The 49,223-nt window shown below is 60.0% G+C and carries 48 protein-coding genes; 5 read left to right on the forward strand and 43 right to left on the reverse strand.

Translation table 11 applies throughout. The features are described 5' to 3' along the window. The 42 genes from PMI29_RS06990 to PMI29_RS06785 form a co-directional block, all read right to left on the reverse strand. On the reverse strand, positions 1-1,048 hold a 1,048-nt coding region (locus tag PMI29_RS06990), incomplete at its 3' end, for an Hpt domain-containing protein (RefSeq protein WP_008001743.1). A gap of 47 nt (positions 1,049-1,095) precedes the next feature. Continuing rightward, positions 1,096-1,884 carry a protein phosphatase CheZ gene (locus PMI29_RS06985; RefSeq protein WP_008001744.1) on the reverse strand — a complete coding sequence of 263 codons (789 nt, stop codon included), beginning with the start codon at positions 1,882-1,884 and terminating at the stop codon, positions 1,096-1,098. Between the two features lie 21 nt (positions 1,885-1,905). After that, complete coding sequence (locus PMI29_RS06980; protein WP_003183998.1) at positions 1,906-2,277, reverse strand: chemotaxis response regulator CheY; 372 nt, start codon at positions 2,275-2,277, stop codon at positions 1,906-1,908. 168 nt (positions 2,278-2,445) lie between these two features. Further along, entirely contained in the window at positions 2,446-3,186 is a 741-nt protein-coding gene (fliA, locus tag PMI29_RS06975; RefSeq protein WP_008001745.1) for an RNA polymerase sigma factor FliA, read from the reverse strand. Then, a complete protein-coding gene (gene fleN, locus PMI29_RS06970) occupies positions 3,183-4,013 on the reverse strand; it encodes a flagellar synthesis regulator FleN (RefSeq protein WP_008001746.1) in 831 nt (276 codons plus the stop codon). The genes fliA and fleN overlap by 4 nt, the downstream gene beginning before the upstream one ends. A gap of 116 nt (positions 4,014-4,129) precedes the next feature. After that, positions 4,130-5,458, reverse strand: coding sequence for a flagellar biosynthesis protein FlhF (gene flhF / locus PMI29_RS06965; protein ID WP_008001747.1), 1,329 nt, complete (start codon positions 5,456-5,458; stop codon positions 4,130-4,132). Between the two features lie 11 nt (positions 5,459-5,469). Next, a complete protein-coding gene (gene flhA, locus PMI29_RS06960; RefSeq protein WP_007975358.1) occupies positions 5,470-7,599 on the reverse strand; it encodes a flagellar biosynthesis protein FlhA in 2,130 nt (709 codons plus the stop codon). A gap of 215 nt (positions 7,600-7,814) precedes the next feature. After that, the gene (gene flhB, locus PMI29_RS06955) at positions 7,815-8,954 is read right to left on the reverse strand and encodes a flagellar biosynthesis protein FlhB (protein ID WP_008001748.1); all 1,140 of its coding nucleotides are present in this window, start codon (positions 8,952-8,954) and stop codon (positions 7,815-7,817) included. Between the two features lie 3 nt (positions 8,955-8,957). Beyond that, positions 8,958-9,743: a flagellar biosynthetic protein FliR gene (gene fliR / locus PMI29_RS06950; protein ID WP_008001749.1), complete on the reverse strand. Its 786-nt coding sequence runs from the start codon at positions 9,741-9,743 to the stop codon at positions 8,958-8,960. Positions 9,744-9,746: 3 nt separating this feature from the next. Continuing rightward, the gene (fliQ, locus tag PMI29_RS06945; protein ID WP_007975354.1) at positions 9,747-10,016 is read right to left on the reverse strand and encodes a flagellar biosynthesis protein FliQ; all 270 of its coding nucleotides are present in this window, start codon (positions 10,014-10,016) and stop codon (positions 9,747-9,749) included. After that, positions 10,013-10,771 carry a flagellar type III secretion system pore protein FliP gene (gene fliP, locus PMI29_RS06940; RefSeq protein ID WP_008001750.1) on the reverse strand — a complete coding sequence of 253 codons (759 nt, stop codon included), beginning with the start codon at positions 10,769-10,771 and terminating at the stop codon, positions 10,013-10,015. The genes fliQ and fliP overlap by 4 nt, the downstream gene beginning before the upstream one ends. Beyond that, positions 10,771-11,226 carry a flagellar biosynthetic protein FliO gene (gene fliO, locus PMI29_RS06935; protein WP_008001751.1) on the reverse strand — a complete coding sequence of 152 codons (456 nt, stop codon included), beginning with the start codon at positions 11,224-11,226 and terminating at the stop codon, positions 10,771-10,773. The genes fliP and fliO overlap by 1 nt, the downstream gene beginning before the upstream one ends. Further along, positions 11,227-11,673, reverse strand: a complete 447-nt coding sequence (fliN, locus tag PMI29_RS06930) for a flagellar motor switch protein FliN (RefSeq protein ID WP_007983370.1) — start codon at positions 11,671-11,673, stop codon at positions 11,227-11,229. A 66-nt stretch (positions 11,674-11,739) separates the two neighbouring features. Beyond that, positions 11,740-12,708 (reverse strand): flagellar motor switch protein FliM, encoded by a 969-nt coding sequence (fliM, locus tag PMI29_RS06925; RefSeq protein ID WP_008001753.1) that lies wholly within the window; start codon positions 12,706-12,708, stop codon positions 11,740-11,742. Positions 12,709-12,717: 9 nt separating this feature from the next. Then, positions 12,718-13,221: a flagellar basal body-associated protein FliL gene (gene fliL / locus PMI29_RS06920; RefSeq protein WP_008001755.1), complete on the reverse strand. Its 504-nt coding sequence runs from the start codon at positions 13,219-13,221 to the stop codon at positions 12,718-12,720. Positions 13,222-13,455: 234 nt separating this feature from the next. Then, positions 13,456-14,814, reverse strand: coding sequence for a flagellar hook-length control protein FliK (locus PMI29_RS06915; RefSeq protein WP_008001757.1), 1,359 nt, complete (start codon positions 14,812-14,814; stop codon positions 13,456-13,458). 100 nt (positions 14,815-14,914) lie between these two features. Further along, positions 14,915-15,265, reverse strand: coding sequence for an Hpt domain-containing protein (locus PMI29_RS06910; RefSeq protein ID WP_008001759.1), 351 nt, complete (start codon positions 15,263-15,265; stop codon positions 14,915-14,917). A gap of 30 nt (positions 15,266-15,295) precedes the next feature. Continuing rightward, positions 15,296-17,002, reverse strand: coding sequence for a fused response regulator/phosphatase (locus tag PMI29_RS06905; RefSeq protein WP_008001760.1), 1,707 nt, complete (start codon positions 17,000-17,002; stop codon positions 15,296-15,298). A gap of 5 nt (positions 17,003-17,007) precedes the next feature. Next, positions 17,008-17,313, reverse strand: coding sequence for an STAS domain-containing protein (locus PMI29_RS06900; protein WP_008001762.1), 306 nt, complete (start codon positions 17,311-17,313; stop codon positions 17,008-17,010). 207 nt (positions 17,314-17,520) lie between these two features. Next, the gene (fliJ, locus tag PMI29_RS06895; protein ID WP_008001765.1) at positions 17,521-17,970 is read right to left on the reverse strand and encodes a flagellar export protein FliJ; all 450 of its coding nucleotides are present in this window, start codon (positions 17,968-17,970) and stop codon (positions 17,521-17,523) included. Positions 17,971-17,976: 6 nt separating this feature from the next. Then, the gene (gene fliI, locus PMI29_RS06890) at positions 17,977-19,335 is read right to left on the reverse strand and encodes a flagellar protein export ATPase FliI (protein WP_008001767.1); all 1,359 of its coding nucleotides are present in this window, start codon (positions 19,333-19,335) and stop codon (positions 17,977-17,979) included. Then, positions 19,325-20,122 (reverse strand): flagellar assembly protein FliH, encoded by a 798-nt coding sequence (gene fliH / locus PMI29_RS06885; RefSeq protein WP_008001769.1) that lies wholly within the window; start codon positions 20,120-20,122, stop codon positions 19,325-19,327. Before fliH ends, fliI begins: the two co-directional genes overlap by 11 nt. 4 nt (positions 20,123-20,126) lie before the next feature. Continuing rightward, positions 20,127-21,146 (reverse strand): flagellar motor switch protein FliG, encoded by a 1,020-nt coding sequence (fliG, locus tag PMI29_RS06880; protein ID WP_008001771.1) that lies wholly within the window; start codon positions 21,144-21,146, stop codon positions 20,127-20,129. Further along, on the reverse strand, positions 21,139-22,926 hold the full coding sequence (gene fliF, locus PMI29_RS06875) for a flagellar basal-body MS-ring/collar protein FliF (protein ID WP_008001773.1): 1,788 nt from the start codon (positions 22,924-22,926) through the stop codon (positions 21,139-21,141). Before fliF ends, fliG begins: the two co-directional genes overlap by 8 nt. A gap of 16 nt (positions 22,927-22,942) precedes the next feature. Beyond that, entirely contained in the window at positions 22,943-23,269 is a 327-nt protein-coding gene (fliE, locus tag PMI29_RS06870; protein ID WP_008001775.1) for a flagellar hook-basal body complex protein FliE, read from the reverse strand. Between the two features lie 253 nt (positions 23,270-23,522). Continuing rightward, positions 23,523-24,908, reverse strand: coding sequence for a sigma-54-dependent transcriptional regulator (locus PMI29_RS06865; RefSeq protein ID WP_008001777.1), 1,386 nt, complete (start codon positions 24,906-24,908; stop codon positions 23,523-23,525). A gap of 5 nt (positions 24,909-24,913) precedes the next feature. Next, entirely contained in the window at positions 24,914-26,119 is a 1,206-nt protein-coding gene (locus PMI29_RS06860; RefSeq protein ID WP_162130685.1) for a sensor histidine kinase, read from the reverse strand. A 128-nt stretch (positions 26,120-26,247) separates the two neighbouring features. Continuing rightward, positions 26,248-27,723 (reverse strand): sigma-54 dependent transcriptional regulator, encoded by a 1,476-nt coding sequence (locus PMI29_RS06855; RefSeq protein WP_008001782.1) that lies wholly within the window; start codon positions 27,721-27,723, stop codon positions 26,248-26,250. Positions 27,724-27,896: 173 nt separating this feature from the next. Continuing rightward, entirely contained in the window at positions 27,897-28,193 is a 297-nt protein-coding gene (fliT, locus tag PMI29_RS06850; RefSeq protein ID WP_008001783.1) for a flagellar protein FliT, read from the reverse strand. A 24-nt stretch (positions 28,194-28,217) separates the two neighbouring features. After that, positions 28,218-28,607, reverse strand: a complete 390-nt coding sequence (gene fliS, locus PMI29_RS06845) for a flagellar export chaperone FliS (RefSeq protein WP_008001785.1) — start codon at positions 28,605-28,607, stop codon at positions 28,218-28,220. A 155-nt stretch (positions 28,608-28,762) separates the two neighbouring features. Beyond that, positions 28,763-30,148: a flagellar filament capping protein FliD gene (gene fliD, locus PMI29_RS06840; protein ID WP_008001787.1), complete on the reverse strand. Its 1,386-nt coding sequence runs from the start codon at positions 30,146-30,148 to the stop codon at positions 28,763-28,765. A gap of 81 nt (positions 30,149-30,229) precedes the next feature. After that, complete coding sequence (locus PMI29_RS06835; RefSeq protein WP_008001789.1) at positions 30,230-30,580, reverse strand: flagellar protein FlaG; 351 nt, start codon at positions 30,578-30,580, stop codon at positions 30,230-30,232. A 73-nt stretch (positions 30,581-30,653) separates the two neighbouring features. Next, positions 30,654-32,105 carry a flagellin N-terminal helical domain-containing protein gene (locus PMI29_RS06830; RefSeq protein WP_008001791.1) on the reverse strand — a complete coding sequence of 484 codons (1,452 nt, stop codon included), beginning with the start codon at positions 32,103-32,105 and terminating at the stop codon, positions 30,654-30,656. A 251-nt stretch (positions 32,106-32,356) separates the two neighbouring features. Then, positions 32,357-33,286: a ketoacyl-ACP synthase III gene (locus PMI29_RS06825; RefSeq protein ID WP_008001793.1), complete on the reverse strand. Its 930-nt coding sequence runs from the start codon at positions 33,284-33,286 to the stop codon at positions 32,357-32,359. A gap of 302 nt (positions 33,287-33,588) precedes the next feature. Beyond that, a complete protein-coding gene (locus PMI29_RS06820; protein WP_008001795.1) occupies positions 33,589-35,178 on the reverse strand; it encodes a flagellar hook-associated protein 3 in 1,590 nt (529 codons plus the stop codon). 13 nt (positions 35,179-35,191) lie between these two features. Beyond that, on the reverse strand, positions 35,192-37,204 hold the full coding sequence (flgK, locus tag PMI29_RS06815; RefSeq protein ID WP_008001796.1) for a flagellar hook-associated protein FlgK: 2,013 nt from the start codon (positions 37,202-37,204) through the stop codon (positions 35,192-35,194). A gap of 23 nt (positions 37,205-37,227) precedes the next feature. Continuing rightward, complete coding sequence (flgJ, locus tag PMI29_RS06810) at positions 37,228-38,514, reverse strand: flagellar assembly peptidoglycan hydrolase FlgJ (RefSeq protein WP_008001798.1); 1,287 nt, start codon at positions 38,512-38,514, stop codon at positions 37,228-37,230. Between the two features lie 11 nt (positions 38,515-38,525). After that, positions 38,526-39,614 (reverse strand): flagellar basal body P-ring protein FlgI, encoded by a 1,089-nt coding sequence (locus PMI29_RS06805; protein WP_033052614.1) that lies wholly within the window; start codon positions 39,612-39,614, stop codon positions 38,526-38,528. 27 nt (positions 39,615-39,641) lie between these two features. After that, positions 39,642-40,337 carry a flagellar basal body L-ring protein FlgH gene (flgH, locus tag PMI29_RS06800; protein ID WP_008001801.1) on the reverse strand — a complete coding sequence of 232 codons (696 nt, stop codon included), beginning with the start codon at positions 40,335-40,337 and terminating at the stop codon, positions 39,642-39,644. 51 nt (positions 40,338-40,388) lie between these two features. Continuing rightward, positions 40,389-41,174: a flagellar basal-body rod protein FlgG gene (gene flgG, locus PMI29_RS06795; protein WP_007975316.1), complete on the reverse strand. Its 786-nt coding sequence runs from the start codon at positions 41,172-41,174 to the stop codon at positions 40,389-40,391. A 45-nt stretch (positions 41,175-41,219) separates the two neighbouring features. Beyond that, positions 41,220-41,960 carry a flagellar basal body rod protein FlgF gene (locus PMI29_RS06790; protein ID WP_008001803.1) on the reverse strand — a complete coding sequence of 247 codons (741 nt, stop codon included), beginning with the start codon at positions 41,958-41,960 and terminating at the stop codon, positions 41,220-41,222. 318 nt (positions 41,961-42,278) lie between these two features. After that, positions 42,279-43,838, reverse strand: a complete 1,560-nt coding sequence (locus PMI29_RS06785) for a sigma-54-dependent phenylalanine hydroxylase transcriptional regulator PhhR (protein WP_008001805.1) — start codon at positions 43,836-43,838, stop codon at positions 42,279-42,281. Positions 43,839-44,221: 383 nt separating this feature from the next. Here PMI29_RS06785 and phhA point away from each other — a divergent pair, with 383 nt between their 5' ends. The 5 genes from phhA (at position 44,222) to PMI29_RS06760 (ending at position 48,639) form a co-directional block, all read left to right on the forward strand. After that, entirely contained in the window at positions 44,222-45,007 is a 786-nt protein-coding gene (gene phhA / locus PMI29_RS06780; protein WP_008001807.1) for a phenylalanine 4-monooxygenase, read from the forward strand. 105 nt (positions 45,008-45,112) lie between these two features. Next, positions 45,113-45,469: a 4a-hydroxytetrahydrobiopterin dehydratase gene (locus PMI29_RS06775; protein WP_007975310.1), complete on the forward strand. Its 357-nt coding sequence runs from the start codon at positions 45,113-45,115 to the stop codon at positions 45,467-45,469. Then, positions 45,469-46,662, forward strand: coding sequence for an amino acid aminotransferase (locus PMI29_RS06770; RefSeq protein WP_008001809.1), 1,194 nt, complete (start codon positions 45,469-45,471; stop codon positions 46,660-46,662). Before PMI29_RS06775 ends, PMI29_RS06770 begins: the two co-directional genes overlap by 1 nt. A 480-nt stretch (positions 46,663-47,142) precedes the next feature. Continuing rightward, positions 47,143-47,340: a hypothetical protein gene (locus tag PMI29_RS06765; RefSeq protein ID WP_008001814.1), complete on the forward strand. Its 198-nt coding sequence runs from the start codon at positions 47,143-47,145 to the stop codon at positions 47,338-47,340. Positions 47,341-47,439: 99 nt separating this feature from the next. Next, positions 47,440-48,639 (forward strand): MFS transporter, encoded by a 1,200-nt coding sequence (locus PMI29_RS06760; protein WP_008001816.1) that lies wholly within the window; start codon positions 47,440-47,442, stop codon positions 48,637-48,639. Here the strand turns inward: PMI29_RS06760 and arfB are convergent. After that, positions 48,636-49,049 carry an alternative ribosome rescue aminoacyl-tRNA hydrolase ArfB gene (arfB, locus tag PMI29_RS06755; protein ID WP_008001818.1) on the reverse strand — a complete coding sequence of 138 codons (414 nt, stop codon included), beginning with the start codon at positions 49,047-49,049 and terminating at the stop codon, positions 48,636-48,638. The two genes, PMI29_RS06760 and arfB, sit on opposite strands and share 4 nt — an antisense overlap. Positions 49,050-49,223 lie beyond the last annotated feature (174 nt).

Consider the following 49,223-nt stretch of genomic DNA (forward strand, 5'->3'; position numbering starts at 1 on the left):
CAGCCAGTGCAGCAGCGGCTGCCGGGGCCGGAGCCTGGGCTTTTGGCTCCGGTGCCTTGGCCACAGGTTTGGGCGCCGCAGCCTTGGCTGCCGGTGCCGCGACAGAAGCATTCGAACCGTTGGCCACAGCCGCGGTGCCGACTTCGCTGAACTTGCCTTTGCCGTGCAGTTCGTCGAGCAGCGCTTCGAACTCGTGATCGGAAATCAGATCGCTGCCGGCCGCCACCGCACTTGGGGCTGCGGTTGCAGGTACCGAAGCAATGGCCGATTCCAGTGCCTCGACAGCAAAGTTGCCCTTGCCGTGCAGTTGGTCGAGCAGTGCTTCGAATTCATCGTCGGTAATATCGGAACTGTCGCCTGCCGCCTTCGGGGCCTCTGGCGCAGCGGGCGCCGGGACCACCGCACCAACGGCGAACTGGCCTTTACCATGCAGTTGATCGAGCAATGACTCGAACTCGGCATCGGTGATTTCGTCGCTGGCGGCCGTCTCGCTGGCAAGCGCCTGCGCAACTGCCGGAGCCTCGGCCTGGGCCTTGACGGCATTCAGCGAGTCCAGCAACTGCTCAAATTCATTGTCAGTAATGTCGCCCGAATCGGCTTCAGCCACGGGCGCTTCGACCACGGCAGCAACAGGCGCTGAGGCCACCTCGTCAGCCGATTGCGGCTCGGCCAGACGGGCCAATGCCGCAAGCAATTCAGGTGTCGCAGCCGTGATCGGGCTGCGTTCGCGGACTTCGCTGAACATGCTGTTCACCGCGTCCAGCGCTTCGAGAACCACGTCCATCAGTTCCGAATCGACGCGCCGCTCACCCTTGCGCAGGATGTCGAACACGTTCTCGGCGATGTGGCAGCACTCCACCAGCTCATTGAGCTGGAGGAAGCCGGCGCCCCCTTTTACAGTGTGAAAACCGCGAAAAATTGCATTGAGCAAATCCGCATCATCCGGCCGGCTTTCCAGCTCGACCAGTTGCTCGGACAGTTGCTCAAGAATCTCGCCGGCCTCAACCAGGAAATCCTGAAGGATCTCTTCATCGGCGCCGAAGCTCATCAGGGGGGTGCTCCTAACAGGTCTAAAAACCTAAAATACCTAAAGTTCTAAAACCCTAGGCTGGATAGCAAATCGTCCACATCGTCCTGACCGGACACAACGTCTTCTCTTTTATCGGCATGAATCTGCGGACCTTCACCCTGAGAGAGATGTTTTTGTGGATCTTTTTCAGCAAGCATCGCTTCACGGTCATGTTCGATGCCCGCAAAGCGGTCCACCTGACTGGCCATCAGCACGAGCTTGAGCAGGTTGCTTTCAACTTCGGTGACTAACTGGGTCACGCGCTTGATCACTTGCCCTGTGAGGTCCTGGTAATCCTGGGCGAGCAGGATGTCGTTCAGGTTGCCCGACACCGCGCGATTGTCCGTGCCGCTGCGCACCAGGAAACCGTCGACCCGCCGGGCAAGTTCACGAAACTCTTCAGCGCCGACTTCACGACGCATGAAGCGCCCCCAGTCCGTGCTCAAGGCCTGGGCTTCATCCGCCAGGCTGTTGACCAGCGGCGTGGCATTCTCCACCAGATCCATGGTGCGGTTGGCCGCGGCCTCGGTCAGCTTGACCACATACCCCAGACGCTCGGTGGCGTCGGTGATCTGCGACACTTCTTCGGCTTGCGGCATGTGCGGGTCAATCTGGAAATTGACGATCGCGCTATGCAGCTCGCGAGTGAGCTTGCCCACCTCCTGATACAGGCCGCGGTCACGGGTCTGGTTGAGCTCATGGATCAATTGCACCGCGTCGCCGAACTTGCCTTTTTCAAGGCTCGCGACCAATTCGACGGCGTGTTTTTTCAGGGTCGACTCAAAGTCGCCCAATGAAGTTTCGTTATTGCCCATAGCTCCCCCGTGGCGCACTCATCAACCGATGCGTTCGAAAATCTTCTCGATTTTTTCTTTCAACGCCTGGGCCGTGAAGGGCTTGACCACATAGCCGTTAACGCCGGCCTGGGCCGCTTCGATGATCTGCTCACGCTTGGCTTCAGCGGTCACCATCAGCACCGGCAGGTGCTTGAGCTTTTCATCGGCACGCACGTGGCGCAGCAGATCGATACCGGTCATGCCAGGCATGTTCCAGTCCGTAACCAGAAAGTCGATGCTTCCGCTGTTGAGCACCGGAATGGCGGTAGTGCCATCGTCGGCCTCGACGGTGTTGGTGAACCCAAGGTCACGCAGCAGGTTCTTGATGATCCGCCGCATCGTTGAGAAGTCATCAACGATGAGGATTTTCATGTTCTTGTCCAATTCGACCTCCAAGCAGTCTTAAACGCGCCCAGCACCTGGACGCGCCATTTCAATCAATCCGGCAAAGCACTCAATGACTGTCTGGAGCACAACAGATCGAGACCGGCGCAGTTCAACACCACACCAGCTTCGTTCGCAGTGTCCCCCACACTGCCTTCAGCGCGCTCGCCACTCCCCCAAACGCCCCCGCAAACGGGCCGCGCACTGGCTGTGTAACTGGCTGACCCGAGATTCGCTGACCCCTAGGACCTCACCGATTTCCTTGAGGTTCAACTCTTCGTCGTAGTACAGCGCCAACACCAGTCGCTCACGCTCCGGCAAATTGGCAATCGCATCCGCCAGCGCAGCCTGGAAGCGTTCATCTTCCAGATCGCGTGACGGCTCGAGATGAGCACTCGCGCCATCCTCGTGCAGCCCTTCGTGTTCGCCGTCCTGCAACAGATCGTCGAAACTGAACAGCCGGCTGCCCAGGGTGTCGTTCAAAATTCCGTAGTAATCGTCGAGACTCAATTGGAGTTCGGCCGCAACTTCGTGATCTTTAGCATCACGGCCGGTTTTCGCTTCAATCGAGCGAATGGCGTCGCTGACCATGCGCGTATTGCGGTGAACCGAACGTGGCGCCCAGTCCCCCTTGCGCACTTCATCGAGCATGGCGCCGCGGATTCGAATGCCCGCGTACGTCTCGAAACTGGCGCCTTTGCTGGCGTCATATTTGGTCGACACTTCAAGCAGGCCGATCATCCCGGCCTGGATCAGGTCTTCAACCTGGACACTGGCCGGCAAGCGCGCCAGCAAGTGGTAGGCAATGCGTTTAACCAGCGGCGCGTAACGCTCGATCAGCTCGTACTGCGCATCACGTGCCGATGCTTTGTAGAGGTTGTAACCGCTGGCTGTCATAGCACAGGTCCTGCTGTCTGCTGCACGAGGCGCTCGACGAAAAACTCCAGGTGCCCGCGCGGGTTGGCAGGCAGCGGCCAGGTATCGACCTTCTGTGCGATGGCCTTGAACGCCAGCGAGCACTTGGAACGCGGGAAGGCCTCGTAGACGGCGCGCTGCTTCTGCACGGCCTTGCGTACGCTTTCGTCGTAGGGCACCGCGCCGACATATTGCAGGGCGACGTCGAGAAAGCGATCCGTGACCTTGGTCAACTTGGCGAACAGGTTGCGCCCTTCCTGCGGGCTCTGGGCCATGTTGGCCAGGACGCGGAAGCGGTTCATGCCGTAGTCGCGATTGAGCAACTTGATCAAGGCGTAGGCATCGGTTATCGAGGTCGGCTCGTCGCACACCACCAGCAGCACTTCCTGGGCTGCACGAACGAAGCTGACGACCGAGTCACCAATGCCCGCAGCGGTGTCGATCACCAATACGTCGAGGTTATCGCCGATATCACTGAAGGCCTGGATCAGGCCGGCGTGCTGCGCAGGGCTCAGATGCACCATGCTCTGAGTGCCGGATGCGGCCGGAACGATACGAATGCCGCCTGGTCCCTGCAGCAGTACATCGCGCAGTTCGCAGCGGCCCTCGATCACGTCGGCCAGGGTACGTTTGGGTGTCAGGCCCAGTAGAACGTCGACGTTCGCCAACCCCAGGTCGGCGTCCAGCAACATGACGCGCCGGCCAAGCTCAGCCAAAGCCAGGGACAAGTTCACTGACACGTTAGTTTTCCCGACGCCACCTTTGCCGCCGGTCACCGCGATCACCTGTACGGGATGCATGCTGCCCATGTTATTTCTTTACCTTGTCTTGCATAGACGGAGGCCACATTACTGGCTGCGCGTTCGCAAACGGAACAATGCATGGCAGACCATCGATGTAGGTACAAAAACTGTTCATTATTACCTCAGCCAACCTGCTTGGTCGGGCTGTGGTAGATGTCAGCGAACATGTCAGCCATGGCTTCTTCGCTGGGTTCTTCCTGCATTTGCACACTCACGGCGCGACTGACCAACTGGTGACGACGCGGCAGATGGAGATCATCCGGAATCCGCGGACCATCGGTCAGGTACGCCACCGGCAGCTCATGACTGATGGCAAGGCTCAACACCTCCCCCAGACTAGCCGTTTCATCCAGTTTAGTCAGGATGCAGCCAGCGAGCCCGCAACGCTTGTAACTGTGGTACGCGGCGGTTAGAACCTGTTTTTGGCTGGTGGTTGCCAGGACCAGATAATTTTTCGAGCGGATGCCACGACCGGCCAGGCTTTCGAGCTGCATGCGCAGGGCCGGATCGCTGGCCTGCAGGCCGGCGGTATCGATCAGCACCACGCGCTTGCGCAGCAAGGGTTCCAGAGCCTGCACCAGAGACTGGCCCGGATCGACGTGGGTTACCGACACATTGAGTATGCGCCCCAGGGTCTTGAGCTGCTCCTGGGCACCGATGCGGAAGCTGTCCATGCTCACCAGCGCAATGTTCTGCGCGCCGTACTTGAGCACGTAACGGGCAGCCAGCTTGGCCAGTGTGGTGGTCTTGCCCATGCCGGCCGGGCCGACCATGGCGATCACACCGCCCTCTTCCAGTGGCTCTACTTCCGGCGTAACGATCATGCGCGCCAGGTGCGCCAGCAACATGCGCCAGGCCTGACGAGGCTCTTCGATTTCGGTAATCAGCGCCAGCAGGTCGCGCGACAGCGGGCCAGACAGGCCAATGCGTTGCAGGCGACGCCAGAGGTTGGCCTGGTCCGGACGGCTGCCCTGCAGCTGATTCCAGGCCAGGGAGCCCAGCTGGACTTCCATGAGTTCACGCAGGCTGTTGAGTTCGAAACGCATCGAGTCGAACGCACGCGGGTCCACACCAGTGGAGGCGGGCGCCGCAGCCGGTGCAGGACGACGGGGTTCGGTGTACGTCGGCTCAATCAACGGCTCGGCGGCCGTCAGCGGCAGGCCGGCGAACAACTGGCGGTTGGTGCTCTTGTCGCTCTCGCCCTCGCCGCGCAGGCTCAATTCGGCCTGGGCGGTGACGATCCGCGACTGAGTCTTGCGCAGCTCGTCTTCGAGCTCCATGTTCGGAACCCGCGGCGCCAGCGCCGACAACTTGTAATCCAGCGCAGCCGTCAGCTCGACACCACCGGCGATCCGGCGGTTGCCAATGATGGCGGCATCAGCGCCCAGCTCATCGCGAACCAGCTTCATGGCCTGACGCATATCGGCGGCGAAAAAACGCTTAACTTGCATAAACCACTACCTCAGCCGTTGGGCCCTACTGTCGCAACGATGGTCACTTGCTTGTTGTCAGGGATTTCCTGGTAAGCCAACACGTGCAAACCCGGGACTGCGAGCCGGCCGAATCGCGAGAGCATCGCGCGAACCGGACCGGCCACCAGCAGAATCACCGGCTGACCTTGCATCTCCTGGCGCTGCGCTGCGTCGATCAGCGAGCGTTGCAGCTTCTCAGCCATGCTTGGCTCCAGCAGAACGCCCTCTTCCGAGCCTTGCCCTGCCTTTTGCAGACTATTGAGCAATATCTGTTCCAACCTTGGCTCCAGCGTGATAACTGGCAGCTCCGACTCAGTGCCGACAATGCTTTGCACGATTGCACGGGATACACCAACACGCACGGCGGCCACCAGAGCGGCGGTATCTTGACTCTTGGCGGCATTGTTGGCGATGGCCTCGGCAATGCTGCGGATATCGCGCACAGGCACTTGTTCGGCCAACAGCGCTTGCAGCACCTTGAGCAGCTGCGACAGCGAAACCACGCCCGGCACCAGTTCCTCGGCCAGTTTCGGCGAGCTTTTGGCCAGTAACTGCATGAGTTGCTGCACTTCTTCGTGACCGATCAGTTCACTGGAATGCTTGTAGAGTATCTGGTTCAAGTGGGTAGCCACGACCGTACTGGCATCGACCACCGTATAACCGAGGGATTGCGCCTGGGCGCGCTGGCTGATTTCGATCCAGACCGCCTCCAGTCCGAAAGCCGGATCTTTGGCGGTAATGCCATTGAGCGTGCCGTAGACCTGTCCCGGGTTGATCGCCAGCTCGCGATCCGGGTAAATCTCCGCTTCAGCCAGGATCACCCCCATGAGGGTCAGGCGATAGGCACTTGGCGCCAGGTCGAGGTTGTCGCGGATATGCACGGTCGGCATCAGGAAGCCCAGATCCTGGGACAGCTTCTTGCGCACCCCCTTGATCCGAGCCAGCAACTGGCCGCCCTGGTTGCGGTCCACCAGCGGAATCAGGCGATAACCCACTTCCAGGCCGATCATGTCGATGGGCGTTACGTCATCCCAGCCAAGCTCCTTGGTTTCCTGGGCGCGGGCCGGCGACGGCAGCAGCTCCTGCTGGCGCTTGACCTCTTGCAGGGCCTGCACCTTGGCGACGTTTTGCTTTCTCCAGAACAGGTACGCGCCACCCGCCGCCAGTGCAGCCATGGTCAGGAAGGAAAAATGCGGCATGCCGGGCACCAGACCCATCACCGCCATCAGACCGGCCGAAACGGCCAAGGCTTTGGGCGAGGCGAACATCTGGCGATTGATTTGCTTGCCCATGTCTTCCGAACCGGAAGCACGGGTCACCATGATCGCGGCCGCTGTCGATAACAACAGTGATGGCAATTGCGCCACCAAACCGTCACCGATGGTCAGCAGTGCGTAAACCTTGCCGGCATCGGCAAACGTCATATTGTGCTGGAAGATACCGACCGCCATGCCGCCGATCAGGTTGATGAACAGGATCAACAGGCCGGCAATGGCGTCACCACGGACGAATTTGCTGGCACCGTCCATGGAGCCGTAGAACTCGGCTTCCTGGGCGACTTCCGAGCGGCGGGCCTTGGCCTGGGCCTGATCGATCAGGCCGGCGTTGAGGTCGGCGTCGATCGCCATTTGCTTGCCGGGCATCGCATCGAGGGTGAAACGCGCGCTTACCTCGGAAATCCGCCCCGCACCCTTGGTCACCACGACGAAGTTGATGATCATCAAGATCGCGAAGACCACGATACCGACCACGTAGTTACCGCCGATCACCACCTCACCGAAGGCCTGGATCACTTTACCGGCAGCGGCGTGACCATCCTGGCCATGGAGCATCACCACCCGCGTGGAGGCCACGTTCAACGCCAGGCGCAACAGCGTCGCCACCAGCAAAATGGTCGGGAAAACCGCAAAATCCAACGGCCGCAAAGCGTAGACACAGACCAGCAGCACGACGATGGACAGCGCAATGTTGAAGGTGAAGAACACGTCCAACAGGAACGGCGGCACCGGCAACATCATCATCGCCAGCATGACCAGCAACAACAGCGGCACGCCCAGATTGCCTCGACTGAGGTCGGCAATGTTGCTGCGGGCACTGTTGATTAACTGAGAGCGATCCACCGGTTTTCCCCGTTCCTTTAAAGCAAACTTTTGACGCCTGAAGCGGGCGCAGGGCGGCTACTGCAAGAAGCTTTCCAACTTTTGCAAAGGCAAGGAACAGAGGGGTTCCTGTAGGAGCGAGCCTGCTCGCGATGGCGGCGTGTCAGTCGCCACACATCATGGCCGTACAGGCGCTATCGCGAGCAGGCTCGCTCCTACAGGGATCGATATTGAAGTCAGGAGTCGCGGCGCAAATCCGGCGGAATCGGCAGATCATCCTTGAGCGGATCCGGTCGCTTGCCCTTGCCCGCCCGGTACTGTCGAATCTGATAAACGTAAGCCAGCACCTGCGCGACTGCCAGATAGAGCCCGCCGGGAATTTCCTGCTCAAGTTCGGTGGAGTAGTAAATCGACCGCGCCAGCGCCGGCGACTCCAGCAGCAGGATCTCGTTGGCCGCCGCGATCTCACGGATTTTCAGGGCCAGGAAGTCACTGCCCTTGGCCAGCAACACCGGCGCATTACCCTTCTCCGGATCGTACTTGAGGGCCACGGCGTAGTGGGTCGGGTTGGTGATGACCACGTCAGCCTCGGGAATCGCCGCCATCATCCGCCGCTGGGACATTTCGCGCTGCAACTGACGAATCCGCTGCTTGACCTCCGGCCGCCCTTCCTGATCCTTATGCTCGTCACGCACTTCCTGCTTGGTCATCTTCAGTTTCTTGATGCTTTCCCACAGCTGTATCGGCACGTCCACGGCGGCGATAATGATCAGCCCGCAGGCCATCCACAGGCTGCTCCAGCCAACCACTTGCAGGCTATGAGTGATCGCCCGGTCCAGAGGTTCATGGGCGATGCGTAACAGGTCGTCGATATCCGCCGACAACACCACAAGGGCCACGAACAGCACGATGAAGAACTTCGCCAGCGCCTTGAGCAGTTCGGCCACAGCCTTACCCGAGAACATACGCTTGAGGCCGGCGCCAGGGTTCATGCGGCTGAACTTCGGCGCCATGGTGCCGGCGGAGAACAGCCAGCCCCCGAGAGAGATCGGCCCGATCAACGCCGCCAGGAGCAAGGTGATCATCACCGGCTGAATCGCCAGCAAGGCAATCTGCCCCGAGTGCAGCAGATAGGTTCCCATCGCACGTTGATCCAGCACCACGTCGCGCGACAGGGAAAAGTTCAGGCGCATCAAGTCCATCATTTCCTGGGCAAGCGCCCCTCCAAAGACCAGCAGCGCACCGGCACCGGCGAGCATGATCGCCAGGGTGTTGAGTTCCTTGGAGCGCGCAATCTCACCCTTTTCACGGGCATCCTTTTTCTTTTTCTCCGTGGGGTCTTCTGTTTTGTCCTGACCGCTTTCGCTCTCAGCCATGACTCAGCGCGCCTTTGCCAGTTCGCGTAAAAACTGCAGGGCTTCGGTGGCCAGCGGTTGATACTGATTAATGATGTCCGCCAGCCCGACCCAGACGATAAACAGCCCGAGCACCAGGGTCAGCGGGAAGCCGATAGAGAAGATGTTCAGCTGCGGCGCGGCGCGGGTCATCACGCCAAACGCGATGTTGACCACCAGCAGCGCGGTGATCGCCGGCAGCACCAGCAACAGCGCCGCGCCGAGCACCCAGCCGAGTTTGCCGGCCAGCTCCCAGAAATGATTGACCATCAGGCCGCTACCGACGGGCAACGTGGTGAAGCTTTCGGTGAGCACCTCAAACACCACCAGATGGCCGTTCATGGCCAGGAACATCAGTGTCACCAGCATCGTGAAGAACTGCCCGATCACCGCTACCGATACACCGTTGGTTGGGTCGACCATCGAGGCGAAACCCATGCCCATCTGGATCGCGACAATCTGCCCCGCCACCACGAAAGCCTGGAAAAACAGCTGCAGGGAGAAACCCAGTATCGCGCCCACAAGTATCTGCTCGGCAATCAGCAGCAGCCCGCTCAAATCCAGCGCGCTCACTGGCGGCATGGGTGGCAGGTTCGGTGCGATGACCACGGTGATGGCAAGGGCGAAATACAGTCGGATGCGCTTGGGGACCAGGGCGGTGCCAAACACCGGCATGACCATCAGCAAGGCGCCGACGCGGAACAGCGGCAACATGAACGTCGCGACCCAGGTACTTATCTGGGTATCCGTCAACTGCAGCAGCGAGGACATGGCTTAGCCGATGACCTGCGGAATGCTGCCGTACAACTGCTGGATGTATTCCATGAAAGTCTGCACCAGCCACGGCCCGGCAACGATCAGCGTCACCAACATCACCAACAGACGCGGCAGGAAACTGAGGGTCTGTTCGTTAATCTGGGTGGCCGCCTGGAACATGGCCACCAACAGCCCCACCAGCAAACTTGGAATCACCAGCACGGCAACCATCAAAGTGGTCAGCCACAGCGCTTCACGAAAGATGTCGACCGCAACTTCTGGCGTCATGGCGAGACACCGCCGAAGCTGCTGGCCAGAGTGCCGATGATCAGCGCCCAGCCATCCACCAGCACGAACAACATGATCTTGAACGGCAGGGAAATGATCAGCGGCGACAGCATCATCATACCCATGGCCATCAACACACTGGCCACGACCAGGTCGATGATCAGGAACGGAATGAAGATCATGAAGCCGATCTGGAACGCCGTTTTCAGCTCGGAGGTCACGAAGGCCGGCACCAGGATGGTCAGCGGTGCCTGATCCGGCGTCGCGATGTCAGTACGCTTGGACAGGCGCATGAACAGCTCCAGATCGCTGGTGCGGGTCTGGGCGAGCATGAAGTCCTTGATCGGCACCTGCGCCTTGGCAACCGCATCCTGGGCCGTCAGTTTTTCCGCCAGATACGGCTGCAGGGCGTCCTGGTTCACACGGTCGAACACCGGCGCCATGATGAACAGGGTCAGGAACAACGCCATGCCGGTGAGGATCTGGTTCGACGGTGTCTGCTGCAGGCCCAGGGCCTGGCGCAGGATCGAGAAGACAATGATGATCCGGGTGAAGCTGGTCATCAGCATGACAAACGCCGGGATAAAACTCAGCGCGGTCATGATCAGCAGGATTTGCAGGCTGACCGAGTATTCCTGCGCACCCTGTGCATTGGTGCCCAGGGTGATGGCCGGGATCGACAGCGGATCGGCGGCGAATGCCAGCGGTGCGGCCAGCATCAGGGTCAGCGTCAAGACGATGCGTAGCGCACCCATTACTTCTTATCCTTCTGATCTTTACCCAGCATCTCCAGCAGGCGCTGGGCAAATTCCGGCGTCGGCTTTTCGGCACTCGGCACCTGCACCGGCTCCTTGAGGACGTGCAGCGCAGTGATGCTGCCAGGGCTCAGGCCTAGCAAAATCTGCTCATTGCCGACCTGCACCAGCATCAGGCGGTCGCGAGGCCCCAGCGCTCGGGAGCCGACAATCTCGATCACCTGCCCTTTGCCAGCCGGACCGGCCTGCTGGACCCGACGCAGCAGCCAGGCGAGGAGGAAGATCAGCCCCAGCACCAGCAGCAATCCGAACACCAGTTGCGTCAGTTGACCAGCCACACCGCTGCTCACCGCAGGCACAGCAGCCGTGGTCGCCGTGGCGACCGGCTCGGCCCCCAGCACCCTGAACGGCATGGCCAGCGCGGCCCCCAGCAAAGCCCCTAGAACCTTTTTCACTCAGCGCAGCTTCTTGATGCGTTCGCTTGGGCTGATCACGTCCGTCAGGCGGATGCCGAACTTCTCGTTGACCACCACCACTTCGCCGTGGGCGATGAGCGTGCCATTGACCAGCACGTCCAGCGGCTCGCCGGCCAGGCGATCCAGCTCGATCACCGAACCCTGGTTCAGTTGCAACAGGTTGCGAATGTTGATGTCGGTGCTGCCCACTTCCATGGAAATCGACACCGGGATATCGAGGATCACGTCCAGGTTCGGGCCTTCGAGGCTGACCGGATCGTTGTTTCTCGGCACACTGCCGAACTCTTCCATGGGCAGGCGGTTGGACGCGGAACTGCCGGAATCGGCGGCCAGCAAGGCGTCGATGTCGGCCTGCCCGGCATCACCGGTTTCTTCCAGGGCCGCTGCCCACTCATCGGCCAGAGCCTGGTCGTCTTGCGTGTTCATATTGTCAGTGTCCTCGGCGAGCAAAAATTCAGAATTCGGTTAATCGCGAATGGGTACGAGCGTCGGTCAACGGCGCTCGATCGGCTCGATCACTTGCAACGCCAGGTTGCCCTTGTGCGAGCCCATCTTGACCTTGAAGGCCGGCACGCCGTTGGCGCGCATGATCATGTCTTCCGGCATATCGACCGGGATCACATCCCCCGGCTGCATGTGCAGGATGTCGCGCAGACGCAACTGACGACGGGCCACCGTTGCACCGATCGGCACGTCGACGTCCAGCACGTCCTGGCGCAGGGCGTTGACCCAGCGCTCGTCCTGGTCGTCGAGGTCCGACTGGAAGCCGGCGTCGAGCATTTCGCGCACTGGCTCGATCATCGAGTACGGCATGGTCACGTGCATGTCGCCGCCACCGCCATCGAGTTCGATGTGGAAGGTCGATACCACAATGGCTTCGCTCGGCCCGACGATGTTGGCCATGGCCGGGTTCACTTCCGAGTTGATGTACTCGAAATTGACTTCCATGATCGCCTGCCAGGCTTCCTTCAAATCGACGAACGCCTGCTCCAGCACCATGCGCACCACACGCAGTTCGGTTGGCGTGAACTCACGCCCTTCGATCTTGGCGTGCCGGCCGTCACCACCGAAGAAATTGTCCACCAGCTTGAACACCAGCTTGGCGTCGAGGATGAACAGCGCAGTGCCGCGCAAGGGTTTGATCTTGACCAGATTGAGACTGGTCGGCACGTACAGCGAGTGCACGTATTCGCCGAACTTCATCACCTGCACACCGCCGACCGCCACGTCTGCCGAACGACGCAGCATGTTGAACATGCTGATGCGGGTATAGCGGGCGAAACGCTCGTTGATCATTTCCAGGGTCGGCATGCGTCCACGGACGATGCGATCCTGGCTGGTCAGGTCATAGCTTTTGACGGTGCCGGGTTCGGCAGCGTTTTCGGTCTCTACCAGACCGTCGTCGACGCCATGCAGCAGCGCGTCGATCTCATCCTGGGACAGCAGGTCCTGCACGGCCATGTCGTGTTCCTACTGCAGTACGAAATTAGTGAAAAGCAACTGTTCGATCACCACTTTGCCGAGCTCTTTCTGCGCCACTTCCTGCACGCTGGCGGTGGCTTTCTGCCGCAGCATTTCCTGACCGACCGGCGACGCGAGGGTCGCAAAGTCCTGCCCGGAGAACAGCATGACCAGGTTATTGCGGATCACCGGCATATGGACCTTGAGTGCATCCAGATCCGCCTGGTTACGCCCGAGCATGGTGATGCTCACTTGCATATAGCGCTGGCGACCGTTCTGGTTGAAATTGGCCACGAAAGCCGGTGCCATCGACTCGAAAATCGCTGGCTGCTTGCCGACAGGACCGGTTTGCGCCACGTCGGCGGCAGGCTTGCTCTGAGCGCTATGCATGAAGTACCAGGTCGCCCCCACAGACACACCGATCGCCAGCAGCAGGGCCACCACGATCACGATAATCAGCTTGAGTTTGCCTTTGGTTGCGGGGTCTTTTACTGCTGCGTCGCTCTTCGCCATGCCAATAATCCGTCACTATTCGGGTTTTCACAGTCGCACGGCAAGGCAAGAGCAAGTGTTATGCCAGAAATGTCGGGGGAGGAATGGGTGGGGATGGCCGCGATTTGAAGAATCGCTGCAACCCCCTGTGGGAGCGGGCTTGCCCGCGAAGAGGCCGGAACATTCAACATTGATGCTGACTGTGCCGACGCCTTCGCGGGCAAGCCCGCTCCCACAGGGTTTCTGCTGTGTTCGTCAGGCGTAGTAATCGACCGCGCTGGAGCCGATCACGCTGGTGGTATTGGCAGCCACCTCAGCGATGCCCGGGGCCATGTCGTCATCCATTGAATCGAGGCGACCGCGGCTGGTGCTGGTCCGCCCGCTTTGACTTTGCCGTGCTTGTTCCTGGCCCTGTTGCGAACCACGGGACTGGTCCGAAACGTTGACATCGACCTGCCCCATGCCCTGCTGCGCAAACATGTCGCGCAAGCGATGGACCTGCCCATCCAGCGCCTCACGGACACCCGGGTGCGCACTCATGAACGTGACCTGGGTCTGTTGATCGGGAACCATGTTCACCCGAATGTCCAGGCGTCCCAGCTCGACGGGCTGCAACTGGATGTCCGCGGCCTTGAGATTCGCACTGGACAGGTACATGACCCGGTTCACCACCTCTTCGGTCCAGCCGCTCTGGTGCATGGCGATCGGCTGGTTCACCGGCAAGGCATTGGCGGTCTTCGGTGTGGCCGCCTGGGTCAGCGCTGCCAGGCGGTTGGCGAAATCATCGACACGGGTGTCGCTGCTGGCGGACTTGAGATCCTTCAGACCGTCCTCGATCAAGCCGCTGAAAGCCTTGTCGTCGCCCTGGCTGGTGCTGTTCTTGTCGGCCTGAACATCCAGCATGGTCGCCATGCCAGCGGTAAAGTTTTGCGCCGATGTCAGCTCACCGTCAGCCTGGGCTTGCGCCTGTGTCGCAGCAGCCTTGGGCTGCGCCTGACTGGTAGCCGATACGTGACCGCTCTGCTCCATCGCCAGGCGTAACGCCGGCAGGGCGTCGAGTGGATCGGCCTCGGGATCGAAGTCCCCGTCAGCGCTGGTCGGCGCCGGAACGTTTGCAGCCGTGATCGCCGCAGCAACCGGCGCTTCAACCGTTGGCGGCACCGCATCGGCTGTGGCAGGCGCTACTCGCGCCGGCACCACTGGCTGTATGGCTTGCTGCGATGCAGGATCAAGCGCCGGATCGACCGGCGCGGCATCGACGACCTGAGCCGGGCCGGCCTCTGACGCATCATCGCCTGCGGTCTTGTCGTCAGCCTGCAGCGATTTGTCGGCAGGCAAGGATTTGCCGCCATCGGCAACCACCGGCTCCCCGGCGGCAGACTTGTCGTCGCCAGCGTCGTTCTTTGCGCCGACACCGCAGGTTTTGTCACGATCAGGCTTGAACGAAGCATCCGCCAACGCATTGGGCTTGTTCTGGGCCTGATTGGCGTAGACATGAGCGAAGCTTGCGGCCTTGTCCCCGGGCTCAGCGGCCAGTGCCGGAGGATTGGCGGACGCCGCTTGAGTCTTGGCCTGCCTGGAGGCCTGAAGCAGAATATTGGGGGTAACGGGCATGAAACGGTCTCCGCTGCACGGGGCTCGTAAGTACAGTTGGATGAATTAACTGCAAAGGTCGAGCCAGTTTCACTCGAAGGAGATCAAACGCAGCGAGTACTCAGATTTTCGCCGGGCAACGCTGTCGTTCAGCTTCGTACAGAGGTCGGATTCCGGCGAATTCGCGGTCGATTTCACGGACCAGTTCCTGAACGGCGGCCCATGGCAAATCCTTGGCCTGCAGTTCAAGTTGATGGCATAGCTCGGTCAGCCTGAGTGCGCCCATGTTGCTGCCGCTGCCTTTGAAGCTATGGGCGGTTTCAACGAGCAGTGCGGCACTGTCAGCCGTTCTCAGGACTTTCAGGCGCTCTTCGGAATCCGCAAGAAAGACATCCAGCAGATCCGGATAGGCGTCTTCCATCACTTCCTGCAATGCACTCAGTACGTCGCGATCCACATGTGTGTCGTCCACTTGTTCACTCCTTGATCAAGAATGCGCGGATTATGCCTGAGCCTCCCAGACAAACTCCACGCGTGCACTTCGACCATCGTCGGTCCAGCGGGCATTACGCCCCAATTGGCGGATCAGACTGACCCCACGCCCCGACAGGCGGATGTCATCCACAGGCCTTGCCATCACCCGCTCGACATCAAAACCCTTGCCGCTGTCTTCGATGTGAATCGTCAGGCAACCACCGTCGTCTGTTGGCGCCACCTGCAAATGCAACCGGACATAGCCTTCCTGCAGCTCGTCCAGCCGGGTATTGCGCTCTTGATAATACCGCGCAAACCCCGAGGCATCGCGCTTGAGGTTCGAATCCAGCCCCAGTACGCCATGCTCCAGCGCATTGGAATAGAGTTCCGCCAGCACACTGTAGAGCGCTCCGCTCTGCGCCCGAAGGCCATGGACCTCAAGCAGCAACTGCAACAGGTAGGGTAATGGATTGAAACGCTTGAGCGTCGCGGCGCGAAACTCGAAACTCACCGACCAGTCCAGCGGACAGGACTGGCCGCTGTCGGAATAGACCAATGCCGGCGGAGTGATCTGCGCCGGCTCCAGCAAGCTGATTTCGACCATGCTGACATCGTCGCGCGCTTCTCCGCCGAAATGACGCAGCGCTTGCTCGATCTCTTCGAACAGCGCACCCGGCTGGCGATTGGCGGCAAACACCTGCTGCAATCGCTGCACGCCAAACAACTGATCATTGGCGTCGCAAGTGTCGATCACGCCATCAGACAGGAGAAACACCCGATCCCCGAGCGCCATGGGAAACACCTCGGTACGCTCATCGAAGGATTCCGGGCTCAGCACCCCCAAAGGCAGGTGCCGCGCCGGCAGAGGCGTGCGCTCACCACTGGCTATGCGATGCAGGTAACCATCCGGCATTCCGCCGTTCCAGACTTCCACCGAACGGCGCTGAAAACTCAGGCACAACAACGTGGCACAACAGAACATGTCCACCGGCAGGATGCGCTTGAGCTTGGCATTCATCTCGCGCAGGGTTTCTGCCAGGCCGTAACCCTTGGCGGTCATCCCGTAAAAGGCTTCGGCCAAGGGCATGGCACCCACCGCCGCCGGCAAGCCGTGGCCGGTGAAGTCGCCCAGCAGCACGTGCATGTCTCCGGCCGGCGTGAACGCGGCCAGCAACAGGTCGCCGTTGAACAGCGCATAGGGCGATTGCAGATAACGGATATTCGGAGCGGCAGTCAGGCAGCCGGAGTGCGCCACCTTGTCGAAAACAGCCTTGGCCACGCGCTGCTCGTTGAGCAGGTAGTCGTGATGCCTGGCGATCTGGTCACGCTGTTGCAGCACGGTATCCTGCAGCCGCCGCAAGCGATCCATGGCCTTGATCTTGGCAGCGAGGATCACCTGGTTATAGGGTTTCGCCAGAAAGTCGTCACCGCCGACCTCCAGACAACGGGCCAGGGCTTCGCTTTCGGACAACGATGTGAGGAAGATGATCGGCACCAGGGTTTCCCCGGCCAGGACCTTGATTTGCCGGGCCGCCTCGAAACCGTCCATGACCGGCATCATCGCATCCATCAACACCATGTGCGGTTGTTGCTGGCGAAACGCGTCGACCGCTTCGATGCCGTTGGCCGCCGTCAGCACTTCGTGCCCCTGGCGGCGCAGGATGCTCGACAACAGCAGGCGATCGGCGGCGCTGTCCTCGGCAATCAGGATCGTCAGCGGCTCCAGTGGCTGCATGGTAATCAACTGATGTCGAACAGCTTGTCGAAGTTGGAAATGGCGAGGATTTTGCGCACGTCGATACTGCTGTTGACGACGCGCACATCGGAGTCGTCGCCACCGGCGTGATCACGCAACAGTAGCAGCATGCCCAACGCAGAGCTGTCGAGATAGGTCGCGTCTTTGAGATCCACTACGATGGAGTCGGGTTTTTTGTCGAGTCGCTCATAGGACTCACGAAACTCCTGATGCTTGCCGAAATCGAAACGCCCCTTGACCGATATCGTCAGCTTTTGCCCATCGGGTGAGACTTCTGTAACAACTGGCATGTCATGGCTTCCTTGTCATTGGTAAACCTGCTTGTACAAGGTTTAGCAGTTGGTAGAGGTTGGGGCAAGGCTGGAAATATGCGGAGTCAGCGAGATCGCTTTCGCGGGCAAGCCACGCTCCCACAGGATTTGCGCCATTTCAAAGTAGGCGAAAAACCTGTGGGAGCGTGGCTTGCCCGCGATGAACGATAACGCGGTCTACCTGATTCAATACTGATCCTGCCGTGGCAAGCGCTGGGACAATTCATCCAGCAATTTCTGTTCGCGCCTGTCTTCAAACGCCCGTGCCTCATCGGCATAGCGCTGAACCAGCTTGCGTAAACCTTCGACCCGGGCGAACGCCTGCTGCCAGGTTTCCCGGGCCTTGTTCAGGTTGTTCTGATGCCAGGCCAGGCTTTGCCGCTGCTGGTCGATGGCCGTACCCAATTGCGCGAGAAAGCCCTGATAACCCAGCAGCCATTGGCCCGAGACGCCGCCACTGCCGCGCACGATCCATTGTTCCTGATAGTCGAGACGAAAGGCTTCGAGGTCGGCAAGCTTGCTTTCCGCCAGGCGAACCTGCCCTTGAAAGTGCCCCAGGCGCTGGACTGCGGTTTTCTCGGCCTTTTCGGCCATTTCCACCACCGGCGCCAGCCTTCCTGCCCGACTCTGGGCCATGACGGCTTAACCGCCTGCCGCCGGCGCGAAGATCGAAGCGAGATACGCTTCGCTTTCGCCCAGGCTGATGCTGTCGTTGAGTCCCTGGCGCAGGTACTTGACCAATTGCGGCTGCAGGGAAATCGCCAGGTCGGTCTCACGGTCGCCGCCCGCGACATAGGCGCCAACACTGATCAGGTCGCGGCTTTGCTGATAACGCGACCACAGTTGCTTGAAGTACTGCGCACGGGTCATGTGTTCCGGCGATACCACTGCCGGCATGACCCGGCTGATGGACGCCTCGATATCAATGGCCGGGTAATGCCCTTCCTCGGCCAGGCGCCGGGACAACACGATGTGCCCGTCGAGCACGCCCCGCGCCGAGTCGGCAATCGGGTCCTGCTGGTCGTCGCCTTCGGACAACACGGTGTAGAACGCGGTGATCGAACCACCGCCCTTCTCCGCGTTACCGGCCCGCTCCACCAGTTTCGGCAGCTTGGCGAACACAGATGGCGGATAGCCCTTGGTAGCCGGCGGCTCGCCGATGGCCAGGGCGATTTCCCGCTGGGCCTGAGCGAATCGGGTCAGGGAATCCATCAGCAACAGAACGTTCTTGCCCTTGTCACGGAAATATTCGGCAATTCGCGTGCAATACATGGCGGCGCGCAGACGCATCAGCGGCGCATCGTCCGCCGGGGACGCCACCACCACTGAACGCTTGAGGCCTTCTTCACCGAGAATATGCTCGATGAATTCCTTGACCTCACGACCCCGCTCACCGATCAGCCCGACGACGATGATGTCGGCCTCGGTGAAGCGCGTCATCATCCCCAGCAACACCGATTTACCCACGCCGGTACCGGCAAACAGGCCGAGGCGCTGACCACGACCGACCGTCAACATGCCATTGATGCAACGAATACCGACGTCCAGCGGCTCGCTGATCGGCTCACGCTTGAGCGGGTTGATGGTGGGGCCGTCCATCGGCACCCAGTCCTCGGCCTTCATCCCGCCCTTGCCGTCCAGCGCGCGACCGGCGCCATCGAGCACCCGCCCGAGCATGCTCATGCCCATCGGCAAGCGACCGCTATCCGACAGGGGAACGACCCGAGCGCCAGGGGCGATACCGGCGACACTGCCGACCGGCATCAGAAAAACCTTGGTGCCGGAAAAGCCCATGACTTCGGCTTCGACCTGCACCGGGTGATAACTGTCGTCGTTGATGACCATGCAACGGCTGCCCATGGCAGCGCGCAGGCCCTCGGCTTCGAGGGTCAGGCCGACCATGCGCAGCAAGCGGCCCTCAAGGATCGGCGCACCGGCAAGCTCCGTGGCCTCGGCATAACTGCCCAGGCGCTTGGCGAAACTGGTGCGTTCAAGGCGCATCAGGCGCATCCGGTTCTGGCCCGGTAACCGGTTTGCTGTCGATCGGCAGTTCCAGGCTCAAGTCCGGCGCGGCCGGGTGCAAGGCTTGTTCGTGCAACTGATCGAACAGCTTGTCCATCACCCGCGCGATGCGGGTTTCAACCGTGGCGTCGATGCGGCTGTGTTCCGTCTCGACCCGGCAACCGCCGGGCAGCAGCGACTCGTCCTCGACAATGCGCCAGGTTTCCTCATGGCGCTCGCGCAGGACTTTGACCTGTTCGAAATCCTGCGGATTGATGTACAGCCGTACATTGCCCACGCCCAGCGGCAGGAGCTTGAGGGCTTCACGCATGACATGCTGGATCTGCGTCGAATCGATGGCCAGTTCGCGCTCAATCACCTGTTTGGTGATGTGCTGCACGAGGTCGACCAATGACTTTTCAATCTGGGTGTCCTGTTCGGCGATGGGCTCGAACAGGTGCGCCATCAGTTGCTCCAGACCGGCGATCTTGGCAGCCAGCACTACTTCGGCTTCCTGGCGAACCTTGAGCGTGGTGCTGTGGAAACCTTCTTTCTCGCCCACTGCGAAGCCTTCGTTGTAGGCTTCCTGGCGAATGCTTTCGAGTTCTTCGAGGGTCAGTGGCTGGACTTCCTCCAGCGGCACTTCCTCCATTTCCGGCGGCTCGGGTTCAGGTTCCGGTTCCGGCTCGGGTTCCGGCGGGTCGAAACTGGGCAGCGCCCAGGTATCGAAGCCACTGACATCCCTGGCCCGGATCAGGTCAGTGGGTGCATCATCATTCTTGACCATGGTGTTAGATCATTTCCTCGCCGCCCTTGCCGCCGAGAACGATTTCTCCGGCTTCGGCCATACGGCGGGCGATGGTGAGGATTTCCTTCTGCGCGGTTTCCACGTCGCTGACGCGCACCGGGCCCTTGGCTTCCAGGTCGTCGCGCAACAGTTCGGCCGCACGCTTGGACATGTTCTTGAAGATCTTCTCCTTGACGCCTTCGTCCGACCCCTTGAGGGCCAGTACCAGTACATCGGAGGACACCTCGCGGAGCAGCGCCTGGATGCCGCGGTCGTCGACATCGGCCAGGTTGTTGAAGACGAACATGAGGTCTTCGATCTGACCCGACAGGTCTTCGTCGACTTCGCGGATCGAGTCCATCAACTGGCCTTCGATCGAGCTGTCGAGGAAGTTCATGATGTCCGCCGCACGCTTGATGCCACCCAGGGTGGTGCGCGAGGCATTCGAATTGCCGGAGAACTGTTTCTCGAGAATCTGGTTGAGTTCTTTCAGGGCCGCTGGCTGTACGGTGTTCAGCGAGGAGACCCGCAGGATGATGTCCAGTCGAACCTTGTGGTCGAAGTTGCCAAGTACTTCACCGGCCTGGTCCGGATCAAGATACGCCACCACGATCGCCTGGATCTGCGGGTGCTCATATCGGATCACATCGGCGACGGCGCGCGGTTCCATCCACTTCAGGCTGTCGAGGCCGCTGGTGTTGCCACCGAGCAGGATGCGGTCGATCAGGCCGTTGGCCTTGTCTTCGCCCAAAGCCTGGGTGAGCATTTTGCGCACATAGTCGTCGGAGCCGACACCCAGGCCGGTCTGGTCGCCGACGATATCGACGAACTCGCTCATCACCTGCTGGACCTGCTCGCGGTGCACATTCCCCATCTGGGCCATGGCCACACCCACGCGCTGAACCTCTTTCGGGCCCATGTGGCGCAGCACCTGGGCCGCGTCGGTGGAGCCCAGGGACAGCAACAGGATGGCGGCCTTGTCGACCTTGGACAGTTTGGCGGCAACGGCTCGGTTATCACTCATCTGCGTTAATCCACTCTTTCACGACCTGGGCCACACGACCCGGATCTTCTGCCACCAGACTCTTGATTGCGTTCAACTGAGCGTCATAGCCTTCGCTCGGGCTCGGCAGCAGAATGCTTTGCGGGCCGCCGAGGCTGACGCGGTCGTTGGCCAACTCGCCATCCAGACCGCCCATGCCGCCCAACTCGACGTCACTACCGATACCAGCCAACTGCTTGCCTTTTCCGCCACCGGTGATGTTGTTGAGCACCGGACGCAGCACGCCGAACACCAGCACCAGGATGAACAGCACACCCAGCACTTGCTTGACGATGTCCCAGAACCACGGCTGGGAGTAGAACGGAATATCGGCAATCACTTCACCACGCTCGGCGGAGAACGGCATGTTGATCACGCTGACACTGTCACCACGGCTGGCATCGAAGCCGACCGCATCCTGAACCAGACGAGTGAAGCGCGCCAATTCATCGGCGCTCCACGGCGCACGGGTGGTTTCGCCATTGGCCGGGTTGATCTTGACCTGGTCATCAACGACGACCGACACCGACAGGCGATTCAATCGCCCCTGTTGCTGTTTGGTATGGCTGATGGAACGATCGAGCTCGAAGTTCCTGGTCGATTGTTGGCGCTTGTCCGCCGGGTACGGTGCGAGCATTGGCTGACCGGTGGCCGGGTCCATGATTTGCTGGCCGTTGGCATCGATCAGCGGCTGGCCTGGCTGCACCATGCCGGCCGACGCGGTGGCGCCACCGGTGGTTTGTGGCGCGGAAGCCGGCGACGGTGGCTGGTTGCTCAACGCCCCTGGCACACCTTGCGGGCCGTTGCTGGCGGTACGCTGTTCGTTGACCGACTGTTCGCTGCGCAGGGCAGGCTGGTCCGGATTGAACTGCTCGGAAGTCGACTCGACGGCGCTGAAGTCCACGTCGGCAGAGACTTCGGCCTTGTAACGATCGTTGCCCAACACCGGCTGCAGGATGTTGTGCACACGCTGGGTGAGCATGCTTTCCATGCGACGGCTGTAGTCGAACTGCTTGCCGGCCATGGTCAGTTCGGAGTTTTCCGCCTGATCCGAGAGCAGGTTGCCCTTCTGGTCGACGACAGTGATCTGCGACTTGCTGAGTTCGGGAACGCTGGTCGCCACCAGGTTGATGATGGCCACGACCTGGCCTGGTTCGAGGGAGCGACCGGAATAGAGTTCAACCAGGACCGAAGCGCTGGGCTTGCGTTCGTCGCGCACGAACACCGAACTTTTCGGGATCGCCAGGTGCACGCGGGCACCCTTGACGTTGTTCAGGCTGGAAATGGTGCGGGCCAGTTCGCCTTCGAGGCCGCGACGATAACGCGTAGCCTCCATGAACTGACTGGTGCCCAACCCCTGTTCCTTGTCGAGGATTTCAAAACCGATGTTGCCATCGCTGGGAGTGACACCAGCAGCCGCGAGCTTGAGCCGCGCACGGGACAGGTCATCGGCCTTGACCAGCAAGGCACCGGAGTTGGGTTCGACGGTGTACGGGATATCGGCGGAGGCCAGGGTATCCATGACCTGCTTGGCGTCCATGCCGGCAAGGCTGCCGTACAGAGGCCGGTAGTCCGGCTGTTGAGACCACAACACCACGGCAAAACCAATCGCCACGCTCGCAGCCAGGCCGACCAACAGGCCCACCTGACGCAACATGGTCATCTCGGAGAGGTTTTCCAGGAAGGACAATCCGAACAGCGGCGGCTTGCCGTCTATCAGAGTGGCCTTGGCCGGAACGTTATCGGCGACTGCTTCTGCCATGACTCAATCTCGTCCTTTAAACCGGCATCTGCATGATGTCTTGGTAGGCCTGAACCAGCTTGTTGCGCACCTGGGTCAACGCCTGGAATGACACACTGGCCTTCTGCGAGGAAATCATCACGTCTGTCAGGTCGACGCCGCTTTTGCCGATTTCGAAGGCACTGGCCAATTGAGTGGAAGCCTGTTGGGTGTCGTTCACTTTATTGACGGCCTGACCGAGCATGTCGGAAAAGCTGCTGCCCGACACTTCAGGGACGGCAGCCGACTTCGGCGCAGACATGGCATCCATCTGCATGGCGCGCATATCCAGCATCAACCGATTGAATTCAATACCTTGGCTCATGGTCTCTCTCTTTGACGACCCGCAATTTTTTGACACTCACTCGGCGGGTAGTGAGTGTTAGCAACAAGGGTGCCAGCTCCATGGCCTCTCTGAATAAAAGCCCTTCCCAGACTCTGATCCCAACGCAACTCTGTAGGAGCGAGCCTGCTCGCGATGGACCCAGGAGCGACGCGTTTATCCTGCAACTGCGCGTTATCGTTAACGACCATCGCGAGCAGGCTCGCTCCTACAGGGCCCAGGCGCAGGCTAGCGGTCAGGTCGCGAACAAAAAGGCTTCCACATCCATTCCGGCATCGCGCATCTGCGCCAGCTTGTAGCGCAGGGTCCGCGGGCTGATGCCCAGGCGCTCGGCCGCCTCTTTACGGCGACCGCGCTCCGCGCGCAGGGTATCGATGATCATCTGGAACTCACGGCGACGCAGGTCATCCCCCAGCGCACCGACCGACTCGGACTCGACTTCCACAGGACGCACCGAAGCCTGCGCCAATGCCGGCAATGGCGCGCAAGTCACCGACCCGGCCAAGCAGAAATCCTGTGGCTGGATCAAGCCACCCTGCTGCAGAATCAGCGCACGCTGAATCGCGTTGTCCAGTTCGCGCACGTTACCCGGCCATGGATAACCGATCAGGCACGCCTGGGCCTCGGGCGACAATCTGGCAGCCGCATGCTTCATTTTATTGACGTGTTTGGCCAGCAGACGCTCGGCCAGCGGCAGGATGTCGGCGGTGCGCTCGCGCAATGGACGCCAGGCCAGGGGAAACACCGACAGGCGATAATAGAGATCTTCGCGGAAGCGCCCCGCCGCCACCTCCCCCGCCAGGTCGCGATTGGTGGTTGCGACCACGCGAATATCCAGTGCGATCGGTTTGCGCGCCCCAACCCTTTCGACCTCGCGCTCTTGCAGCACGCGCAGCAATTTGGCCTGGAGCCCCAGGGGCATTTCGGAAATTTCGTCGAGCAGGAGGGTGCCGCCGTCGGCCTGCTCGAACTTGCCGGCTTGCGCGGCAATCGCGCCGGTGAAGGAGCCCTTCTCATGACCGAACAAGGTCGCTTCGAGCATGTTGTCCGGGATCGCCGCGCAGTTGATCGCAATGAACGGCTGGCTGGCGCGAGGAGAATGCTGATGGATGTAACGCGCCAGCACTTCCTTGCCCGTGCCCGACTCGCCCGAGATCAACACCGTGGAATCGCTGCGTGCGACCCGCGCCGCCAGTTCGAGCAACTGCGCGCTGGCTGGCTCGAAGGCTACCGGCCCCTCACCCTCGGCCAGACCAGGATTGCCCAGGGCATGACGCGCCACCAGATCGAGCAACGCCTTGGGCTCGAATGGCTTGACCAGATAATCCGCGGCGCCCTGGCGCATCGCATCGACCGCACGTTCGACCGCACCGTGAGCCGTCATCAACAACACCGGCAATTGCGGCTGCCGCGCTCGCAGCATGCCCAGCAACTGGTGGCCGTCCATGCCCGGCATGTTGACGTCGCTGACCACCAGGCTGAAGGCCTCGGCGCCAACGGCAACCAACGCCTCTTGCGCCGACCCCACCGCCTTGTAATCGTGTCCCGCGAGCAATAGCGTATCGGCCAGTGCCTCGCGCAATGCACGGTCGTCCTCAACCAGCAGAACCTTGATACCCATCAGTGTCACTCCGCTCCTTGAGCGTTGCTGAACAACGGCAGGATCACCTGCGCGCAAGTGCCGCGACCGAGCCGCGAACGCAACTGCAATTCTCCCTGATGAGCACGCGCCACCGCCTTGACCACGGTCAGGCCAAGCCCCGTGCCGGTGGTCTTGGTGGTAAAAAAGGGTTCGCCCAATCGCGCCAGAACGGCGGCATCGATACCCGAGCCACTGTCACTGACGCACAGGCGCAGGTTGTTGCCGCGGGTGTAGAGATGAATCTTGAGGCGCAATTGACCGGCACTGGCCTGGATGGCGTTTTCGATCAGGTTGAGGATCGCGCCGACCAGCGTATCGCGATTGCACAGCAACTCCCCCGAATGACTGTCGCACTGCCAGCGGATCGGCAGATCCTGCACGTGGGTCAGCGCTGCCGCTTGCAACGACTGCATCAATTGACCGGGCGTCACGCGGTCGGTCAGTGGCAACTCGCCCCGGGCGAACACCAGCATGTCGCGCACCTGGTGCTCCAGCTCGTGCAGGCGCTCCTTGAGGCGCCCGGCAAAACGCTGCCGGGTAGCGACCGGCAGCGCTTGCTCGGTCAAATGACTGGCGTACAGCAACGCGGCGGACAACGGCGTACGTATCTGATGAGCCAACGAAGCAACCATGCGCCCCAGCGACGACAGACGCTCATGGCGGGCCAGTTGATCCTGCAGATGGCGGGTTTCAGTCAGGTCGTTGAGCAACACCAACTGGCCGGGCTCGGCGTCCAGCGAGCGCGTGGCGATCGACAGACGCCGACCATCCTTGAGGGAGACTTCATGACCATCGTCTTCGCGAGGCGCAAAACAGCGGGCAATGACGTGACGCCACAATTCACCTTCCAGCGGCAGCCCCAGCAACTCGCACGCCGCCGGATTGGCTTCGCGCACGATGCCCTGGGCGTCTATGACGATGACACCACCGGGTAACAGATCGAGGAGGTTTTGCAGGCGGTTGGCCAGGCGCTCTTTTTCCGCCAGCTCCTGCATGCGCTGAGCGCTGACCACCGCCAATTCACCCTTGAGCTCGGTGACCCGGGCTTCAAGCATGCTGTAGGAGTCGGTCAACTGGCTCGACATCTGATTGAACAGCGCGAATGCCTGCTCAAGGCCAAGCCGGCTCGCCTGCTCTACGGACGACGGTTGCCGCGAAGCATCCCCAAAAGCATCTGAGGCAGGAGATATCTGGGCGGATGGGGGCATCGTGTTCTCTCGCTTGGCTGACCGTCAGTGAAACGGAACGTTGCGAGGGACGTAGCAATACCCGTGCCTAAAAAAAACTTCTTATAAATGAATGGATTGGAAAACAGGCGTCAATCATCCGCCTGTTCATCTCCATCTCGCCGGCTCATGCCGTACTTGCGCATCTTTTCCACCAGCGTGGTACGACGGATACGAAGCCGCTCGGCCGCGCGCGCCACAATGCCATTGGCGTCATCCAGCGCCTGCTGAATCAACCCCTGCTCCAGACCACCGAGGTAGTCCTTCAGGTCCAGGCCTTCTGGAGGCAACAGGGCATTGGCCGTGAAGTCTTGCGTATGACCGTTGATGGCCACGCGCTCTTCCAGATCGCTGCGCAGGCTGTCGACCATTTGCTCGTCTTCATCGTCGACATAGCGGAACTTCTTCGGCAACTCGACCACGCCGATCACGCCGTACGGATGCATGATCGCCATGCGCTCCACCAGGTTGGCCAGTTCGCGGACGTTGCCCGGCCAGCCATGACGGCACAGCGACATGATCGCCGCCGAGTTGAAGCGGATCGAACCGCGCTTCTCGTGCTCCATGCGCGAGATCAGCTCGTTCATCAGCAACGGAATGTCTTCGACGCGCTCACGCAGCGGCGCCATCTCGATCGGGAACACATTCAGGCGGTAGTACAAGTCTTCGCGGAAGGTGCCGATCTCGATCATGCTTTCGAGATTCTTGTGGGTCGCGGCAATGATGCGCACGTCGACGCTCTGGGTCTTGTTGCTGCCCACGCGCTCGAAGGTACGCTCCTGCAACACGCGCAGCAGCTTGACCTGCATCGGCAGCGGCATGTCGCCGATTTCATCGAGGAACAGGGTGCCACCATTGGCCAGTTCGAATCGACCGGCACGGCTGGTGATCGCACCGGTGAAGGCGCCCTTCTCATGACCGAACAATTCGCTTTCCAGCAACTCCGCCGGGATCGCCCCGCAGTTGACCGGCACGAACGGCGCTTCGCGGCGCTTGGAATGGTAATGCAGGTTGCGCGCAACCACTTCCTTGCCGGTGCCGGACTCACCGAGGATCAGCACGCTGGCATCGGTATCGGCGACTTGCTGCATCATCTGGCGAACGTGTTGAATCGCCCGGCTGGTGCCGACAAGACTGCGGAAAAGGTTGGGTTCGCGATGACGACCGCGCTCGCGGGCCTGGTCGTACATCTCGCGATAGACCTGGGCACGGTGCAGCGAGTCGAGCAACTTGCTGTAGCTGGGCGGCATTTCGAGGGTCGAAAGCACTCGACGACGCTGGTCTTCCGGAAGGTCAATGGAAGAATTATCGCCCATCAGCAAAACCGGAAGGAACTCATCCCAGGTCGAGAGTGTCTTTAACAAGCCCAGAAGTGTACCAGGAGCATTGACCGTCCCGATCAGGACACAGATTACTTCACGACTTGACGACAAAGAGCCGACAGCCTGCTGCCAGTCATGGCTACCGCAGGGTAAATTTTCTTCGCCGAGAAAATTTAAAATCACCGCCAGGTCGCGGCGGCGGACGCTATCGTCATCAATCAGCAGAATTTTGGTTTCACGCCACATGCAATAGCAACTTCCCTAGTCAACTCAATGCCCAAAATGTTGGGGCAAGCTAGACGCTTGCAGACACGTTATGCCTGAAGACGACTGAAATCTGGAACCAGCCACTAGTTAAGTCAAAAAACCGTGCACAGTCAAATTTATGGCGCACTATGTCTGGATTAACTTGGGGTTAATTAACCAAACAGATGGTAAACCTTTGATGCCTTTTGTGCTTGGTTGATCTGCGACATCTCTTCGACTATCGCCTGACGCTCGCCCATCGTCGCCGTCAGCAACTCTTTGTATACCGCCAACAACCCTTCCAGATTGCTCCGCACCGCGTCTTCGTCGATCGGCGCTTCACTGAGCACCTCGTCGACGCACTCACGACAGGCCGTATCCAGTTCGCCGATGGCATCCCAGTTGCGCGCCGCCAGGGCGTCGATCAGGGCTTCGCGGGTTTCCTCTATGCGCCGTAGTGCTTGACTCATGACGTCATCCTCAGGCCCTCGGGCCTATTGATTGGCAATTGCATCCCAACCGCTTTTCAGGGTTTCAAGCAAACCCGATACCTCATCGATGATCGCCGCGTTGTTATCGCGATTGGCTTCCATCAGACGGGTCATCATGTAGGCGTACAAATTGTCGAGCTGTTGCAGCGAAGCCGGATCTTCGGTCTTTTCCGGATTCAAGCCATCACGCAGGCCGATGATGATGTCCACGGCCTTACCCATCATCAACCCCTTGAGTGCGATGTCGCCCCGCTCCATCGCGCCTTTGGCCTGGGCCATGCGGTCCAGCCCGCCCTCCATCAGCATCTGCACCAGGCGATGGGGGTTGGCTTCAGAGATCTGGGCATGGGAATTGACCTTCTGATATTGGCGAAGGGCTCTCATGGGGTTCATGTTTCTACCTCGTGACAGACAACAGCTTGAAATTGGGAAGGCTCTGATCTTTATGTCGACTGGTCGACACATAACTTTAACGCAGACCCGCTACCCAAGAAAAAACCCAGGTACTGTCATTACAGACTGCCTGGGTTTTTTATGCCTGATCCAGATCAGTCCGACTTCGGATTGTTCAGCGCATTGAGCGTGGTCATGATGCTGTCGCTCTGGGCGCGCAGCCTGGCTACCAGGGAGTCCATCGCAGTGTACTTGGCGGTCAGGCTCGTTTGCAGGCTGGTCATCCGCTCATTGAGGGTGTCCTGCTGCTTCTTCAGGTCGTTCAGGCTATCGCTCAAGCTCGCCGAACGCGCGGCAAAAACCCCGGTAGTTTTTTGCGCGAAGCTGTCGGTGGCGGACTTCATGCGCGCAAGCAAACCGGTATCGCCCGAAAAGATCCCGTTGATATCGGCGGCATTGGTCTTTGCCGCAGCACTGAACACTTTATCGTCGATCGAGAGCAACCCGGTCTTCTGGTCGGTCTCGACACCAAACTGAGCGAGGGATTTCATCTGACCGGTGCCACCCATGGCGTTCAATTCGGTACGTACCGACGATAGCAACGAACGCAGCGACGCGTCGCCCGTGAGCGCACCCGTCGTCAACGAACCATCGGCATTGGTCGTGACCTGGGTCTCAGTGTTGGCAGCCTTGATCAGCGCGTTGTAGGTGTCGACAAACCCCTTGACCGAAGACTTCAGCGTCGTAGTGTCGGCCGACACGGTGATAGTGGTTGGTATTGCCGCACCGCCGCCAGACGGCACCGGAGAAACCCCTGTCAATTTCAGCGTAATACCGCTCACGGCATCGGCAATGGTGTTGCTCTTCGATTCCATCGCCACGCCGTCAAGCGTGTACTTGGCATTCTGCGGCGTGGCGAGAACCGAGGTGCCGGATTCCAGACCGGAGTTGCCCGACAGGGTCAGGTCCGAACCGACGCCGGTTTTACTGGACGTCAGCACCATTCGAGAACCGTTGGCATCGGTCAGGATGTTGGCACTCAAGCCCTGGTTCGCGTACTGGGAGTTGATCGAGTCGCGCACTTGCTGCAACGTCGCGCCGGCAGGAATGCTGACGTCGAAGGTGTCAGTGCCCTGCTTGATGCTCAGCGTGGACGGCACCGCCCCGGCATTGACCACCGAGGAAGCGCCGTCAGCGTAGACCTTGGTGGACAGTTTCGATGCCGTTGCCAACTGGGTGACCAACAGCGAAAAATTGCCCGCCGCCGCACCGTTACCGGTGGTCACCGTGGCCACTTTTTCATCGGAGGACGTACCGCTCAACCCGCTGAAGCTAGCGGTGGTTTTCATGTTATCCAACGCACCACGGAAAGCATCCAGCGCCGCCTGGATTTTGCCGATCGACGACAGCGAGGTGGTTGCTTTCAGCGTCTGATTGTTGATTTGCGTCTGTTTTGGCGCTCTTTCGGAGTCCACCAAAGACTTCACAATCGCCTGGGTATCGATGTTCGAACCAATACCGCTGACCGATGTACCCGCCATCATCTCTCTCCTTATCCAGTGGCTGCCGTTTTCTTGACCGCAAACATCTTAAACAGCGACAGCAACAAAATTCATGCCAGTTCAGACTTTGCTGTCAAACAACAAACTACTGGCGTCCGACAGGCTTTGGGCCAGTTTTAGTGCAGCTTCCGACGGGATCTGACGAATCACCAGCCCCGTTTCGGTGGCGATGACCTTGACCACGACCCGGCCAGTGGAGTCATCAATGGAAAAATCCAGATTGCGCTGGGCAGCCTGGACGAACTCCTGAATATCGGTCACAGCCTTTTCCAGGTCTTCGCGCTTGGGCTCGGTGCCCGATGACGCAACGGCTTCAGCCTTGGGCTGATCCTTTTTATCCGTAACAGTTGGCGTTGCGCTTTGTGGGGCAACGGCGGGATAAGACAGGTTCAACTTGACGCTCATGTCCATGCCTGATCTCCTCATCATGAAAAAACAAAAGGGCGCGTAAACGCGCCCTTCCGTCAGTTACCAAGCGCCGGAATCAACCCAGCAGCTTCAGCACAGCCGATGGCAGCTGGTTAGCCTGGGACAGGATCGCGGTGGAAGCCTGTTGCAGGGTTTGTTGCTTGGTCAGCTGAGCAGTTTCTGCTGCGAAGTCAACGTCCTGGATCACGCCACGAGCAGAAGTGGAGTTGTCCGAGATGCTGCGCAGGTTGGCCACGGTGCTGTCGAAACGGTTTTGTACCGCACCGAGGTCGGCACGCTGGGAGTCGATGGCCGAGATCGCCTGGCTGATCACGTCGATAGCGTTCTGAGCGTTGGCTGCAGTGGTCACGTCAGTGGCGGCAACAGTGGTTTTAGCCGAGCTGGTGGTTGCAAACAGGCCGGCAACACCACCACCGCTCATCGAATAGCTGTTGGCGGAGTTCAGGGAGATAGCACCAGTCACCTGAACAACGGTAGCGGCGGCAGGAACGGCAGCACCGTAGACACCGGAACCGTCTTTGGCCGCAATAGCGATACCAGCTACTGCACCAGTGTCACCGGCGTTCAGGGCAATGTTTTCACCAGTGTCGGATTTAACCGACAGAGTGTTGGCTTTGGCATCGTAGTTAACGCTGATGCCCAATTTGGCAGCGTTGGATTTCAGTTGGTCCGCCAGTTCAGCGGTGGTGGTCACACCTACCATGGAAACTGTGGTACCGCCAACGCCTGCTACACCACCTACGTTAACGGTGAAGTTGGCGCTACCGGAAGCAGCACCAGTGATTGCTGCGGTGTTGACGGTGAATTGAGCTTCAGTGCTGGCAGTTGCAGTCACGCCACCAACAGCTGCTTTGTTGATCTGGGCAGCAGTAGTTTTGGCCGAGTCACCAGCACCAACGGTGAAAGTAGCGGTCTGGCCACCACCCACCAGAGTGATAGGACCAGTAGCCACACCAGTTGCGCTCGGTGCGATTGCCTTGGATTTCATCTGCTGGGAGCCGATGTTGGTAGCCGACACATCACCCAGAGTCATGTTGATGGTCTGGTTGGCGTTGGCGCCCACCTGGAAAGCAGTAGTACCGAAAGAACCGTCCAGCAGGTTACGACCACCGAAAGTAGTGGTGTTGGCGATACGGGTCAGCTCAGCAGTCAGCGCGGAGTATTCAGCGTTGTTCGACTTACGGTCGTCATCGCTTGGCGAGCCGTTCGCGGAAGCCAGAGCCAGGGTACGCATTTTCTGCAGGATGTTGGTGGATTCCTGCATCGCGCCTTCAGCAGTTTGCGCGATGGAGATACCGTCACCGGCGTTCTTGATGGCAGTGCCCAGGCCGTTGATCTGGCTGGTCAGACGGTTGGAAATCTGCAGGCCGGCAGCGTCGTCTTTAGCGCTGTTGATACGCAGGCCGGAGGACAGGCGCTGCATCGAAGTTTGCAGATTGCCGGAAGCTTTGTTCAGGTTGTTCTGAACGGTCAAGGAAGCAAGGTTAGTGTTTACGGTTAAAGCCATGACGAAATCCTCGTTGGATGGATACTGCGGCTTCCGGCCCTGGCTACCGCCTGGTGTGGCCTAGAGAACCTACGTAATAGTTATCGTCGTGATGAGGCTTTGCTTGAGGGGTTTTTTTGAATTTTTTAGTGGCAGGGTGCCAGCCCTTTATTTTCAAGGCATTGGAGCCAGAAAGTCGGCGTCAGAAAAACGCAAAACGCCCGGAAATGTAAATTTCCGGGCGTTTTTTATTGCCACTGCGACCGAGCCAGTCAGCCGCGATAAAGAATCGCCGAGCCCCACGACAGGCCTACACCGAAGCCGCTGATGGCCACACGGGTCCACTTGGAATCGAACACGTGGTTCTGCAACAGCAGCGGAATACTCGACGAGACGGTATTACCGGTTTCGAGCATATCCTTGACGAATTTCTCCGGATCACCTTCTTCAAAGCGGCGTGCCACGGCATCGACGATGGCCGCACTGCCCTGGTGAATGCAGAAGGCATCGATATCCTGCGCTTGCAGATTGGACTCATCCAGCAACTCATGCAGGTGCGCCGGGACTTTCAACAAGGCAAAGTTGAACACCTGACGACCATTCATGAAGAACACACCGTCAGAGACTTTCAGATGCGGCGCACCGGAACCGTCAGTGCCGAACTTAGACTTGCCGAGCTGCCAGACAGCGTTTTCGCCCATCCATGTGGCGGTAGCGGCATCGCCGAACAGCATCGTGGTGTTGCGGTCTTCCGGGTCGACGATCTTCGAATAAGGATCGGCGGTGATCAGCAGGCCATTTTTCAGCCCTGCCGCTTCCATGAAGCCTTTGATCGCATAGATGCCGTACACGTAACCGGAACAACCGAGGGAAATATCGAAAGCGGCGACATGGGTCGGCAAGCCCAGCTTGTCCTGAACGATTGCGGCGGTGTGCGGCAACCCTTCTTCATCACCGTTCTGGGTGACGACGATCAAGCAGTCAATGGAATCACGCTTGAGTTCTGGACTGGCGGCGAACAGCGCATTGGCTGCTTCGACACACAAATCGGAAGTTTCCTGATCAGCATCCATGCGCGGCAAAAACGCAGAACCGATTTTGCCAAGGATAAAGGTTTCGTCCTTGTCGAACTTTGCACCCTGGGCGTAATTATCAATCCCGGCTGCCGGCACGTAACTCGCTATATTTTTTATGCCAATCATTATGGCTTCCCAATAATAAACAGCTGAACATCGCCGCTCGCTGAATCGAGGGCGTCTACAGTCAGGGCCTGGCCCCAGAGGAGGCAACATCGGGGCTCAAGAAAAACACCTTGAACAGCCCGCCACCTTCACCGCCCGCAGACAGGATACAGTGAAGATGCGCGTTTTGACTGACGGGTCACTCAGAGTTCACCGCTTTATTTGATTTTGTGGTCCAGATCCCGCCTCGCTCTACCCCCAAAAAAAGCAAAAAAAAGCCAGCCCCCTGTGACAGGGGCTGGCCGCGAGCGGTCAAGACCGACTCAAAGCTTGTTGAACAGGCTCAACTGGGAAACCTTGGCGAAGGCCAGTTGCGCGGCCTGCAGCATGGTTTGCTGCAAGGTCAGACGCGTCAGCACTTCCGCCGGGTCGGCATTCTTGATCGAGTTACCCGTCGATTCGTTGATCAGGCCGGTGCTGGAGTTCTGGTCCGTCTGCATGTCCATTACATTGCCCCGGGCACCGATCGCACCACGCGCCAGGTCGACCTGATTCTTGCCGTTGTTCAGGTTGGCAATGGCCGAAGCCACCGTGTCTTCCAGAAAACGTTGCGCGGTCGGGTTGCCCTGGGTCGGCGTGTCGAGCGCCGAACGCAGCTGGCTGATGGTGTCGAGTACGCTCTGAGTCTGGTGCGTATTGACCGCGATATCGAACTGGTCACCCGAATTGAGCACGCCGGGAGGCGTGCCGCCACTCAGGGTAAAGTCGACACCGGCCGCTGTCGCCACGCCAGCCACCACGGTCCCTGAGGTTACAGGCGTGCTGCTGCTGGTCAACGGACGGGCGTACAGATCGAAGGTCCCGGGACCTGTGAACTTCAGGACCGCCCCGCCTTCAGGAAAAAAGCTGTTGTAATCAGCGGCGTTGCTCACCGTTGCATTGCTCACGACAACCGTCGATCCGTTGCTCGGGGCACGGTTGCTGACGAAGCTGTCCGGCTTGGCCGACAACTCGAAACTGTGAGTGGCGATGAAGCCATCGATGTTGGTGGCGTTATCGCCAGCCTGGGGAGTGATGTCCAGTTTGAACGTCACGCCGCGGAAGTTGATGTCGGAGCCGCCCTTGGCATTCGGGTCGAACACCCCTCCGCCAGTCGCCTCGGCAGTCCTGTCGGCGCCGGTGGCATCGGTGATCACGAACTGGGTACTACTGGTGAACTGCAACTTGTAAGGCTCGCCGCCGCGGAAGTTCGCATCAAAGGCCGGACCGGAGCTCACCAGGCCTGGCGACAGACTGACGCGCCCATCATCGACGGGTGGCGTGAGCATGGTGGTCGAACTGCGAGCGGCGTTGATCGCCTGCTGGAAAACGTCCCAACCGGTATCGTTCAGGCCCAGCGACATCGAGTCACCGATCTTCAGCTCCAGCTGAGTCTGGTCACCCTGATAGCTGTAGGTGCCGTCACTGTTGCGCACAAATGGCTGAGTATTGTTGCTGGCGCCGGAGAAGATGTACTTGCCGTTGGCGTCCTTGCTGTTCATCAAGCTCAGCAACTGCTCTTCGGATTGCTTGAGTTCTGCGGCAATGGATTTACGGTCATCGTCATTCAACGAACCGCCACCGGCACGTACCGCCAACTCGCTGACTTTCTGCAGCACGTTGTTGATGCTGTCCAGCACGCCCTCTTCTTGCGCTTGAGCCGTGTTCAACGCGTTGATGTTGGTGGTGTACTGACCCAACATGGCTTTTTGCTGCTCAAGTTGCAGAAGGCGGGCTGCGCCGACCGGATCATCCGCCGCCGTCTCAAGCTTGATGCCGCTACTGGCCTGCTCGGCGGACTTCATCACGTTGTTGAGGTTGCGAGAGTAGTTGGCAGCCGTCGTCGCGTAATACTGTGCTGTAGAAATACGCATGTTCTACGGCTCCTTAAAGGGCATTGATCAGAGTGCTGAAAATTTCCTGCGCAGTCTTGATGATCTGCGAAGACGCCGTGTAGTACTGCTGAAACTTGGTCAGGTTACCGGCCTCTTCATCGAGATCGACCCCCGACAGCGAGTCACGGGCGTTTCGCGCCCCGGTCAGGATGGTGTCAGTGGCCGTACCGTCCATCTGGGCCTGCTTGGTCTGGGAGCCAACGCTTGACACCAGGCCACCATACGCCTCGGTAAAACTCACACCCGGGCTAGTGGCAGTGGCACCCACCGTTGCCTTGGTTTGCAGACCGAGCAAGGCCGAAGCATTGCGGTTGTCGGTGCTGCCGGCCGCGGTCATGGAAATGTTGAAACTGTCGCCCGAAGCCGGGCTGCCGCTGACGGTCATCCCCACGCTGAAGGTTTTGGCATTGCCACCGGCATCGGTGTAAGGCACGGCAATGTTAAGGTCGTTGTTCTGGCCTGGCACGATGTTGCCGGTACCGATGCTGTTGCCCTTGGCGTCGAACACTTCATAGGCCGTGGCGCTGGTCATGAGCATGCGAACCGGCATCGATGCCTTGACCGCCGTCTGCACTTCCAGACGCTGGACCGGATCGTATATATCCAGGGCAGTGTTAAGTTTCGGCTGACTGACAGCACCGGTGCCGTCATTGCCCGAGGCTTTGGAAGAGCTCAGCGGAGCGGCCGTGGCCAGGGTTTTGGCGTCGGTCATGACCGTGGCCATGTCCGCGGCGGAGCTGCGCGTCGGGGTAACTTTGAAGCTGTCGCCGGCGGTTACCGAACCTGCGTTCAGGCTCAGGCTGAAGCCATCGATGACCGGATCAGCAGCAGGAGGTGTTGCGAAAGCGAAGTTGCCCATGTCGGTGTTATCCGACAAGCGACGCACGTTGTAGCCCGTGGCCGTTATGGACACCTGATAGTCACTGGCCTGCAGCTTGCTGGCGTCCTTGATCGTGACATTCAGGTTGCCGGAGGCCGGGTTGTTGTTCGCACTGGCGATGCTGCGCTGACTGATGGCCGCCGCGCTGTTGATGTTGTTGAACAGCGCCGCGCCGAAGTTGCCGTTCTGGTCCAGGCCCTGCCCCAACTGCTTGTTGACCTGATCCGCCACAACCATGGCGATGCGACCCAGGCCATTGACCGCTGGCGTCAACACTTCAGTGCGATAGCGCAACAACCCACCCATCTGGCCGCCGCTCATCACGCCCGTGATGTCGATCGACGAACTGCCACGATCCATGATGATCGAGGAACGGGTCGGGTCGGTCGGGTCTGCCGCCATGCGCAATTTATTGACCGTGTCGCCGACAACCAACGGCTGGCCGCTACCCAGGTAGATATCCAGCCGGCCTTCGGTTTCGGTGACCTGAGTGCCGACCAGCTCATTGAGCTGGCGAATGGTTTCGTTGCGCTGGTCCAGCAGTTCGTTGGGCGCGCCACTCGAACTGCTGACTTCACTGATTCTCTTGTTGTACGCCGCGACAGTCGATGCCAGCTTGTTGACCTGCTCGGCCATCGAGCCCAACTGATCGTTGATGTAGGTGTTCTGTTGCGTCAATTGCTGGGACATGGCGTTGAAGCGGTTGCTCAAGCCCTGGGCATTGGTCAACAGCGCCTGGCGTGCAGCGTTGTCGTTGGAGCTGGCGGACAGCGTCTGCAACGACGAGAAGAACGACTGCAGTGTTTTGGTGATGCCGGTGCCACTGTCGGACAGCAGTTTGTCCACCTGAGTGGCCTGCCCCAGATAAGCCTGCGCATCCCCGTTGAGCGAAGTAGTGGTCTGCAACTGTGCATCGAGGTAGCTGTTGTACACCCGACGCACATCGGCCAGCGTCGTGCCGGTGCCGATGAACACATTGCCGTACTGAATAGAGCCTTTGGTGCCCTGTACAGTTTGTTGGCGCGAGTACCCGACGGTATCGACGTTGGAAATGTTATTACCGGTAGTCACCAACGAAGCGTGGCTGGCGGACAGCCCCGACATCCCGATATTGAGCAAACTCATGGTTCAGACCTTATACCTTGTGCCTATAAAGGCGTGGTGGAAACGCCCGCCGCAGCGTAGTTCTGGTAACTCGTCATCTGCCTGGCTATCTGCGAAATCTTGCTTGCGTAGTCCGGGTCGGTTGCGTAACCGGCCTTCTGCAACTCGCGTACAAACTGTTCTGGGTTATCGGCCGACTTCACGACATCTTGATAGCGATTATTGGTCTGCAGCAAAGTCACAAGGTCGTGAAAGCTGTCCTTGTAAGAGTCGTAGGAACGGAACTGCGCCGTCTCCTTGACCATCTGCCCGTTTCTGAATTCGCTGGTGATCGCCCGCGCCGAATTGCCCTGCCAACTGTTGCCGGCCTTGATGCCGAACAGGTTGTGGCTGCTGCTGCCGTCCTGCTGGCGCATGACCGATTTGCCCCAACCGGTTTCCAGGGCTGCCTGAGCCACCAGGTAACGTGGATCGACACCAATCCGGGCCGCCGCTTCCCTGGCCATCGGCAACATGGTGTTGACGAAATCGTCGGCGGAATTGAAGGCTTTCTTCGCCGGCGCCAGAGGAATCTGCGCCATGGCGCGACCATAAATCTGCATGCCACCGCCGGCAGCCTGCTGCGCGTTCGCCAGCCAGTCGCCGTTGTACAGCGCCCCCGAGCCGGTGGTCGTCGTACGCTCTGGCAATTGCGTTTTGTTGACCATCGTAGCCGTGGTCGTCGCCGAAGGCACCAGCCCTGCCAACAACCGATCAGCCAGCTTCGGCGGCAATGCCAGGCGTCGCTGATTGATCAGCGCCATGTCATTGCGATGACCACCCTCACCCGCCTCCTGCGGTGCATGGACCGAGCGCGAAGCCCACAACGGACGCTGGCCGTTGACCCGCGACAGCGGCCCATTGATTGCCACCGCGCCGGCCGCCACCGGCGTTTGCACGGCTGCTATCGCAGCCTCTTGCTTGGCCAGAGACGCTGCGGCGGCTTCACCCGGGGCCAGCGATTTGTTCTTCGACATCTGGCGCATCAGCACGTCTGCCAGGCCAATACCACCGCCCTCGCGGGACATGGAAACGGCCAACTGCTGGTCGTACATTTCCTGGTACTGCTTGGCCGCCGGCGTGTTCATCGGATTGTCCTGCCCTAGCGCCTCGGTGGCCGAGCGCATCGACTTGAGCATTTCCCCGAGGAACAGCGATTCGAACTCCTGCGCCACCTTGCGCAGGTTGCCGTCGCTGTTCTTGTCGCCGACCTTGAGCTGATTCAGACGATTGAGGTCCGAATAGGAGCCCGAATCGCTGCTGCTGACCAGACCGCTCTTGCGCATATCCACGATGGCCGTCCTCAGATCACGATCAGGTCGGCTTGCAGGGCGCCGGCCTGCTTCAGCGCTTCGAGGATGGCCATCAAGTCACCCGGTGCCGCGCCGACCTGGTTCACCGCTCGCACGATCTCGTCGAGGGTGGTGCCAGGGCCGAACTTGAACATCGGCTTGGCTTCCTGCTGGGCGTTGACCTTCGAACGCGGCACGACCGCAGTGGTGCCATTGGACAGCGGGCCGGGCTGACTGACGATCGGGTCTTCGGTGATGGTCACGGTCAGGCTGCCGTGGGTCACGGCGGCCGGGGAAACCTTGACGTTCTGGCCGATCACGATGGTGCCGGTACGGGAGTTGATGATGACTTTCGCCACCGCCTGGCCCGGATCGATTTCCAGGTTCTCCAGGATCGACAGGTAGTCGACCCGCTGGCTCGGATCGAGCGGCGCGGTGACGCGAATCGAACCGCCGTCGATGGCCTGGGCCACGCCAGGGCCGAGCATGTCGTTGATCTTGTCGACGACGCGCTTGGCTGTGGTGAAGTCGGAACGGTTGAGGTTCAGCGTCAGGCTGTTGCCCTGGTTGAAACCGCTCGGTACCGCGCGCTCCACCGATGCACCACCAGGGATGCGACCGGCCGACGGAACGTTGACGGTGATCTTCGAGCCGTCTCGACCTTCGGCATCGAATCCGCCAACCACCAGGTTGCCCTGGGCCACCGCATAGACGTTACCGTCGATACCTTTGAGTGGCGTCAGCAGCAAGGTGCCGCCGCGCAAACTCTTGGAGTTACCGATGGAGGAAACGGTGATGTCGACCTGCTGCCCCGGCTTGGCGAACGCTGGCAGATCGGCACTGATCGACACCGCCGCGACATTCTTCAACTGCACGTTGCCCGAACCCGGCGGCACCTTGATGCCGAACTGCGAGAGCATGTTGTTGAAGGTCTGCAAGGTGAACGGGGTTTGCGTCGTCTGGTCACCGGTGCCGTTAAGCCCGACCACCAGGCCGTAACCGATCAATTGGTTGGAGCGCACGCCGGAAATGCTGGCGATGTCCTTCAGGCGCTCGGCTTGAACGTTGAACGCTGCGGACATCAGGAACGCAGCCATCATGAGACTTCTGAAATTCAACGTAGCCACCTAGAAAGGGAACAGCGGGCTGAGGAAGAAACGGTCGAACCAGCCTGGCTGACTCGCATCGGCAAACGAGCCGGTGCCCGAGTAGGTGATGCGCGCATCGGCGACACGGGTCGACGACACGGTGTTGTCGGTAGAGATGTCATCGGCGCGAACGAGGCCGGCAATCCGTACCAGTTCATCGCCGGTGTTGAGGGTCATCCACTTCTCGCCGCGCACCGCGATGATGCCGTTGGGCAACACATCGGCGACGGTCACGGTGATCGAACCGGTCAGGGTGTTGCCCTGCGCCGCCTTGCTGTCCCCCTTGGTGGCGCGGTCACCTTCGTAGCTGGCGCTCAGGCTCAGGTCGCCATCACCGAACGGGTTGTTGGTGGTGGCGCTGGTGCCGAACAGCGAGGTCAGGCCGATGTTGGCCTTGCTGTTCTTGCCAATTTGCGAGTTGGCGTTTTTGCTGGCCTGGGTCCTTTCGTTCAGGGTGATGGTGATGATGTCACCGATCCTGAACGCCTTGCGGTCGCTGTAGAGGTTCTGTTCGAAACCGGCCTGGTAGATCGAGCCATTGTTCGCGGCGGCTGGCAACGGCGTGCGTGGCAACACCGGAGCGTAGTAAGGGTCGTTGGGCTTGGGCGTCGCAGGCACGCAACCTGCGAGCGCGGCGATCCCACTCAGTGCCAGAACAGATACATAGCGATTCATGACCCTACCTCACGGTGTTGCAGGCAGCCTCATGGCCGCCTCATAGACTGATTACAGATTCTGCGTTACGAACGAGAGCATCTGGTCGGCGGTGGAGATCACCTTGGAGTTCATCTCGTAGGCACGCTGGGTGGTGATCATGTTGACCATCTCCTCAACGGTGCTGACGTTGGACGTTTCCAGGGTGTTCTGCAGGGTGGTGCCGAAACCGTTCAGGCCCGGTGTGCCGACTTGCGGCGCGCCACTGGCGGCGGTTTCCAGGAACAGGTTGTTGCCCACCGCCTGCAGGCCGGCCGGGTTGATGAAGTCGGCGGTTTGCAGGTTGCCGATCACCTGGGCAGCCGGGTTGCCGGCAACGGTGATGGACACGGTGCCGTCGCGACCGACCGTGAAGGTCTGCGCGTCGTTCGGGATGACAATGGCCGGCTCCAGGGCAAAGCCGCTGGCGTTGACGATCTGGCCGTTGGAGTCCAGGTGGAACGTACCGTCGCGGGTGTAGGACGTAGTGCCGTCCGGTTGCAGGATCTGGAAGAAACCGCGACCATCGATGGCCATGTCCAGTGGCTGCTCGGTTGTTTGCAGGCTGCCGGCGGTGAAGTTTTTCTGGGTGCCGACGATGCGCACACCGGTACCCAGTTGCAGACCCGACGGCAGTTCGCTGTCCTGGGTCGACTGGGCGCCTGGCTGACGCTTGATCTGGTAGAGCAGGTCCTGGAACTCGGCGCGGTCACGTTTGAAACCCGTGGTCGACACGTTGGCCAGGTTGTTGGAAATGGTGGTCAGGTTGGTGTCCTGGGCGGACAAACCTGTTTTGGCAACCCATAGAGCCGGAAGCATTCGATTCTCCTCGTGCGCCTGTTTTACGGCGCGACGTTCTGGTAATTAGCTGATCTGCAAGACCCGAGCCATGGCCTGGTCATCGTCTTTGGCGGTGTTCATCATCTTGATGTGCAGCTCGAACTGCTTGGACAAGGCCAGTACCGAGGTCATCTCTTCCACGGCATTGACGTTGCTCGACTCGAGGAACCCGGACACCAGCTTGACGTTGGCATCGGCCTGCGCCGGCTTGCCGTCCTTGGTGTGGATCGAACCATCCAGGCCCTTGGTCATGTTCTTGAAGTCCGGGTTGACCAGCTTGATGCGGTCGACTTCAGCCATCACCCGAGGCCCTTCGCCCATCGCGCGGATGCTGATGGTGCCGTCCTCACCGACTTCGATCTGCTGCTCGGGCGGCACGGCAATCGGCCCGCCATTGCCCATGACCGGCATGCCGTTGCCGGCGCGCAGCACGCCCAGAGCGTCAACGTTCAGGCTGCCGGTGCGCACATAGCTTTCACCGCCGTCGGGATTCTGTACGGCAATCCAGCCGTTGCCTTGCACGGCAACGTCGAGGTCGCGACCGGTTTCCACCAGTGAGCCTGGGGAGAAATCCGTGGCCGGGCGCTCGGACATGGCAAACGCACGCGCCGGAAAGCTGTCACCGAACACCGGCATCGAACGGGCCTGCTCCAGGTCTTTCTGGAAGCCGTTGGTGGAGATGTTCGCGAGGTTGTTGGCATGAGCCTTTTGCGCCAGTGCATTCTGGCTGGCGCCGGTCATTGCCACATAAAGGTACTTATCCACACTCTGTCCTCTGCCTGCCGGACGTTTGCCGTCCACTGCTGTACTGCTGAGCCATAAGCAATTAGCAGACCAACTTGTTTTTGGCGGCGCCAGGCCCGGCAAACAGGGGACTTTTAGGATTCAGAGGGGATTTGCGATTTGTATCAGAGACGAAAAACCGGCGGTGTCATGCCGGTGGGTGGCAAGTGCCGGCCTCTTGAGTGACTGATCTGTCGCCTTCGCGGGCAAGCCCGCTCCCACAGTAGTCTGTAGCGTTCACAAAACCTGTGGGAGCGGGCTTGCCCGCGAAGAGGCCGGCACAAACACAGCAAGCTTAAGTCAGGACTCGTTCTTGCCCACCTCATAGTCGCGCAATTTGTTGGCAATGGTGGTATGCGAAACCCCCAGGCGCTTGCCCAGTTGCCGACTGCTCGGATGCTCGGAATACAGCCGCTCCAGCACGGCTTTTTCGAAACGCCCGACGATTTCGTCCAGCCCACCCTCCAGCGAAAAATCGCCAAGGGGCTGACGCACACCATAATCCGGCAGGCGAATATGCTCGGCCTTGACCGTGCCGCCGTCGCACAGGGAAACCGCCTGGAACAGCACGTTCTCCAGTTGCCGCACGTTACCCGGCCAATGGTAATGACTGAGCCGCTCCATGGCCGCCGGAGCGAGCTTGGGCAGCGGACAGCCGATCTGCCGGCTTGCCTGATCGAGGAAGTGCTCCACCAGCGGCGTCAAGCCGTCGAGGCATTCGCGCAACGGCGGGATGTGCAGCGACAACACATTCAAGCGGTGATACAGGTCCTGGCGGAACTCGCCGCGAGCGCACAATTCGGACAGGTCGACCTGGGTCGCGCAGATCACTCGCACGTCGAGGTAGACCTCTTCATCACTGCCCACACGACGGAAGCAGCCATCCTGCAAAAAGCGCAGCAATTTCACCTGCAAGCGCGGACTCATTTCCCCGACGCCATCGAGAAACAGCGTACCGCCCGCCGTCAATTCCAGCAGCCCGAGTTTGCCCTCGGCCCGCGCCCCTTCAAAGGCACCCGGGCCGTAACCGAACAACTCCGTCTCGGCCATGGACTCCGGCAGACCGGCGCAATTGAGCGCCATCAATGGCGACTGCCCGCGAGGACTGGCCAGATGGCAGGCCCGCGCCAACAACTCTTTGCCGGTACCGGTTTCGCCTTCTATCAACAGCGGCGCATCCAATGGCGCCATGCGCCGCGCTTCGCGCACCACCGCGGCCATGACTTTCGAGCTCTGGAAGATGCTGTCGAAGCCACGCAACTCCTGCTTGCGCACGTTGTAGATGCGTTCGCCCACCCGGTCGGCGCGGTGCAGCGTCAGCACCGCACCGGCCATGGCCTCGCTGTCATCATGTTCCGATTGCAGCGGAGCGATGTCAGCCAGGAACACATCGCCCTTGACCTTCACCCGCAGCCCGTTGATCCGCGACTTGTTGGCGCGCACCAGTTCCGGCAGATCGAAATCTTCGGCGTACCGCGACAGGGGAATCCCCGGCACCTCGTCGACCCGCACCCCGAGCAACTGCGCCGCCGCCCGGTTGGCCGCGACAATGGAACCGCCCATGTCGATCGACAGCACCGGAAACTCCAGCGCACCGAGCAGTGCATTGAGCTCCATGTGCCGACGCTCGCTGGGCATCAGCCCTACACGCTTGACGCCAAAAACCCCGGCAATCGCTTCGAATTTCGGACGCAAGGCCTGGAACTGAATGTTGATCAGGTTCGGGCAATGCAGGTAGATGGCGTTGCCATGTTCACCGCCCACCTCGCCGCGGGCCACGTTGATCCCGTACTCCACCAACAGATTGAGAATGTCGCGCAGGATGCCGATGCGGTTCTGGCAATGGACTTTGATACGCATATAAAGGCCCGAAAAAGCAGTGATTGAACCTGTGGGAGCGAGCTTGCTCGCGATAGCGGTGGGTCATGCAAATTAATCTCTTCTGACACACCCTCATCGCGAGCAAGCTCGCTCCCACAAGGGTATTGCAGCGCCTTCGGGCATATTTTTCTGCCGAGGCACTCAGAAAGTCGTCAAGATTATGTGACAGACAAAGCGTTTTTCATACCTGCAAATCTCAGTAGCTACGCGCCAACCACCATAACGTAACGAAAACTTTACGATTATCGATGGGTTTTCCTGCCCGAGACGCCGAGCCCCTGCTGCAACGGTGCAATCCTTGGGGTATTTCTAGGTCCATAGCAGTACATAACAAGAACGAAATTCCCTAGCAGGAGAGCAGCATGAAGCAGACGCAATACGTGGCTCGCGAGCCCGATGCGCAAGGTTTTATCGACTACCCCGCCGAAGAACACGCGGTGTGGAACACGCTGATCACTCGTCAACTGAAAGTGATCGAAGGGCGTGCGTGCCAGGAGTACCTGGACGGTATCGAAAAACTCGGTCTGCCCCACGACCGCATTCCTCAACTCGGCGAAATCAACAAGGTCCTCGGTGAAACCACCGGTTGGCAGGTTGCCCGGGTTCCCGCACTGATTCCCTTCCAGACCTTTTTCGAACTGCTGGCCAGCAAGCAGTTTCCGGTGGCGACCTTTATTCGTACCCGCGAAGAACTGGACTACCTGCAAGAGCCGGACATTTTCCACGAGATCTTTGGTCACTGCCCGCTGCTGACCAACCCCTGGTTCGCCGAATTCACCCACACCTACGGCAAGCTCGGCCTCAAGGCTTCGAAGGAAGAACGCGTGTACCTGGCGCGCCTGTACTGGATGACCATCGAGTTCGGCCTGGTCGATACCCCGCAAGGCCAGCGCATCTACGGCGGCGGCATTCTGTCTTCACCGAAGGAAACCGTTTACTGCCTGTCGAACGAGCCTGAACATCAAGCCTTCGACCCGCTGGAATGCATGCGCACGCCTTACCGCATCGACATCCTGCAGCCCCTGTATTTCGTTCTGCCGAACCTCAAGCGCCTGTTCGACCTGGCCCACGAAGACATCATGGGCATGGTCAAGCAAGCGATGCAGATGGGTCTGCACACACCGAAATTTCCGCCAAAGGCTGCGTGAACCGCGACTTTTGCTGACAAGTGAGTCTGTCAGTCACCGTCGCTTTGGTTTAGCGTGACGGTACTGTCGACCGATATAAAAACACTCGATTTCAGGAAACACACCATGTCCACTTTGAACCAAGCCCATTGCGAAGCCTGCCGCGCCGACGCCCCACAAGTCAGCGATGAAGAACTGCCGATCCTGATCAAGCAGATCCCGGACTGGAACATCGAAGTACGTGACAGCATCATGCAGCTGGAAAAAGTCTTCCTGTTCAAGAACTTCAAGCACGCCCTGGCGTTCACCAACGCCGTCGGTGAAATCTCCGAAGCTGAAGGCCATCACCCGGGCCTGCTGACCGAGTGGGGCAAAGTCACCGTGACCTGGTGGAGCCACTCGATCAAGGGTCTGCACCGCAACGACTTCATCATGGCCGCGCGCACTGACGAAGTGGCCAAGGACGCCGAGGGCCGCAAGTAATGCATTTCGACGCCATCGGTCGAGTGCCTGGCGACCCGATCCTCGGCCTGATGGAGGCCTACGCGCAGGACCCGAACCCGCGCAAGTTCGATTTGGGCGTGGGTGTCTACAAAGACGCCCAGGGCCTGACGCCGATTCTCGAGTCGGTGAAGCTTGCCGAACAGCGCCTGGTGGACCATCAGTCCACCAAGACCTACATCGGTGGGCACGGCGAGCCGGCGTTTGGCAAGGCCATCAATGAGCTGGTGCTGGGCGCCGACTCGAAGCTGATCAGCGCACAACGCGCCGGTGCCACCCAGACTCCGGGCGGCACCGGAGCTTTGCGTCTGAGCGCGGACTTCATCGCCCAGTGCCTGCCGGGGCGTGGCGTATGGTTGAGCAACCCGACCTGGCCAATCCACGAAAGCATTTTCGCGGCGGCCAAGGTCAAGGTCAGCCACTACCCCTACGTCGGCAGTGACAATCGACTGGATGTCGATGGCATGCTGGCGGCACTCAACGAAGCCCCCAAGGGTGACGTGGTGTTGCTGCACGCCTGCTGCCACAACCCGACCGGTTTCGACCTGTCCCAGGATGACTGGCAGAGGGTGCTGGAGGTAGTACGCAAGCGCGAACTGCTGCCACTGATCGACTTCGCGTATCAAGGATTCGGCGATGGTCTGGAACAGGATGCCTGGTCGACCCGACTGTTCGCCGCCGAGTTGCCGGAACTGCTGATCACCAGTTCCTGCTCGAAAAACTTCGGCCTGTACCGCGACCGCACCGGCGCGCTGATTGTCTGCGCGAAAACCGCCGACAAGCTGACCGATATTCGCAGCCAGTTGGCCAACATCGCCCGCAACCTGTGGTCGACACCGCCGGATCACGGTGCTGCCGTGGTCGCGACCATCCTTGGCGATTCGGAGCTGAAAAACCTCTGGGCTGACGAAGTGGAAGCCATGCGCCTGCGTATCGCCCAACTGCGCAGCGGCCTGGTGGAAGCACTGGACCCTCACGGTTTGCGCGAACGCTTTGCGCACATTGGCGTGCAACGCGGGATGTTCTCCTACACTGGTTTGTCGCCGGAGCAGGTGAAGAACCTGCGGGAGCATCACAGTGTGTACATGGTCAACTCCGGCCGGGCCAACGTCGCAGGCATCGATGCCACGCGCCTGGACCTGCTGGCCGAGGCGATTGCCAAGGTCTGCAAGTAACCTCCCAAGCCCTGCACCCCCCTGTGGGAGCGAGCTTGCTCGCGATAGCGGTCTATCAGTCAATCTCACCGTTGAATGACACTCCGCCATCGCGAGCAAGCTCGCTCCCACATTTGTTCTGCGTCGCTGTTACCGACCTGTCTAGACAACCCCATCCGTCGAAACAAATGGATATAAAAGTCTGTTTGTCATTTTCAGTGCTGTATCCTGCCCAGGCTTTCTTTAAAGCGCGGATCTACCAGATCTATCAACAGACTTAGCGAGGAGCGCGACTATGCACGAGATTCCTAATCTCCCCTTCCCAAGCCTGCACGTACCTGAGCAGACGACCACGCAGCAAGCCGGAGCTCAACAGCCCCAGCCGAAAGAAGCCACTGACAGCCGCCAGGCTGACAGAGAAGACTGAAACACCCGCCGTACAGACCGTGTGGAAAGCGCTAACATGCGCTTTCCACACTGCCTGAAACGCGAGCCTGCACCATGACCGATGAATTCAGCGAAACCTTTGATGAAAAGCAGGCCAGCGTCCTGATCGGCACCGCCGAGAAAATGATCGAGATCTGGAATCGCCTCTCCCCCGAGAAACAAGCCGCCTTGCTCGCCCGCTTCGGCACCCAGGAAAATGCGCTGGCCGCCCTGGTCACCACGCAGCTGGTTGCTCCCGCCAAACCTGAATGACGCCGCCCGGCAAATAGTTTTACTTTTTCACAACCTGTGACCGTCCACACCGCTATCATAAGCAGCCTATCTATCCTGCTTTACCGTGGACCTTTACCCATGCCTGAAAACCAGCGCCCCCTGGCGGTCACGCTGCAAGTTGTTTCCATCGTCCTTTTCACCTTCATCGGCTACCTGAACATCGGCATCCCCCTGGCCGTATTGCCCGGTTACGTCCACAGCGACCTGGGCTTCGGCGCGGTGATCGCGGGGCTGGTGATCAGCGTGCAATACCTGGCCACCCTGCTCAGCCGCCCGTATGCCGGGAAAATCATCGACAACAAAGGCAGCAAGCTGGCGGTCATGTACGGCCTGGCCGGCTGCGGCTTGAGCGGTGTGTTCATGCTGATCTCCGCCTGGACCCAGAGCCTGCCGGCCTTGAGCCTGATCAGCTTGCTGATCGGCCGACTGGTACTCGGCAGCGCGGAAAGCCTGGTGGGCTCGGGCTCGATTGGCTGGGGCATCGGCCGGGTCGGCGCGGCGAATACCGCCAAAGTCATCTCGTGGAACGGGATCGCAAGCTACGGCGCGCTGGCTGTCGGCGCGCCCCTGGGGGTGTTGCTCGTCCATCAACTGGGCTTGTGGAGCATGGGGGTGAGTATTGTGTTGCTTGCCATTCTCGGTCTGCTGCTGGCCTGGCCGAAAACCGCCGCGCCAATCGTTGCCGGTGAGCGCCTGCCGTTCATACACGTGCTCGGACGGGTCTTCCCCCACGGCTGTGGCCTGGCCCTGGGCTCCATTGGTTTCGGCACCATCGCCACCTTCATCACCCTGTATTACGCCACGCAACACTGGGACAACGCGGTGCTGTGCCTGAGCCTGTTCGGCGCCAGCTTCATCGGCGCGCGTTTGCTGTTCGGCAACCTGATCAACCGCCTCGGCGGCTTTCGCGTAGCCATTGCCTGCCTGTCGGTGGAAACCCTGGGATTGCTGTTGCTGTGGCTGGCACCCGATGCGCATTGGGCACTGGCGGGGGCTGCGTTGAGCGGCTTCGGCTTTTCACTGGTGTTTCCGGCGCTGGGAGTAGAGGCGGTCAATCTGGTGCCGGCGTCCAGCCGTGGCGCGGCCGTCGGCGCCTATTCGCTGTTCATCGACTTGTCGCTGGGGATCACCGGGCCGCTGGCCGGGGCGATTGCGGCCGGGTTCGGTTTTGCATCAATCTTCCTGTTCGCCGCCCTCGCCGCCCTGAGCGGTTTGATGCTGAGCCTCTATCTGTACCGCCAGGCACCGAAGCAACGCGAAGCGCGGGACGCCCGTTAGAAATCGACCTTACCGCGCCCGGCCTTGATGTTGCCGCGCTTGCTCTTGGATTCGAGACGACGGGTCTTCGAGCCGAGGGTCGGTTTGGTCGGGCGGCGCTTCTTCTCGACCTTGATGGCACTGAGGATCAACTCGGTCAGCCGCAACAGCGCATCGGCGCGGTTCTGCTCCTGCGTCCGGTACTGCTGGGCCTTGATGATCAACACACCGTCGCTGGTGATGCGGCTGTCGCGCAGCGCCAGCAGCCGCTCCTTGTAGAACTCGGGCAAGGACGACGCCGGAATGTCAAAACGCAGGTGCACGGCACTGGAGACCTTGTTGACGTTCTGCCCACCGGCGCCTTGGGCGCGAATGGCCGTCAACTCGATCTCGGCATCCGACAGATGCACGTTGTTGGAAATGACCAGCATGGAAAAACGTCCGTATACAGAGCGTGCAGGATACCGCGAATCAGATACTGAACACGCCACTAAACCCTGTGGGAGCGAGCCTGCTCGCGATGAGGGCGTGTCAGTCAACATCTGACTAACCTGACACACCGCTATCGCGAGCAGGCTGAACTGGTCAACTAATTTTGGACACCA

Origin of the sequence: Pseudomonas sp. GM49, assembly GCF_000282355.1 — a bacterium.
In the GTDB taxonomy this organism is placed as follows: Bacteria; Pseudomonadota; Gammaproteobacteria; order Pseudomonadales; family Pseudomonadaceae; genus Aquipseudomonas.

Bases quoted from the DNA above. Each gene is read 5' to 3' on its own strand.
- fleN (WP_008001746.1), bottom strand. From the start codon at position 4,013: ATGGGCAGCATGCATCCCGTACAGGTGATCGCGGTGACCGGCGGCAAA.
- flhB (WP_008001748.1), bottom strand. From the start codon at position 8,954: ATGGCTGAGAGCGAAAGCGGTCAGGACAAAACAGAAGACCCCACGGAG.
- PMI29_RS06805 (WP_033052614.1), bottom strand. From the start codon at position 39,614: ATGATGGCTGCGTTCCTGATGTCCGCAGCGTTCAACGTTCAAGCCGAG.
- PMI29_RS06770 (WP_008001809.1), top strand. From the start codon at position 45,469: ATGCATTTCGACGCCATCGGTCGAGTGCCTGGCGACCCGATCCTCGGC.
- PMI29_RS06980 (WP_003183998.1), bottom strand. From the start codon at position 2,277: ATGAAAATCCTCATCGTTGATGACTTCTCAACGATGCGGCGGATCATC.
- fliG (WP_008001771.1), bottom strand. From the start codon at position 21,146: ATGAGTGATAACCGAGCCGTTGCCGCCAAACTGTCCAAGGTCGACAAG.
- flgK (WP_008001796.1), bottom strand. From the start codon at position 37,204: ATGAGTTTGCTCAATATCGGGATGTCGGGGCTGTCCGCCAGCCACGCT.
- fliA (WP_008001745.1), bottom strand. From the start codon at position 3,186: ATGACAGCCAGCGGTTACAACCTCTACAAAGCATCGGCACGTGATGCG.
- fliI (WP_008001767.1), bottom strand. From the start codon at position 19,335: ATGCGCCTTGAACGCACCAGTTTCGCCAAGCGCCTGGGCAGTTATGCC.
- PMI29_RS06905 (WP_008001760.1), bottom strand. From the start codon at position 17,002: ATGCAGCCACTGGAGCCGCTGACGATCCTGATTGCCGAGGACAGCGCC.
- arfB (WP_008001818.1), bottom strand. From the start codon at position 49,049: ATGCTGGTCATTTCCAACAACGTGCATCTGTCGGATGCCGAGATCGAG.
- PMI29_RS06835 (WP_008001789.1), bottom strand. From the start codon at position 30,580: ATGGACATGAGCGTCAAGTTGAACCTGTCTTATCCCGCCGTTGCCCCA.
- PMI29_RS06825 (WP_008001793.1), bottom strand. From the start codon at position 33,286: ATGATTGGCATAAAAAATATAGCGAGTTACGTGCCGGCAGCCGGGATT.
- PMI29_RS06830 (WP_008001791.1), bottom strand. From the start codon at position 32,105: ATGGCTTTAACCGTAAACACTAACCTTGCTTCCTTGACCGTTCAGAAC.
- phhA (WP_008001807.1), top strand. From the start codon at position 44,222: ATGAAGCAGACGCAATACGTGGCTCGCGAGCCCGATGCGCAAGGTTTT.
- fliP (WP_008001750.1), bottom strand. From the start codon at position 10,771: ATGGGTGCGCTACGCATCGTCTTGACGCTGACCCTGATGCTGGCCGCA.
- PMI29_RS06785 (WP_008001805.1), bottom strand. From the start codon at position 43,838: ATGCGTATCAAAGTCCATTGCCAGAACCGCATCGGCATCCTGCGCGAC.
- PMI29_RS06915 (WP_008001757.1), bottom strand. From the start codon at position 14,814: ATGCCCGTTACCCCCAATATTCTGCTTCAGGCCTCCAGGCAGGCCAAG.
- fliE (WP_008001775.1), bottom strand. From the start codon at position 23,269: ATGAGCCAAGGTATTGAATTCAATCGGTTGATGCTGGATATGCGCGCC.
- fliH (WP_008001769.1), bottom strand. From the start codon at position 20,122: ATGGTCAAGAATGATGATGCACCCACTGACCTGATCCGGGCCAGGGAT.
- flgH (WP_008001801.1), bottom strand. From the start codon at position 40,337: ATGAATCGCTATGTATCTGTTCTGGCACTGAGTGGGATCGCCGCGCTC.
- fliJ (WP_008001765.1), bottom strand. From the start codon at position 17,970: ATGGCCCAGAGTCGGGCAGGAAGGCTGGCGCCGGTGGTGGAAATGGCC.
- flgG (WP_007975316.1), bottom strand. From the start codon at position 41,174: ATGCTTCCGGCTCTATGGGTTGCCAAAACAGGTTTGTCCGCCCAGGAC.
- flhF (WP_008001747.1), bottom strand. From the start codon at position 5,458: ATGCAAGTTAAGCGTTTTTTCGCCGCCGATATGCGTCAGGCCATGAAG.
- PMI29_RS06865 (WP_008001777.1), bottom strand. From the start codon at position 24,908: ATGGGTATCAAGGTTCTGCTGGTTGAGGACGACCGTGCATTGCGCGAG.
- PMI29_RS06820 (WP_008001795.1), bottom strand. From the start codon at position 35,178: ATGCGTATTTCTACAGCACAGTATTACGCGACGACGGCTGCCAACTAC.
- fliT (WP_008001783.1), bottom strand. From the start codon at position 28,193: ATGAGTCAAGCACTACGGCGCATAGAGGAAACCCGCGAAGCCCTGATC.
- PMI29_RS06855 (WP_008001782.1), bottom strand. From the start codon at position 27,723: ATGTGGCGTGAAACCAAAATTCTGCTGATTGATGACGATAGCGTCCGC.
- PMI29_RS06900 (WP_008001762.1), bottom strand. From the start codon at position 17,313: ATGCCAGTTGTTACAGAAGTCTCACCCGATGGGCAAAAGCTGACGATA.
- PMI29_RS06760 (WP_008001816.1), top strand. From the start codon at position 47,440: ATGCCTGAAAACCAGCGCCCCCTGGCGGTCACGCTGCAAGTTGTTTCC.
- fliF (WP_008001773.1), bottom strand. From the start codon at position 22,926: ATGGCAGAAGCAGTCGCCGATAACGTTCCGGCCAAGGCCACTCTGATA.
- fliM (WP_008001753.1), bottom strand. From the start codon at position 12,708: ATGGCCGTGCAGGACCTGCTGTCCCAGGATGAGATCGACGCGCTGCTG.
- fliN (WP_007983370.1), bottom strand. From the start codon at position 11,673: ATGAACACGCAAGACGACCAGGCTCTGGCCGATGAGTGGGCAGCGGCC.
- PMI29_RS06775 (WP_007975310.1), top strand. From the start codon at position 45,113: ATGTCCACTTTGAACCAAGCCCATTGCGAAGCCTGCCGCGCCGACGCC.
- PMI29_RS06985 (WP_008001744.1), bottom strand. From the start codon at position 1,884: ATGGGCAATAACGAAACTTCATTGGGCGACTTTGAGTCGACCCTGAAA.
- fliS (WP_008001785.1), bottom strand. From the start codon at position 28,607: ATGAACCCCATGAGAGCCCTTCGCCAATATCAGAAGGTCAATTCCCAT.
- fliR (WP_008001749.1), bottom strand. From the start codon at position 9,743: ATGTCCTCGCTGCTGCAGTTGACGGATACCCAGATAAGTACCTGGGTC.
- fliQ (WP_007975354.1), bottom strand. From the start codon at position 10,016: ATGACGCCAGAAGTTGCGGTCGACATCTTTCGTGAAGCGCTGTGGCTG.
- PMI29_RS06765 (WP_008001814.1), top strand. From the start codon at position 47,143: ATGACCGATGAATTCAGCGAAACCTTTGATGAAAAGCAGGCCAGCGTC.
- fliL (WP_008001755.1), bottom strand. From the start codon at position 13,221: ATGGCGAAGAGCGACGCAGCAGTAAAAGACCCCGCAACCAAAGGCAAA.
- fliD (WP_008001787.1), bottom strand. From the start codon at position 30,148: ATGGCGGGTACATCGGTCAGCGGTATTGGTTCGAACATCGATACCCAG.